Source organism: Methanocalculus taiwanensis, assembly GCF_024372745.1.
In the GTDB taxonomy this organism is placed as follows: domain Archaea; phylum Halobacteriota; class Methanomicrobia; order Methanomicrobiales; family Methanocorpusculaceae; genus Methanocalculus; species Methanocalculus taiwanensis.
The window spans coordinates 1-56,067 of the sequence record NZ_VOTZ01000013.1; the positions used below are offsets into that span (position 1 = coordinate 1).

Here is a 56,067-nt window from a genome sequence, read left to right on the forward strand (position 1 = left end):
ATTCTGATTATCGGAAAGATAATCTTCGATAAATGCATAGGTATCCATGGCCCTGTGTCTCCTTTCTGCAAACAATGGTAGGCTGCAGGGCCAATTTAATTTTTACAGAAGATTTGTTACGTTACCAATGTCTATTCTCTTTGAATATTACTGGTTGCGTTTTATTATATTTAAGTATGTTCTTCAAATGTTGCAATTAATGAGATTTTATTTTGGAATAAACCTCTTTTATGTATCCTATAGTGAATATTTTTAAATATTAAAAGTCAATAGTGTTACTCAATGGAACATCTTCGGGATGAGTATATTAAAATTCGAGAACTTCTCAGGAAACATCCGCATGGTATGAGTGTCACCGAAGTGTCGCAGGCGCTGGGGAAAAATAAGCACTCGACCGGACGGTATCTTGATGGCATGTATGCAGCAGGGCTTGTCGAGATGAGGATGTTTGGGAAGGCAAAAATATATTCCCCTTCATACCGTGTACCTCTCGCCTCACTTATATCAAAAATGGAGGAGCGGATCATGATACTGGATTCGGATCTCCGTCTTCTCGTGATTAATGATGCGTGCCTTGAGCTTCTGGGAAAAAAAAGCGGTGATCTGGCAGGTCAGGATCTCAGGTATGTTGAGGTTGCCGATTCTGGTGTGCACGACCTTCTGTCAGTCCTTGTTGGGAAAATTGGAGATTCGGAGCAGGTGCTTGAATATCCCCTTTATCTGGATGGAGGAGAGGTAATCCATCTCCATATTCATATTGTTCCGTCATTAGATGAGGCGCATCATGCGGTGTATGTCATTGTTATGGTGGATATCACAGAAGAAGTACGGATGATCCAAGAACTCAGGGAGCGGGAACACCAGTATCGCGAGCTTGTGGAGATGGCCGATGCAATCATACTCAAACTTGATAAAAATGGCAATGTTCTATTCTTTAATGAGTTTGCCGAGACATTCTTCGGATATTCCAAAGAAGAGGTACTCGGCCGAAGTGTCATAGGGACGATTGTTCCCCCAGAGGAGTACTCAGGCCGTGATCTGAAAGAACTGATTGCGCAGGTCTGCACGGATACCGATTCGTACAGGCGGAATGAAAATGCAAATATCACCAAAGACGGTCGCCTCGTCTGGGTCCGGTGGTCGAACCGGGCGATCCGGAATGAGGAGGATCAGGTGATTGGCGTTCTGTCGGTTGGAAATGATATTTCAGATCGAAAAGAGATGGAGCTTGCCCTCCTCTCGCAGAAGGATCAGCTCGAACGGAAGTTTCAGGAGATCGAGTGTATACAGCGTTTCTCCGGGACAATCAACTCTGTTATGACGCTGCCCGCTATTCTCCAGGAGCTTGTCAGGGTGATTGCAAAATGCTGGTCAAAACGGGGGCCTACCGGGGTTCGGATCACCTATGCCGGAAATGTCTATGAGAGTGGTATCCCGGATGGGCTTCCTTTCATATTCTCACAATCGATCTGCGCAGGCGAAAGGGAGGTTGGTTCCTTTGAGGTTGGTTTTGGCGGCAGGAATGAAGAAGCTGAGTACTATGAGAACAAGGAACGGCTCCTCTCCATGTTTGCCGAGAAGATTGGGTTTGCGATTGAATGGATGGAGGCAGAGACAAAGGTCCGGATGGAGCGGGATCTTTCTGATAAAATCCTTGCCACGGTGGATGCCGCCATATTCGTCCTCGATCCGGAGGGGCGGATACTTCGCTTTAACCGGAGATCTGAAGAACTGACCGGGTGCCTTGAAAAGGAGGTTCTAGGGAGTTATATCTGGGATATGTTTGATCCCGCCGGGTTGAGTGAAAGCGTCCGCTCATATGTCAGCACCCTGGTCGAGACGAAGCGGGGTTCACATATCCGGGGTGCCTGGACCGGGAGAGACCAGATCCGGCGAACAATCGACTGGTCGAACTCGGTTGTCTGTGATGATGCCGGGGTGGTTACCCATATCATAAGCACCGGGCTTGATGTTACGCGTCAGGTGGAGGGTGAAGCGGAGCTCAGGCGATGCAAGTCTGTGCTTGATCGCCTTCTTGCAGGAGAAGAGCCCAAATGATAGTGTTCCCTGCTTCAGCCAGATTTGGTTGTATGTTCAGGTGAACGGTTATCTCCTTCCCCTCCGATCACTTCTGTATGAGATTAAGTTTCTTCATAATCGCCATTCTCCTCGCAGTCGTTCTTGTCACCGCAGGCTGCTCCATGGTAACAGGCGGATTGCCTGGTACTTCATGGACACTTATCGCCTATGAGGGTGATGATGGTGAAATGGCGCGGGCAGATGCGTATGCCACCCTTCACTTCTCAGAAGATGGCAAAGTCAGTGGAACTGCCGGATGCAACAGTTATTCTGCTGAGTATCGTGGCAGCGGGGATCAGGTTGTCTTCAGCTCGCCTGACACCACACTGATGTATTGTACAGGTGAAGGTGTCATGGAGCAGGAGGGAAGATTTCTCTTTCTCCTTGAGGAGGTACGCTCGTATCAGATCGATGGCGATATCCTGATGATGTACGGGGCTGGTGGCCGGGAGATCCTGGTTGCCGGAACGCTACGGTGATTCTTCAGATAAGAAACTTTTTTCCTCTCTCCGATGAACTATCATCTGGTATGCGACAGAATATATATTCCACATTTCTTTGCCTTCTTCTTCTCATTGCTGCTTCTGGATGTATTTCGGCTTCTGAGCCCAGACAACCTGATGTAACCCAAAAAGAGATGGTGGCGTTTGTCCAGATCGCATTTGAGTATGCTGACATGTATGGGAAAGAGGCAGCCCTCCTCGCCTTCAATGATCCGAACGGGCCATTTGTAAAAGGTGAACTCTACATCTTTGCCTATGAAGAGGATGGCACAACGCTCGCTCTCCCCTTTGAGCCCGATCAGATTGGAAGCAGCCGCTCTGATCTCCAGGATGCAGAGGGCCGCTATATTATCAGGGAAATTATAGAAACCGGTCTTGAAGGCGGTGGGTTTGTCAGGTATCTCTACGCAAATCCAACACATGGCTTTGCTGTTGAACCCAAGATCAGCTATGTGATGAAAGGCGGTGATGGATGGGTGCTTGGATCAGGTCTTTATTCCACGGACGAGACAATGATGCCGGATTCGGAAGTGACAGTGGCCCTTGCCGATTTCGTTGACTATTCCGCCCTCTATACAGAAGCAGCCGGGAGGAAGGAGGCGCTTGTCACCCTGGTCGCAATGCAGGCTCTCCTCTCACGGTACCATGAAGAGACAGAAGCACAGCTTACGTCCCTCGATAATGAAATGCTGCTTGCAGGAGCCCATATAAGCGCTGTCGGGCTTGCTGATCCCTCCACCCACAAGGTGCTCGCATATGTTACTGGCACCTCTGAAGTGATATTTGATGTTGTCTCATTTGATGCAGAAGGCCGGATCACTGATGTGTATCCCGAAACATATGCATCGGCTATCGGGGCGGATATCTCAGCTCAACCGCATATCCGTGTTATACTGGATGAGAAGAAGCCGGTGATCTCACAATTGTTGCATACTCTTGAGGGGCAGGACGGAGTTTCACTCGCCTACCCGGTTGTTTCTGCCGATGGCAGAATCACCGGCGGTATCTCAGCACTGGTTCTCCCGCCGGTTCTTATCGGGGGAGCAGCAGATGCGGCAGGGATCAGATCCCCTTACTCGGCACGGGCGATCCAGGCAGATGGCACAGTCCTCTATGCAGAAGATCCGGAGGAGATCGGATTGATGATCTTTTCCGATCCTGGATATGAAATCTTCCCTGATGTGGGGCGTTTCAGAAGCCGGATCGAATCTGATCCGGAAGGTGACATGATCATCGGCCTCTCGGGTGTGAAGAAGCATGTCGTCTGGGATACGGTCTCACTCCACGGAACTGACTGGAGGCTTGTGGTTGTGAAGGAGTTTTAGGTTGAGAAAAATACGTGAGAGTGGTACCTTACTGGATCAGAGCAGTTTCGTCTCGGTGGTAGGTCTTGGGACCTTCACAACAAGCACCCTGAAGATTCCGCTGCTCTCATTCATCCACCGGTGTGAAATCATTGCCGGACTGTCAACCAGCATATCCTTCCCCACCTCCTTCTGTTCATCTCCGATCTCGATGATCCCGGTTCCTTCAAGCACATAGAAGAAAACATCCACTGGTGTGACATGCTTCTTCAGGACCTCACCGGGTTTGAGCGTGATAACAACGGCCACTCCGTGTTCGGTATCATATATCTTACGTGCATCGACATGATGCGGGTTTTTACCGACAGGGACATCGGCTACGGATACGATCTTCATGAGGAAGAGATTGCATCTCTTTTTTATAAGATTATCTCAGGTTTCATCCTTTGTAGTTCGTCCAGTAGTTGTTCAGGGACTCTTTTTTCCTCTGCTCCTTCCGGTGTTCCCGCATCTCAGGGTATGTCGGCTCTTCGCTCTGTTTTGCCGGGCAGTAAGGACAGAGTGCAAAGGGTATTCCGTCTGCCATATCCCTGACCGGGCAGAGGTATGTGCCTTCCCACTCATCAATGATCTGCCCTCCGGGAAATGGGGTGCCAACCGGATGAGCAGGTTCTTCCATCACAAAGATTGTAAAGCCAGCGAGGAGGTATTTGAGATAGAGGAAGGTCGGATCTTTTGTCTTTGCTTTTTCTCGTGCAGCAGCTTCGACCATCCTGAAGTATGATTGTGCAGATTTTGGAAGGGGCGCCTCTTCATCATCACCACCTCCATTCCGTACGAGGAGGAGGAGCCGGTGGTGGGCAGAGAAGATCTGTTCTTTTACCTTTGGGAGGAGCAGGCTCCGATAGTGATCCGGCAGATCGCGTGTCTTCTCCTCGAACCGTGCATACATCGTCTGGAGGTCACGGAGAGAATACCTCTCCACCTCTGTTGCAAGGAGCCGGATCAGTTCTTCCCTGGTCCTGGCTTCCTGCATCCGGCGGCAGGAGAGCGTGATCTGATCGACCGTGCGATTCTCTGTGATGCTATCCCCGGATGCGGACTCTGCAAATGTATCAATCAGCAGGGAATGTATCTCTTCATCTGGTGAACGGGCACGATCCGTCTCTTCCCCGGAGATCCAGCTGAAGAGCCAATGAAAAAATGTCCGGATGCTCAATTACACTGCTCCTGCATTTTTATATCCTGTATGTTCTGTTCATCAGCAATTCAATCAACCATGGAATTGGAGAGGAAGGATCTCAGCATCTAATGTATCTGTATCAAGAATCGCAACTGTTGCCTTCCCGTACCGTTCACCACAGGCTTCACCCGGATTGATCATAAGTATCTCTCCAACCCTCTTAACTGATGGGCGGTGGGTGTGGCCGGAGATGATGATATCAAATCTCTCCATTTCAGCGAGTGCCAGTACTGATCCGGGATCATCGCCATGCACCATCCCGATTCTGAGGCTCTCGACTGAGAGATCCGCGGCGAGACTCTCAAGCCTTATCGTGCCGCATTTTCTGCTTTCGTCCCGTAGCCGCTTCTGCTGATGGTCACAGTTTCCAAAGACACCTATCATATCGCAGGGGAGATCGCAAAAGAGCCAAAGTGAGCGCGTTGTGGTGATATCCCCTGCATGGAGGACGATTTCCGTATCCAGTGAGATGAATTGATTGATCGCCTCATGGATGGCGGGATGGTTATCGTGGGTATCAGCTATTATTCCGATCTTCATAATGCTCTTCTATCTGGTTTCTTGAGATAATCCTGCTTTTTTTGATATTCGTAATAGAGTTCTGGATAGCAGCATTACAATACTCGAGCATCGGCCTGCCATGGCCAAAATAGATCGCCCTCACATCTTTTGTGGCGATATATTGCATTGCTTTTACAAATCTTTCTTCAAAGGAGCAGCCCGGAACACGGATGATCACTGGTGTGTCTCCTACAAAGAGAACGCCTTCCTCCTCGCAGTAGAGGCAGATCGAGTCCTGTGTGTGGCCCGGGGTATGGATGACTTCAAACATACGATCTCCGATACGTAAGGTTTCGCCCCCCCTGAGCATGATATCAACACATTTCAGGGAATCAGAGAAGGCATAGGTCGTTGGGGAATAGAGCTCTTTGATATGTGGGAGTAGTGATGCATGATCGTAATGGGAGTGAGTGAGTATAGCCTGATCGACCTTCCGCTTCCCAACACCGGTACGCATGGTGTTAATCTTTTCAACGATCAACGGATCCCTTCCCACATCGATGAGAGTGTTTTTGTCTTCAAGTGTATTCCAGGTTCCTGTCACAAGATACACATTCGAGGTGTAAATTGCGCTGTCTTCGGTCAGGTTAATGATCTTCATTATTCCACTCTTCAACTACCTGGATAATGGAAAGAGATTGTCTGGTCTGCTTGTATGCCTGCCCAGTTTATACATCTGTGTATCGAAGAACATTGAATTTAAAACGGGGCAGGCAGTTTCCTGAAGACCTGGGCATATGGGATCACCTGTTCAAAGAGATCTTCACACTGAGGGGGCATCTTCTGGGTCTGTTCGGTCAAAAAGAAACCTCCGTCAACCAATGCCTCGTGGAACATCCTGATAACCTTGATCCGCTGTTCTTCTGTGAAGTGGAGAAGGACATTCTTACAGCTGATCAGTGAGAAGTTATCTTTTGGAGGTTTGCAGGTGAGGAGATCATGCCGTTTGAACGTAACCCGGTTCCTGATCTCATCAGATAGTATAAAATTCCCTGGCTTATCGGGGTCTGGTGAAAAATTTTTGGTAAAGAACTCGTCAGGGATTCTCTTCAACTCTCCCCATGGATAGCTCCCCTTCGCAATGATCGGTCCAAACAGGTTTGAGTGATCGATGTCGCTTGCGAGTATCCTGACATTTCGAAAGATCATCGCCCCCATGTTCTCTTTTAAAAGAAGGGCTATTGTATAGGGCTCCTGTCCCATTGCGCACCCGGCACTCCAGATATCAATGTGCGTCTTTCCCAGGATAGACGGCAGCATGTGATCGATGATCATCTGGAGTGTCTGAAGATCCCGAAAGAAGTATGTGAATGCCATTGATTTGTTTGTATTATATGATTGAATAGAATATAAAGCACAGGTCCTGATAATAGCTCTGAAGATCCGGGTTTTACATGATCCCACTCTTCCATGCCCCTGTCGGGACAGATATCTCAAACCTCGCTCCTCTGCCATAGATCCCGGTTTCCCGAATTATAATGCCGGTGATTCCGAGGATCTCGCGTGCAAGAAAAAGTCCAAAACCTGTGTTTTTTCCAAACCCACGCTCGAATATCAGCTCCTTCTGATTGTCCGGAACGCCGGGTCCGCTATCCTCCCAGATGATTATGAGCTCTCCCTCCCGCTCCTCACAGGAGAGAGCGATCCGGCTTGCTCCCTCAGCATACCGGATGGTGTTGTCATGGAGGTTGTAAAAGACTTTTTCCAGCATCGGGTCGGCATAGATCGAGATCACTTTGCATTTGTCGTGAACCTGTACCTGTTCCTTTTCAAGAATTGCGAATACGGTTTGGAGTTGCTGCCATACCGGTTGTTTCACGCCAACGTCTTCATACATCCTCGTAAACTCAATCTGACCCTGAATTGCGCCGATAATGTTTCTCACTTCATTCAGGTACCCTGACTGTTTTGAATCCACACACATCTCCTCGGCAAAATTGAGGAAACCTTCTAGTGCCATTATCTTGTTCAGGATGTCATGGCGGGTGATACTTGAGAGAAGCTGGAGTTTTTTGTTTGCTATATGGAGCGACTCCTGGGCAGCTGTACGCTCCACGTTCTTCTGATATAACTCCTCAACTGATCTGATTCGCTCAATGTACCGGCCGATCTGCATGGCGATGCTCTCGATAAGCTTCTCTTCTTCAGGAAGAATCTTATCGTTCCTAATGAGGCAGATAGTAATTGAACCGACTGGCTCCTGGTGAATGAGGATATTTGCATGTATGCTCCATGGTGTCAGCTGATAGCCGGGAGTGGCATATTCTTTTTCATTGATCCTGATACTGGCGGCTGTTATCTCAGGATGCCTGAACCCGCCCGGTATTATTTCAGCGATTATCTGCATCACCTCTTCATATGGCCTGTCGGACTCTCCGATGACATCTGATATCCTGTACAGGCAGGAAATCTCCTTGATCCTCTCGTGTAATGCATCATCAACTTCTTTTTGGTTGGTGATATCCAGCAGGATTCCATTGAACACGAGTTCAGATCCACGCTGAATCGGGCGGGACATCCCCTGAAACCAGATCTCTTCTCCAGACGGCCTGATGAACCGTCCCTCATAATGCCAGGGCTGACCGCTCTTTGCTACTTCCTCAATTGATTGGAGGAACGCATCATGGTCACGGGGGTCAACATGCTCTGTAAAACGGTCAAAGAATCCCTCAGTGGAGCTGCTGATACCAAATACCTCCTCTACCCGGCTGCTGATGTAATATGCTCCTTTTTCTCCATCCGGCCGGATATAGAACTGGTATATAACCCCCGGAACCATCTCCGCAACCTCGGTGAGCTGTTCCTGCTGACTATATAATTCCTCTTCGATACGCCGCCTTTTGAGAACCTGCCAGAGCCCCTGTATCAGGAGCGTGAGTTGACGTACATCTGTCTCTGTGTAATCCAGTGGCTTATTTGCAACCCCGGCAACAATCACAATCTGATCGTCATCGAGGATCGGGACATTCATATGCCGGATGATCTGCGGGTGCCCCTCAGGATAGCCTTTCTTCTGTGGGTTTGGGGCTGCATAGTTGTTTGTGATCACCGGACCGCGTTGCCGCACTGCCTCCCCCCAGAGTCCTGTCTTCTCCACCCGGTACACGATCGGCTTATCCCGCAATGCACACTCCTCCATGGCAGTCTTTGACCATGCATACATCGAGAGTTCTGTCTCATCATCATTGAGGAAGGCAAGGTATCCGAGTGGGCTGCCGGTAATTACGCCTGCCCCCTCCAGTGCATAGGTAAGCAGCTCCTTTTCAGGCAGGTATGCCATCTCATAGAAACCAAGCAGGTACCTGAGCCGGGACTCGCTCTCGCGGATGAGCTGTTCGTGCCTTTTCAGCTCCTCTATATTCTCTTTGAGTTTCTCTTCGGATGCGGTCAGTTGTTCATAAGCGGAACGGAGCTCTTCATTTTTCTGGATGAGGCTCTGTTCGGCTGCTTTTCGCTCGGTGATATCTGTTGCTATCTCCATGCGGACGATGCGGCCGTCGATCCACGTGATTGCCATATCACGACATTCGTACCAGTGTCCGTCGACGGTATTTTGAAACTCCCAAATATAGACCCCAGTGGGATTTCCCTCTCCATCAAGGAGCTTCTCATTGGTGCAGAATACACAAGGACCGTCCTGGTTCTTTTGTAGCGACTTCCAGCAGATGGTACCTTCTGCATCGCCCCAGGCTTTTCGTGCGTATTCGTTTTGAAAGAGAAGCTCATATGAGTCCATGTCCGCAATGTAAATAAAAGCGTCAATGCTGTTAATGACCTTTTTGAAGCGTTCATGAGACCGCCTGAGTGCATCGTCAGCTTTGTTCCGGTCGGTAATATCCTGGCCCTGTGCGATGGTTGCAATGATCGTCTCCCCGTCACTACCACGAATGTTTGCAGAATTCCAGAGGACTGTTCTCTCCTCTCCTGATCGGTGCAGAATTGGTATCTCGATGACATTCCACATCTCGCCTGCCATGGCTCGCCTGATCAGATCCATCGATTCATCCCGGCTCTCTTCAGGGAAGAGAATTTCGATGTTAGATCCGATCGCCTGCTCAGTCGGTATGCCGGTAAGCCTCCCAAATGCATCATTGAATCGTGTTATCCGGAGATCCCTGTCCCAGACGATGATCGGGGCATTGGCGTGTGTGATAAGGTTTGCGAGGTATTCATTGGTCTCCTCCAGTACACGCTGTATACTGATAATCTCCTCAAGCTGGGTTCTGAGCTCTTCCTCTGCACCTGCCATCTCCTCGCTCTTCTGGAGGAGTGCGAGTTCCGCCTGCTTCCCCTCAGTGATATCCTGAATGCTCACCGCAAACTTTCCTTTTTCAGGACTGTATGCAAGTACATCAAACCATCTTCTGAGTTCAGATGAGTAGTTTTGAAAATGTTGGGCATTGCCGTGAAGCGCAACCTCACCAAATGTAAAAATCCAATTGTCCTCTGTTCCAGGCAGAATCTCCCGGACGGTTTTACCAATTATATTCTCTCTTGATAAACCAGTTATCTCTTCATATGCAGTATTAATATTGATAAATCGATAGTCACAGGGTATCCCATTCTCATCGAGTATAATGTCGTGGAGTGCAAAACCGGCATTGATATGTTCAAAGAGAAGGTTATATTGCCGCTCACTTTCTGCAAGCGAAATCTCTGATCGTCTCCTGTTAACAGCATAACGTATTTTATTTGCAAGTTCTGCAAACTGTGCCTTCGGATCTCCGCCTTTCTGGAGATAGAAGTCGGCACCTTCGTTTAATGCCTCGATAACGACCTCTTCACGCCCTTTTCCGGTGAAGATAATGAAGGGTGTGGTATCGCCTGCAGATCGCAGGTGCTTCAGAAATGCGATCCCATCACACTGTTGCATCTGGTAATCGGAGATGATCGCATCATATGGCTGTTCTTTGAGACGTTTAATCCCCTCGTGTGGCCCGCCCGCTGTTGTGACGGTGAATTTCCCGGTTTTTTCAAGAAATATCTTTCCAATCTCAAGAAGTCCTGGCTCGTCATCCACATAGAGGATTGAGAGACATTGATCGCGGGTATCGACCATTATGCTATGATGCTCCCGGAAATGGATAAAATTATGTATGGTGTATCATCTTCGATGATAGGGGTCTACTCTGTTACTGCCTGTTTCTCAGGAAGCCATACGGTAAAGGTGCTCCCCTCACCCGGTGTACTTTCCACGGTAATCCTGCCGCCATGAAGCTGGACGTAGCGCTGGGCGATAGGAAGGCCAAGTCCCAGCCGGTTATACTGCCTGCTCAGACGATCATGATCAGCGATATGGAACGGCTCAAAGATCTTCTCCTGTGCCTGGAGAGGAATCCCGATCCCGTTATCCCTGAAACTGATGAAATGTGTTCCATCACAGGCTTCATAAAAGATAGAAATCTCTCGGGGAGGTTCATTGAAGCGGATCGCATTTGAGAGGATCACCATAAACACCTGGTAGAGGAGAGAGGGATCACCCTGCACGATAAGCTCGCGTGGAATGTCATTTTTTATCTCCGCATCTAACCCGGATCCGCATGCATCAATGATATCTTTGAGAAAACTATGAAGGAGAATCGCATCATAAACCGGACTAATCTTGCCGGAATCAACAAGTGAGAGTTCGAGTACCCGATCGATGATTTTTCGTTCCTGATCGATATTCTTCTGGCAATGGGTGAGAAGATCCACAACCTCTCCTGAGAGGCCAAAACCATGTGGATCTGAGGTGAGGAGGCTGAGATAGCCGAGTGCCGGCTGGAGTGGTGTGCGGAGTTCATGCGAGGCGATCATAACAAAATCCGATTTCCGCTCGACCTCGTCTTTGAGAGCCTGCTGTGTTGAAACCAGTTCTTCAAACTGGGATCGTATCTCCTCTTCTGTCCTGGCAAGACGCTCATTCATATCAAGCAGGATGTTGTTTGAGTCCACCAGCTCCTCATTCATCCTCTCCAGTTTCTCTTCGATCCCCTGTGATTTCTCTGCAAGTAGTGTGACGATGAATGCAATCGCCGCGAAGAGAAGGACCCTGATCAAGCCTTCGGTCAGGTATCCTGTTCCCGCATACAAGAGGAGCATTCCAAGATAGCTTCCTGAAATGATAACGGAGAAGAGGAGCCCTTTCCTGGTATAATAGATACAGGCGATGACTATCGGGATATAGAAGAGATTCTGAAAGATGAAATAAACGCCTGATGCGAGTGCCAGAAAACCGATGATAAAGGAAAGTGCAGTTGTGACTGCAACGAGGAGGAGGGGAAGATACTCATGGGCATCTCTCTTTATTCTGACTGGAATTTCCGGGTTTGAGGCTCTCTCTCCTGTCATTGATTCTGGCCTTCTGTTGCAGGTGCCTGCCTGACATCGATTCTGTAAAGGAGGAAAGGGAGGGAGGTGAGTGGCGTCACTCACGTATTTGAGGATATAATTCTTTAATTCCTGAGCATATCGCCAAGCAGCTGCTTGATCTCAATCCAGATGATAAGATCAGTCTGATCCCTGTCCTTCACCCTTGTCTTCTTCTTGATGATGCCAAGGATGCTTGAATCTTCATCGACATCTGCCGCACCTGTTCTGTCAACCTGGTTCATCTCAAAAGTTGATACCGAGAGGACATCGTCGACCATGATCCCGACCTTCTTCTTTGTGATATTTTCATCAAGAACGATGATCCTGGATTCCTCATCAGGCCGATCGTTCTTTCTCATGATATTCAGTCGATCCTTTAAGTCGATGATGGTGGTGATTTCGCCTCTCAGATCGATGATCCCTTTTATATAAGAAGGTGAATTTGGAAGGGCGGAGATTCGCGTATACTCCACCACCTCACGGACATCGAAGAGGTCTATTGCAAATTTCTCATCGCCAAGGATGAACTCGACGACCTGGATCGACCCTGACATCACCTGGCTATCATCACTGTGCACTTCACTTGCCATTGTTCCGCCTCACCTACTTCGCCAGTTTGAACTGCTGGTTTGCCTGGAGGGTCTTGTTTGCGACCGTGCTCACGTTCTCAACCATCCGGGCAACCTCGTCGATACCGGCAGATGCCTCCTCGGTTGCGGCTGCCGCATCTCCTGCTTCACGTGCATTCTCATCGATTAAGCCGGTCACCTCATGGACGCTTGCTGTGATCTGCTCAACGGTTGCCGCCTGCTCTTCTGAGGCACTGGCAACTTCCTCAATTGCCCGTGAGATCTGCTCGACAGACTGGACGATCTCATTAAAAGCGACAATTGTCTTCTCCATCTGTTCAGATCCCGACTTAACGGTGGTTCCGGCATGGTTCATCGCCTCAACTGCCTTCTTCGCCTGAACCTGCAGATCACCGATCATGCTCGCAATACTCTCGGCAGATGATCCCGACTCCTGGGCAAGCGATTTAACTTCTGCTGCAACTACCGCAAATCCGCGACCTGCATCCCCTGCACGTGCAGCTTCAATCGCAGCATTGAGTGCAAGAAGATTCGTCTGGTTTGAAATATCCGCAATAAGTCCGACGATCTTACCGATCTGCTCCATCTGTTCGTTGATGCCCTTGATGATCACATCGACATCAGCAGCAGACTGGCTGATCTCGCCGATCCCTTTCTCGGCTGCTGCTGCAAGCTTAGCGCCTTCCTTCGACTGGTCGTTTGCGTTTCGTGCAAGGGATGCAACCGACTCGGCGTTCGAGGTGACTTCCTCAACTGCGGCCGATAGGTCTTCCATAGCTCTCAGCACCTGCACAGCACCGTTGTTTGCCTTCTCGGAGTTCTCACTTACATGTCCGGTATTCTTTGCGATCTGCTGGGCTCCGGAGGAGACCTCCTCGATACTGGCGTTTGCCTCTTCGGAGATGGCCGCGAGTTCTCCCATCATCCGGTTCACATCACCAATCGACTGTGAGACCTTGGTGGAGACATTATTCAGTGCCTTCTTCAGCTTCTCCATATCACCTTTTGCTGCGACATCGTCTGAGAACCTGGTGCTGAAGTCGGTGTTTGCAAAGGAGTCTGCAACCCTGATCACCTCGTTTACCGGCTGGACAACCGCATCAAGGGTATTGTTCAGTCCGTCGATGACCTTCCTGAAGTCGCCCTGATGTTTCGATGCATCGGCACGGGTGGCAAGCCTGCCCTCGACTGCTGCGCCTGCGAGCAGGTTTGCATCATCGATAAGCAGGTTAATTGCATTGATACACCTGTTTACGCTCTCCTTCAGTTCATTATATTCGCCTTTGAACTCCTGGTTGATCTTCTCGGGAATGTCACCTTTGCTGATACGGGTCATCGCTCCGCCCATACCTTTCACAGGTTTGACAACGGCTTCGAGGGTGTTGTTTAATCCCTCAATGACTTTCCTGAAGTCACCTTCATGCCTTTGTGTATCTGCACGTTCATCAAGGTTTCCGTTAATAGCAGCATCTGCCAGCCTGTTTGAATCAGCGACAAGGAGATTCACCGCAGCGATGCACTTATTGAGGTTGTTCTTGATCTCGGCGAAATCTCCCTTGTAGTCGTCGGTGATCATATCTGGGATCTGCCCGTCGCTGATGCGGTCGATGTATTCTGCTGCAACATTCAGCGGCCCGATCACTGCATCAAGAATATCGTTGACGCCATGGATCATCTGGGCGTAATCGCCCTGGAATTTCGAGGCGTCACCCCTGACATCCAGCCTGCCGTCACTTGCGGAGGCACTGATCATATTCATCTCAGAACCAAACTGCTGTATTATCGAGACGACATCTCCAAATGCGCCGGCTACCTGGCCGATCTCATCTCCGCTCCCGTCAGTTGTGACTGTTCCGGAGAGATCACCCTCTTTGACGCGTTGTCCGAGGCCGACAAGCTCGCCCATGCGGCGTGCAATGTTCCTCCCAAAGAGGATTGCGATTGCTCCTCCGATGATGACGGCACCGATCACGATGATCAGGATCGCGTTTCTGATATCGTTAATTGGCCCGGTGAAGTCATTCCAGTCTGCACCTGCGGCAATATACCAGTCAAGAGGCTCATAGTAGGTGAACGCGACGATCTTGTCCTGCCCTTCCCAGTCATACCTGATGAGACCTTCTTTCTGCCTCAGCATCTCCTGGACGAAATCGTACTGGCTAAGGCTTTGTCCTTCAAGAGTCGGGTGAATGATTGCAGTTCCTTTTGAATCCATGACGTAGATATAGCCTGCATCCCCGACAACCATACTCTTGTAATCTGCGGCAACAACGCCAAGTGTCGCATCTTCCCTGACTCCGGTGAAGAGAATACCAATCACTGCACCGCCCGGTCCGCGGATCGGCTCATATACGGTGATATAGCTGACACCTACGACATTTGCGGTTCCATAGAACGTTTCTCCACGGACAACGACTGCATCATAGACTTCCTGCGAGACAGGTGTCCCAAGAGCACGCCTGCCATCTGCTCCAATGACGGTTGTTGCAACCCGGATCGCCTGGTTCCCCCGTACCTGGAAGATGGTTGCGGCACCGCCGACCTGGTTCACCACATTGTCAACCATTGCATTGTTGTCGTTCACAACAGTGACCTGCCCCGCTGAATTGACAAGAACCAGCTGGTCATTCTGGATCTGTGGTGTTCCATAGCTTTGGAATTCAGATCTGAGGACATTCAGTCCCACTTGCAGTATGTCCATAGTGAGCGTATAGACGGCATCAGCCTGTTTTTTGCTGTCGCTTACAAGAAGCGTGAACTGATCATTGATCTGCTCTTCCAGTGCCGCACTTGCATTATTATATGCAATAAGTCCAAGCAGCACCGTCGGCACGATGACGAGCGCCAGACAGATGATCAGGATCTTCGTCCCGATTTTCATGTTGCCAAATTTTGAGGTTTTATCCTCTTTCATCATTCATCTCCTCCCAATGCATTAGCCGAATGAATCGGCTTCCGATTAATCTGAGCTGAATTGCCTTTTCAGGCAATCAGGCTCATCCACATCCATGTTAATCCTATGTATTTTCGTTTGGAATACATGGGATTAAATGTATGTCTAAAGGCGATGGTACTAAAAAACCCTTTGCTTTAGATACCGGTTAATGGCACAGGGTATCGGTTTTATTGCAGGATTATGCCATCCTCAAATGAAGGACTTGCACGGATGCAGGATCGAGGAAGAGATCGAATGGCTGTGTTTCTGTTCAAGTGATGCTAAATTATTTCCCAAAAGAATTCCTATATAAGGGATGCCTATGCCAACAATTCTCATCATTGACGATTCATCCTTTCAGCGCACCATCATTAAAAAGACACTCACAAACGAACAGTTCACCTGTATCGAAGCCGATAATGGCCGTCTCGGGCTAGAGATGGCGGAGAAGGAGAATCCTGACGCTATTCTCGTCGATCTCCTGATGCCTGATATGGATGGGATAGAGTTTTTGAAAGTGATACAGGAGAAGAAAATCTCCATCCCTGTTCTAGTTTTCACCTCTGATATTCAGGATACCACCCGTGATCTCTGCCTGAAACTTGGAGCACGCAGCTTCCTGAACAAACCGCTCAGACAGGAAGAACTTGTTCCGGCAATCCGGAAGGTGCTGGAACTCCCTGGTGATGCCTGATGGAGATTGACCCCCTGGATCTTGATGCCATCTGCGAACTGGTGAATATCGGTGTTGGAAAAGCCGCAGGCATCCTCTCTGAGATGACCGGATCGGTAATCGAGCTTACCATACCGAACGTCAGCATCTATTCCCAGGATGAGTTTTCGCAGATTCTCTCCCAGATTGGAAAAGATCGGTATTCTGCAATATCTCTTGATTTTCAGGGTGTATTTTCCGGAATGACATACTCAATCTTTCCCGCAGAGAGTGCCCATGTACTCATTGATGCGGTAACCGGTGATGAAATCTCAGACAATGAATATGAGCGCCCGTTCAGCTCTATTGACGCGGAAACACTCAAAGAGATCGGCAATATCTTAATCAACGGTGTTATGGGATCGATAACAAATGTGCTGCAAAGCCAGCTAACCTACTCGCTTCCTTCCTACTGTGAGGCTGATATCCCGGCATTAATACAGAATGTCAGGCAGGAGCATCGGGAAGCAGTCCTGCTTGCAGAGACCCACATGTTCATCAGGAATCTGAATATTGAGGGAAAAATCCTGATTATCATGGGGGCAGAATCATTTGAAACCCTTGTCAGAAGAGTAAGGGAGATTTCAAGGGGATAGCCAGCCGTGAGCCAGCAAAAAAATCTATCTGTTATTACAGAATTCTCGGATGCTCTGCCCGTTGGGATCTGTGTCATCGATAGAAAGCGAAAAATCCTCATCTGGAACAGAACCCTGGCAGAATGGAGCGGCCATCTGAGTGAGGTTATGGTGGGCGAAAATCTCATGGAACTGTACCCTGATTTAAACACCCCCTCATACCGGTCACGGATCGATCAGGTGATGGATGGGGGGCCCCCGGCAGTCTTCTCTTCCCAGCTCCACAGATCGTTTATACCCTGCACAAAAGCCGACGGGACCAGCCGGGTCCAGCAGACCTCGGTTATCAGGTATGCCGGAGGCAATCCCGATCATCCCTGTGCAATGATCATCATCGAGGATGTCACCGATCTTGATCATGAGATACGATCGGTTCGCCAGATGAAAGATCAGGCCCTTCTGGAGGTACAGGAACGGAAAAAGGCTGAAGAAGCACTGGAAAATCTAAACGCCAAGTTAAACCTTCTTTCAAGCGTTACCCGTCATGATATCCTCAACAAGATTATGGTCATCGACGGTTTCCTTGGGTTTGCCGAGGACCTCACTTCCGATGCGACACAGGCAGAATATCTTAGGCATGTCAGGGCAGCAGCAATGGTAATCCAGAACATCCTGCTGTTCAACCGCCAGTATGAACAGCTTGGGATAGAGGATGCCGGATGGTTTTCTATTGATACCCTGATCGAAACCCTTGATACAGAGGAGCGTCTTCCAATATATTCTGCATGCAAAGGCGTATCGATCTATTGCGATCCGATGCTGGAAAAGGTCTTTTACAACCTCTACGATAACGCTCTCAGGCATGCTATGGGGGCAACACGGATAGATCTCGCCTGCCAGCCTTCATCATCAGGCCTTCTTATTGCGTGGGAGGATGACGGCTCAGGTATTCCGGAAGATGATAAAGAGGAGATATTCAAACGTGGTTTTGGGAAAAACACTGGTATGGGGCTCTTTCTGGTGCGTGAAATTCTTGCGATCACGGGAATTGCCATCACCGAAACAGGCGAAGAAGGAAAGGGTGCACGGTTTGAGATTTCTGTGCCTGAGGGAGCATACCGGATTGCGAATCCGGCCTGAAGAAAACCATTTCTTCTATTTTCTCTCTTCCGAAAGGAACAATCCTCTTTAATCTTCTCAGGCAGTATCGTTAAGCATCTGATCCATAATCGTCAGTATCTGTGACAGCGTATCAATGGCGGGCATCATCATAAGGTTGCCATTGATCGAATACTGATCGCAGGTGAGCGTTGTGTGGAAGATGATCACCTCATTCACCTCGACGGCCAGTTCTGCCAGGATCTCCTCGATCGCCGAATGCCCCATATCAATGACGAGGCTGGGTGGGGAGGGGATCATCACGACACTGAGCAGCTCAGCGCTTGCATTCAGGAATGCCGATGCCATGATGTTTCCTATCTCCTGGAGAGTGCTCTCATCCATCTCGGTTAATTCCCGCTCCTCTTCAGTTGTCCCGAGGAGCACATTGGTCATACGGATGGCTGAATCCAGCGGAAGCAGGAACATGATATACCCGGCATGATCGATCTCCCCCTGCATCTCAAAGAGGATGGTAACAAAGAGATCGTCGGTGACACACCCATGAATATCTGCAAGATCGATGATCTCAACAGCCGGTACAGTCAGTTCGATCTGGTGCATCAGAAGGGCAGAGAGTGCATTTGCGGCGTGTGATGATCCGATATTTCCAAGCTCATTCAATGCATCTGCCTGTATCGGTGTCAGGATAGTCATGCGTAATCATGATATTTCTGCTCCCAGGTACTTAAGAGCATCGGGTTTGAGTCCGGGTATTCTCTTGCATACCAGATCAAGCCTCTCCTGGGGAAGCGGTATCAACGCATATAAGAGCAATCCTGCCTGAGCAATAGATGCCAATTATATTGGGTATAGGAGAATCGTTCCCAGGAATGGTTCAGGAGCAGAAAAGGTTTGAGACGCCGAGGGGGAGATTTGAACTCCCGAGGTGCAAAACACCAGTGGCTTTCGAGGCCACCGCCTTCCCGGACTAGACTACCTCGGCATAGATCGGGATATAGAATTTCATTTGTGCGGTATTAAGGCTTCTGAAGGGTCCTCCTATGCGTAGACTACCTCGTAATCACTTGCAGATATTGCTTCGCCTCGATCTTCGCAGATAATCAAAACCTGATGACGGGGTGGTATTAAAATAAGAGCCTATCCCTCATGCATTCAGCAGATACAAGGATTCCGAGCAGAAGCAATCAAGATAAGAGTCACTATTATATGCTCCGCTTTCGTAGTGTATCACTAAGTGGTCTTATGCCGGTAGAAGTGGATGGAAGACTCGTTAATACTACAACAATCCAGCTGGATCAACCTTTGGAGAATGGGGGAGAGAAAGTGATTGTCAGGTTAAAAAAACGATCCAAAAAAACAATTAAACTAACTGCCCCTGAAAGATTTATTCTCGATCTGGCCGAAAAAGACCTTGAAGAGTTGTACTGATGCATACCGATGATATTGCCGAGGGGTCAGTTTTTCTCGATACCAATATTCTTCTCTATGCGTTCAGCACTACCCGTTTCTCAGACTCTTCTGAACGACTTCTTGAAAGGATTCAAGCCGAAGAGATCATCGGATATATCAATTCTACCGTCATTGATGAATTTTTTCACAAGGCAATGCTCACCCAGATGTATACAGAAAAGCAGCTTTCTCCACGCGATGCGATTATCTACATCAAACAAAATCCAGGAATTTTAAAGGATATGCATGCTCCATATTCTATCACACATGATATCATACAGGAGTACAACCTTATTATCCTCGATACTTCCGATATTCTGAGCGATACACTTGCAATTTCACAGAATTATGGATTGCTCTTCTCAGATGCCCTCCATGCTGCTTCAGTACAGAAACACCAGATTGACTATTTCGCCACAAACGATCGTGATTTTGACAGAGTGGATTTCTTAACTCTGGCACATCCCTGAAAACAACCTCTCCCACTCCTCACCACCCCCGGACTCCTATAGTCACTGCTATCTGCTCCCAATACAGATATCCCTCTATGCAACATCCACCGCTTCGCCTGATCATCTTTGATTTTGATGGGGTGATCGCCGAATCCATCTCCATGAAGGCAGAAGCATTCAGGGAGACATTCTCGTTTGTACCAGAACATCAGGATGCGATCGTGCAGTACCATCTTGATAACGGGGGGATGAGCCGTTTCGTGAAGTTTTGCCACATCTATAAAGAGATGCTCCATGAGGAGCTCACTCCTGAACAGGAAGAGTGGCTTGGGGACCGGTATGCGGGAATCATCCGGGAAAAAATGTTCACAATACCGCTTGTTCCGGGAGCCTTTGAGCTTCTAAACGAATTAAAGGGCAATATTCCCCTCTTTGTCGTCTCAGCAACCCCTGAGGGGGAGATGCATGAGATTGCAGATCGCCGGGGGCTTTCAGATTATTTTATCCGTATCTATGGCTCCCCACGTTCAAAAGCAGATTGTATTCGGGAGATTCTCACCGCAACCGGTGTTTCACCGGAGGAAACTCTCTTCATCGGCGACGCTCCACAGGACTGGCAGGCGGCAACAGATACGGGTGTCCGGTTTATTGCAAGGGTAGCGCCGGGTGATACGGATAGATTCTTTGGGAAGCCCGGTGTTGAGAGGATCGTCTCTGATCTCCATGAAATCCGGGAATTATTCTCATCAAATCTCTAAAAAAGGGATTTAAGTATCCTGTAGGGAAAAGAAGGGGATTGGTTTTACTGCCCGGGTGCGTGGGACTGGGTGACCATCATATCGTCAACCCGGATCAGGAGGGATGCGATCTCGGATGCACTCTGGATTGCCTGGCGCTTCACACGCATCGGCTCAAAAACACCCTCTTCACTCATGTCGACGATCTTACCGGTATAGACATTGAGGCCAGTATTCTTTTTGCCGTCAGTGTGTGCCTTCTTCAGTTCAACCAGCTTGTCGATTGGGTTGAATCCCGAGTTCTCTGCGAGTGTAATCGGGATGATCTCAAATGCATTTGCAAACGCTTCGACAGCGATCTGTTCACGGCCACCGATGGTAGCTGCATAGTCGCGGATCCGGACGATCATCTCTGTCTCAACCGCTGCGCCGCCGATGGTGTATTTCCCATCTTCCATTGCATCCTGGATAACCCGCTTTGCGTCATTGATCGCACGCTCAAGCTCATCGATGAGATACTGGGTAGAACCTCGGATCAGGATTGTGACTGCCTTTGCGTTCTCGCATCCTGAGATCTTCGTCAGCTCCTCTCCGTAGATCTGCTCCACCTGTTCGGCTGTGCCGAGGGTTGCAGGGGTCAGATCCTCGGGTTTGTTGACGATCTCTCCGCAGAGTGCCTTTGCTGCGTACTTCATCTCCTTCTCTGGCACATCTTCAAGTGTATAGATCCCTGCCTTTGCCAGGTAGTACTGCACGGAATCGGCAATGCCTTTCTGGCAGAGGAGAACATTTGCACCTGAAGCGATGATCTGATCTGCAAGCTTCTTCAACGAGGCTCTCTCGGCATCGCCAAATGCTGCAACCTGTTCGGATGAGGAGATCTTGATCTTTGCCTTGGTCTGGGTCTTTGTAATCTCAAGGGGTGTGCCGATCATGGCAACTTGTGCGCCCTTCACAAGCTTAGGCATCTGTTCGTCTACACGGCCCTTGCCGATGATAACTCCCCGGACAAGCTCGATGTCATCCATTGCATCGCCCTTCTGGGTCTTGACAAGAATATCGTCTTCATCGATGACGATTCTGCCGGATGAAGAGTCGGCGACAGTTGCAACCGCATCAACGACGATATCAGCAGCCTTCTCCATGACTGCCTCGATCGTCTTCCCGATCATAGCGGTCTTTGCGATCTTCTTCAGGCTCTCCTTATCATCTGGGGTGACATTGACTGCAAGTTCCGAGAGGATCTCAAGTGCTTTTCTCATACCCAGCGAATAGCCCTTTGAGATGTTTGTCGGATGGATCCCCATCTTGAGCATCCGTTCGGCCTGCTCCATGAATGAACCGACCATGATGGCAGCGGTGGTGGTTCCGTCTCCGCACTCATCGTCCTGTGCGGTTGCAACCTCGACTACCATCTTGGCGCCGGGGTGCTGAACCGAGAGTTCGCTTAAAATGGTCGCACCATCGTTTGTGATGGTGATATCGCCTCCGGCAACGAGCATCTTATCCATACCGCGGGGTCCAAGCGTCGTCCTTACCGCTTCGGAGATCGCTTTTGCCGCGAGGATATTTGATCGCTGTGCCTCATGACCGCGGGTCTGTTCAACGTTATCCCGCAGGATAATAATTGGTTGCCCGGTTAACTGATTTTGATTTGCCACTCTGTAATCCTCCTGTATTGATAAAAATTGAATTGAACTTCTATATAAATGTAGCCTATGTCGTGACCCTGCTTAATCTATTCTGGAGATTCTGAAGAGTGAGTGTACCGGGACTCCCTCAACCTCGGTGATACCGCGCTTATCAAAGAGGACCCAGACCGCCACCGGCACCCCCCCGTGCCTCCTGAGATATGCAACAACTTCCTGGATGGTCCTGCCTGAGGTGATCACATCATCGACGATAATGCAGCGCTTATTTTTCACATTGGCAAAGTTCCCTGAGATGGATCCGATGGGCGTATCGGAGGTGGCATGCTTTGCAGGATGGTAGATTGCAAGGCTGCACCCCTCGCGTGCACCGATCAGGGTGGCGAGCGGGATGCCCGAGATTGCAATCCCGACGATCACATCGGCATCGAGGGGCTCGGTCCGATCTGAGGGTGGGATGTATGCATCGATCATCATCGCTGCAACTGCCTCGATAAGCTGTGCATCACAACTTACCCTTGTCCAGTCTATGTGCACATCTCGTGGGGCCTCATCTCCCTTCGGCTGGGTCAGAAGCCAGGTAACCGTCTCTATCGAGAGGGAGAGCTCGTCTGCAATCTGGCCTGGACTATGCCCCTCTTCGAGGAGCAGGCGTGCCCGCTCTTTCAGATCCTCAAGGGATGACATATCTGTAAAGGTGATATTCATCTATTTATGCCTTCGTTTCAACGGAGCGCCGCATACCGGGCAGTCTGCTCCCTCCTCAACATCCCGGCCGCAGCCGGTGCATACCATCTTCCAGATACGCCGTTTCGCCCGCCGCTGGAGTATGGGTCTCACCCTGATCCCAAGGGCAGCGGCAACATTCTGAACAGCAAAATCATCTGTTGCCACCTCACCCCTGATCGTAGAGGCAAGTGCCAGTATACTGACATCTGTTTCAGAGAGGACGCCGATATCCCCGGTTGATTCCGCTGCTTTCCGAACATTCCCGAAGGATTCTGGCGGCGGCTCTATTACTGTCAGCCCACCTGCCTTCAGTGCATCGAGTCGGCATTTGGATCTGAGATCGCAGAGTTCCGCAATTACCAGCGGGGTGGTGAAGAGATCGCCATCCAAAGGATATTCTCCAAAGAAGAAGGACGCATCACAGACGATCTTCATGCCGACACCTCCACACAGTCACCCTGACTTGCTATGGAGATCGGGTACCCGAAATGCCCAAGCAGTGAGATCATGGTCATCGCGTGAGATGTGAGCTTTGTTGTGCCAATTGATCCTCCATAAAGTGCAAGGTAGGGGAGGAGCTGATCGCAGGCATGTGGGTCGAGATCAAAGGATCGCCCCTGAAGGAAAGATTCTGCTGCCATTCGCCCCACAGCCTCTGCAGGAAGCCCCTGTTTCCCGAGGGCGGATCCCCCATGCCCTCCTGAAAAGACCGTACAGGATGATCCGATCGAAGATCCCTTTTGCCGAACGATATGGATTGGCAGATCCCCCGCAACAGACGCTGCTGCATCCGCCTGCCGGGTAGCCACGTGATCGGGTAGTCCAGAGGAGGCAGATACAATCCCGGAACCGGCTGGAATAAAAGTGCCGAGCGGGGCGATCCGGGATGGTTCAACTACAACCCTGACTCTGCCTCCTCCTTCCGGATAGTATCCTCTTACCAGTATCTCAAGGGAGATTCTGCCCCCATGTGTTCTCAGATACTCCAGGAAGACACACTCACAGTAATCGATCGTCGGGGCATCACGCACCTCGGTTCCGCCGGTAATAGTGATACTGCCTCCTATTCGGATTGCAAGGGGAAGCCAGGCTGATAAGACTAGCGGAATACTCCCCGCAGTTCCAATATCGATACAGATATCCTTCCTCTCCGGTTCGCCGGGAAGAAAGGTAATCTCACCTGTTCCAATGGAAACACCCGTGGTTGAGGCATTCGAAATCGCGGCTGCCGCCTTTACCGCAGCGACATGCTGGGCGGCAAGACCGGGAATAGATCTGTTCTTCCGGATATTCCTAATCGTAACCGGCTCTCCCGAAACAGAAGAGAGGGCTACTGCTGTCCGGACGATCTGGCCTCCGCCCTCGAGCGTACCGCCATCGATTGTTATCATCTCCTGAGTGCCTCGGCAATCGCCGGTGCAGCAGATATGACAGAACAGCCCCTCTCGATCGTATCGCTTGATGCGATTTGGGAGAATCCTGCTGCAATCAGGCGTGCGTACCCTCCTCCCGAGAAGACGCCATGGACGCAGGCGGCAGAGATAGAACGGGCTCCTTCTGCTGCGAGCATCTCTGCAGCGGTGGTAAGCGTTCCTCCTGTTGAGATGATATCGTCGACGATGACGACATTCCTCCCGGCAACTCCGACATCCTTCTGCCTGATTGATACTTCCACACCCGAATGCCGGGTCTTATCGAGATGGTTGCAGTCCCACCCGCAATCAGCGGCAACGCCTTGTGCAAATGGCCATGCTCCATCATCGGGTGCGAGAATGAGGGGGTTTTCAATGGCGGTTTTCGCAAGGTACTCTCCGACTGCCGGTGCGATCGAGATATTAACTGCAGGCACGCCGAAGTACTTTAGCACATCCGGTTCATGGATATTCACGGTGATAATCCGTGCAACGCCCCTGCTGAGTGCCTGAGCAATCGCACGGATGCTTATCGGCTCCCCGGTATTGAACCGCTTATCCTGCCGTGCATATGCCATGTACGGTATGACGAGGCTCACTTCGGATCCTTCACAGGCATCGATTAAGAGGAGAAGTTCAACAATAGACTCTGCATCGGGGAGGGATGATACGATCACTGTTCTGTCATCAAGCCCGTCTGCCCGGATATATATCTCATTATCAGGAAACCGGGATTTTTTTACCTCTCCCAGGGGTGCGCCCAGGTTTTCTGCTACTTTTGAAGCGATAATCTGGCTTTTATCTGTGTATATGACCTTCATTGTTAGATTCTCCCGGTACTGAAACTACTTAAACTATCGGTCTCCGATATATAAGCATTCAACATATGTGTGAGGTATATCTCAGAATGGGGACAGAGACAGAGACTGTGGGCCTTGCCGAAGAAGAATTCAATGAAGAACTCCTCTTCGGCGATATCGATATTGCCACAACCGCTGACGTTGAGGTGCCGCCCGGGCTCATCGACCAGGTGATCGGACAGGAACATGCTGTCGAGGTGATCAGGAAAGCTGCAATCCAGCGACGGCATGTGATGATGATCGGAACCCCCGGAACCGGCAAATCGATGCTTGCCAAGGCAATGACCGAACTCCTTCCAAAAGAAGAGATGCAGGACATCCTCGTCTATCCAAACTCCGATGACAATAATAACCCTCTCGTGCGGACCGTTCCCGCCGGAAGGGGCAAGGAGATCGTTGCTGCTCATAAGATGGAGTCACGGAAACGGGCACAGATGCGGAATATGCTGATGCTGATGCTCGTCTTCGGTATCATCGGGTATGCCCTCATCTCCGGGATGCTCCTGATGGGTATCATCGCTGTTGCCTTCATCTTCCTCGCATTCAGGACGATGATGCCTCGGGATGATGTGATGGTTCCAAAACTTCTCGTATCGACGTCGCCAGATTCAAAAGCCCCCTTCATCGACGGAACCGGGTCTCATGCAGGTGCACTCCTTGGCGATGTCCGGCATGATCCCTTCCAGTCAGGTGGGCTTGAGACACCTTCGCACGATCGTGTGGAGGCAGGTGCAATCCACCGCTCGCACAAAGGCGTACTCTTCATCGATGAGATCAACACTCTCACACCCCATTCCCAGCAAAACCTCCTCACCGCACTCCAGGAGGGTGAGTTCCCGATCACCGGCCAGAGTGAACGTTCAAGCGGTGCAATGGTCAGGACCGAGCCGGTTCCCTGCCGCTTCGTGATGATTGCAGCAGGTAATCTTGATGCAATGCAGGGGATGCACCCGGCTCTCCGCTCCCGTATACGGGGATATGGATACGAGGTATTCATGCAGGATACGATCGATGACAGCCCTGCAAATCGCGAGAAGTTCATCCGTTTCATCGCACAGGAAGTCAAAAATGACGGTAAAATCCCTCCATTTGACAGAAGTGCCATTACCGAGGTGATCCGCGAGGCCCGGAGGCGTTCGAACAGGAAAGGTCACCTCACCCTGAAACTCCGTGATCTCGGCGGCCTTGTCCGGGTTGCAGGAGACATTGCCCGCGGCGAGGGATCAGAAGTGACAAGCCTCCCCCATGTTCTCGCTGCAAAAGAGACTGCCCGCTCTGTTGAAGATCAGATCTCAGACGAATATATCCGACGCAGCCGGGATTACGATCTAACAATTATCTCAGGAACTGCTGTTGGAAAAGTAAACGGCCTTGCGGTGATGGGGAGCGATTCGGGTTCGGTACTCCCGATCGTTGCCGAAGTCACCCCTGCACAGGGTGCTTCCGGGACTGTGATCGCAACCGGTCTTTTAAAGGAGATTGCGCAGGAGTCGATCAAGAATGTCTCGGCAATCCTGAAGAAGTTCACTGGCAAGGATATCAGAAACATCGATATTCATGTCCAGTTCATTGGCACCTACCAGGGTGTTGAAGGGGATTCCGCATCAGTCTCGGTTGCAACCGCGGTCATCTCAGCAATTGAAGGCATTCCTGTCCGGCAGGATGTGGCAATGACCGGCTCCCTTTCGGTCAGGGGCGATGTCCTCCCGGTTGGTGGTGTCACCTACAAGATCGAGGCGGCTGCAAAAGCCGGGATCAAAAAGGTCTTTATCCCGAGATCAAATGCAGGCGATGTACTGGTCGAGGACCGGTACAGGGAGATGATTGAGATCATCCCGGTCTCGCATATCGAGGAGATCCTTGAGCAGGCACTGGTTCCGGCAAACCGTGCAGGATTCCTTGCCAAGCTGAAGAAACTTGCAGAGCATGCAATGATCCCGCCAAATCAGCCGATAACCACTGAACCAGGGGTTGTCTGAGCGTGGATTCCCGACTCAGGTACTGGGATATCCGCCATGTCAGCGGAGAGCATACCGGCATCGATATCGATAATGGCGAGATCGAATCTGCCGGTGTCACTTTCTTCTCAAAAGCCATCATCCGGGCACTTGGACCTCGCGGCTGGGGCATTGTTGCTGTCTCGCCATTCGATCCCGATGATAAAGGAGCACTCCGGGACTACCTTCTGCGGGCTGAGAAAGCAGCGGTGGTGACTGCAGAGGATGTGGTACTTGCTGATGCGCCGGATCGGAAGCCGTTGCCGGTGCCCCCGGTAAAAGAGGATCCGACTAAGGTCCCGCTCGAAGAGAAGGGGGCGCTGCTTATGCAGATCACTGATGCGGCAAAGCTGCCGGGTGTCTCAAACACACGCGGCACCTACACGGAGCGGTTTGAAGCGGTCACTTTTCTTGACTCGACCGGATACGAGGCATCCTATACCACCTGCCGTTCAGGATTTTCTGTTATGGCTGTTGCAAAACAGAACGGCACAATGCAGATGGGATATATCCGTGACCACAGTATTGATGGTCTCAACCTGAGAGGGAGAACCGAAGACGGCATTAAGGCAGGTACGCGTGCCGTTGCTCTCCTGAATGCCCGTGCTGTAAAAGGAGGCAGGATGCGGGCAGTTCTTGACCCGGAACTCGGCGGTGTCTTTGCCCATGAGGCCGTCGGGCATGCAAGCGAGGGAGATCTGGTCAAGGATGGTGCTTCGGTCCTCAAAGATCAGATAGGCTCTACTATCGGAAGCCATATTGTTACGATTATAGATGATCCCACCATGCATGCATTCGGGTTTGAACCCCTTGATGCCGAGGGTGTTGCCGGGAGAAGGACTGCGATCATCGAAGCGGGCGTCATGAAAAGGTTTCTTCATTCGCGTGAAACACTTGCTGCAGTCGGCAATGGTGATTCCGGGCATGCACGGGCTATGCCGGGTGATCTCCCGATTGTGCGGATGAGCAACACTTATATCGCGGCCGGTGATGCCCGGTACGATGAGATCATCGAAGAATGCAGGGATGGCATCCTCCTTGGAGGCTCACGCGGCGGCCAGGTGGATCCCGGCCGTGGCGTCTTCCAGTTTAATGCTGAATTCGGCTACCTGATCGAGGGGGGCGAGCTGACAGAGATGGTCAGGGATGTCTCGCTCACCGGCGAGATCCTCTCGACATTACATGCCATCACCCTCTGCGGAGACGATCTCAGGATGCATCCGGGATACTGCGGAAAAGGCGGGCAGAGTGTCCCTGTATCTGACGGCTCCCCACATCTCCTCCTTTCTGAGGCGATCATCGGAGGTAGTGGCGATGCATAAAGAGGTCATATCCGATATTATCGAGACCGGACTGAAATATGCAGATGAGGTTGAAGTTGCCCTTCTTACAAGCGAGAGCGTCTCAATAGAGATGAAACGCTCCGTTCCAGCATATGCAGGTGAATCATTTGGAACAGCCCTGATCATCCGCGTGATCGATTCCGGCAGGATCGGATCGTCTGGTACAAGCACCATCGCAGACTGGCGTGTGTGCCTTGACTCGGCAGTCTCAAGTGCACATCTTGCAGAACCGGTACCCTGGGGCGGCCTGCCCGATCCCGTCTCCCTGAAGGGCGGTTCCCTGTCATATGACAGTGCTGTCAAAACAGATCCTGATATTGCACACACATTCTGCAACAGGCTTCTTGAAGGGGCATCAGTTTATCCTGAAGCCGAGGTTGTCGGCGGGGGTGCAGGTCTTTCTCTTGGATCAGTCATCCTGGCAAATTCCTGCGGTATCTGCTATGAAGAAGATCACTCATCGGTATCGGCATCGCTTGAAACGATCGCAGGGCAGTCCACAGGATTTGAGTATGATCGCTCATACTCCCTTGATATAGATCCATTTGAGATCGGCAGGAGGGCAGCAGAACTTGCCCAAACTTCCCAACATGGCGTTCCAATTGAAACAGGCATCTATGATCTGCTCCTCTCGCCAATGGCCTTTGCCGGACTCTGTGCCTCCCTTCTATCGTCTGCATTGAACGGGAGATCTGTACACATGGGAAGATCGTTTCTGGCAGAGAAGCTTGGCGAGGTGATTGGAGCAGAACACCTCTCGGTGATCGATGATCCCTTCTACCCTGGCGGGCTGGGAAGCGGCCGGTTCGATGCGGAAGGTGTCCCGACCAGAGAAAATATCCTCATTGAAGATGGTGTTTTAAAATCCTTCATTTACGATCTTAAGACTGCGTACCGGTTTGGGAAAGAAAGTACCGGAAATGCGCAGCGTGGCGGTCTCGGTGGTGGTGTGACAATCGGGATGCACAATATGGTATTTTGTGGTGAAACGATGCAGGAGCCGGGTGAAGGCCGTTGCATATCGATCAATGATGTGATCGGGGCGCATACAGCTAATCCTCTCACTGGAGATTTCTCGGTTGAGGTCCAGAACGCCTTTATTATGGAAGACGGGGTCGTCCAGGAGCCGGTCAGAAAAGCAATGATTGCAGGAAATATCTTTGATATGTTCGGTCAGATGACCGGAATGGGACGCACTCCAAGGCGGGTTGGATCGGTGATTGTTCCAGCGGTCCGGATCGATGGGATGCGCCTTGTCGGGTGATACCGGCCCATGCTTGAATTACTCATACCCCTTCTTTTTGTGGCGGCGCTCATTGTCACGCTCTACTTTTGCATAAAGAAAGGCATGACGCTGCTTGCAAATGCAGCAGCAGGATTAATCCTCCTTCTGATCACAAACACATTCCATCTCCTCTCCTTCCTCGGCGTTCCTGATATTCCGATCACCTGGGCGACGGTGCTTATATGTGCATTTGGAGGTATCCCCGGTGCCGTTATGCTTATCCTGCTTGCGATTGCAGGGATCACAGTCTGACTTATGAAATCCGCTCTTCGTGCATGGTGTGACAGCCATGAGATACCGCTCCTTGGCATAGCTGATGTAGATGCCTGGAATGAACCGCTCTTTGAAACGTGGATCCCAGAAGCGTATCGTCCCGGCTCGATTGCTCCCGGAACACGGTCGGTCATTGTCATAGGCCTTCCAGTACCGCTCCCCTCGCTTGAATCATCCCCCTCGATCCAGTATAGGGAGATGTACAGGACAGTGAACACGCTCCTCGATCAATACACCTACCGGATTGCAGTACGGCTGAACCAGTCCGGGTATCCGTCGGTTCCCATCCCGCGGGACGGGTATGGCGGTGTCGAGGCACTGGTAAAAAACCCGATCGCCTTCTTCTCGCACCGTCATGCTGCATACCTTGCAGGACTTGGGACATTCGGCCTCAATAATATGCTCCTCACCCCCGAATACGGACCAAGGGTGCGGTTTGGCTCGATCTTCACAACTGCTGATATTGAGCCTGATCCCATCCGGACTGATGATCTCTGCACACGGTGCATGGAATGTGTGGAGCGGTGCCCCGTCAAAGCAGTCAGGAAAGAAGGCTACCCTGAGGGTCTGACCAATAAAACCGCGTGTGCCAAATACAGTGCCATTCTGGATAAAAAAGCGATCTCACCGTGCGGTGTCTGTATCAAGGTCTGTCCGATCGGATCTGATCGCGCTTTCTATGGGCGGGATGATATTGGAATATACAGGGAGGATGCGGCTGATAGCCCGCTCAAAAAGGCATGGGATCACATCAGATCCCATGGTGCTCTCTAGAAGACGCTCGCCTCTGAATAGACGACCACATCATCAGGCTGGATCTCATATGGCTTGATCTCCCGGGAGTGCTGGGATCTCCGCATCTTGACCACCTCAACGGCAAGGTGGGTGCCAGAGAGATCGCTCGCACGTACATAGCGAAGCAGGATGACGCAGTCGACGAGGTACTCGACCAGCCCGTATTTGCTTGCATAAGGGATCTGGGTGTCGGTCTCACTTGTCATCACAAGCGTGCAATTCTCATCCCTCATTCGTTCGACGAATTTGAACATCTCAAGCCTCCTGCTTGCCTCATCGGGAAGCAGCCCTTCAAATAGAGAGATCGGATCGATAACGACCCTTGATGCGTTTGTTTCCTGTATAAGGGTGGGGATATCATTCTTGATGCTGTTGACGGCAAGAGTGAAATCTGTTGGATCGAGCTTGATTAAAAAGAAGGTTTTGTCAAGGTACTTATCAAGTTCATAGCCCCTCCGCCTGATACTCTCCATCAGCATCTCTGCCCGTTCATCCAGGCTGATCAGAATGCAGACCTCCCCCTGCTTCAACCCTTCAAAGATGAAATTGATCGCAAATGTCGTCTTTCCGGTACCATATGTCCCAATGATACCGGTGACAGAGTTTTGCACAAGTCCGCCGCCGAGCATCTCGTCAAGTCCTTCGATACCGAGCTTGATCCGCTGCTCGGTCCTTGTACTGGATCTCTTCACTTCAGCTGCTCTCTCATGTTCTGGCGGTTTGGGCATCTCTGTCATCTCATTCCGTAGCGGCTCCCACTCCTCCTCAGCAGGACTTTCCCATTCAGACTCTAAAGGTTCTGCCTGCTGGATTATGCTTCCCATTCGTGCTGGTGGCTTACCTGCCTGAATTGGAGGTATCTTCCTCATTGGCGGCTTTTTATTATCGTCGTCAATAAGTGCCGAGAAGTCATCCTCCATCTAAATCACCATCCGAATATTCTCAACATCAAACCCGGCTGATGCACTGATCCGAACCGCGAACTTCACCAGATCGCGCTCCTCAAGGTACGGCATCACTCCGCGGAACTTCATGAAATACATGATCCTCTGCCTCCGTTGTCCGGATCCCTCCTCCCATTTGAAGTGGACAACTGCATCTGCACAGTCACAGATCTCAAGTTCACGCGATGAATCGAGGATCCCTTTTGTGAGGTGAAGGTATATTGTCGAGTTCCAGGTCTTTGCAATCCGCTGAAGACCCCTGAGGAATGCAACCAGGCTGTTCCATTTATCAGGGCTAAAATGAAGTCCCGCGATATCGGTGAGAGAGTCGATGATAATGAGGCTCTCATGCTTTCCTTCCTCAAGCACGCCAATGAGATCGGCCAGGATACTGTCATGCTCGGGTTTCTTCCGCTGCATCCGGGCGACGATGCCCCCCTCTCCATCATACCAGTTAGCAGGGACGACACTTCTGTCGAAGTATCCGCTTGAGAGATCCAGAAAAGTGACACGGTCTGCAATCCCGGCAGTCAGATCACTCTTGAAGGATCGGTTTATCTCCTGGGTTACATCTTCTTTTGTCCTGGTAATGCTGATGTACCGGATATCTTCCGGAATCATTCTTCCTGCACCTGCATCCTTTCCCATCCTGGTTAATGTAATGAGTGAGGTGTATGCAAACTCGGCACTGCCTGCACCGATATCGGAGAGCAGCAGGATGAGGGATCCCGGTACGACCCCTCCGTTTAATACCGGGTCAAGTGAGTTGATCCCTGTAGGCATCCTGCCTCTGGTCTGATCAGCCATACATCATCTCTCCATTATAAGAATAAGATTATGTCGTATCCTCTCGTGCATAAGGTATATCTCTTCTCCGTGTGAGGTAACCAATAACGCTCATTCGATCAATTCTGCTCGTTGGGGTTTTCTATGGAGGACAAAGAAGAAAAGCAGCAGGAAGGCCGGGATCTTTTTGCTCCGGACAGTGATCACTTCGGATCACAAAAGAAAGAAAAGAAGAAATCTTCGGGCTTTCTTTCATTTTTTAAGAGAAAAAAAGATTCGGAGAGATCCGTCGCTGTAACCAACCCCTGGGATAATGCCCCTGTCTCAGATTCGTGGCATAAGACGCTTCCTGGTACCGCTGAAGAAGAACCGCTGGATTCGGCTGTTCCAAATACAGATGCGCGTATGTCTCCCGGTTTCTGGAACTCCCCGATGACGGGGCCGGCAGATGAGGCTGAATATATAGCGGCGGGTACTGGCGAAGACGGGGATAAGTCTTCGTATAAAGAGCCATTGGATATGTCGGATCAGGAGATGCTGCCTTCAGATGGAATTCCTCCCTCCTTTGGAGGAGGTGAAGACGATACTGCCGATCCTGAATCTGTGTCTGTTGTCCGTGAAGAGAGCCTGGAAACTCCATTGCAGGATGAAGCAGAAATATCGCCCACCGAGGAGCGATTACTGGCTGATGAAAGCGAATCGCCTGTTGCTGATTTTGGAATTGATCTCACGAAGCCTGATGATGACACGCTTGATCGTCCTGTCCCCTCAATATCGGATTTAGATGATAAACGCGTGCCGGATACATCTGCCTATCCTGTGGAGGCCGTTTCATCCCATGAACAATCGGTATTGCCGTTTGAAACGAAAGATCCCGTTTCTGCTGCCCCACCTAAGGATCAGGTTCCCGAACGCCGGTCATTACTATCCGTTTTCCGAAAAAAGGAAGCAGATCTGGTAGTGCCTGAATATAATTTCGAAACCGCAGATCCGCTTGTCTCCCCCAGTCTTGCCGAGAATGAAGAGGAGGTTGATAGTTACTGGATTGAAAAAGGATTCTCGCTTGTCCTGATCACCTATAATCGGGTGACCCGGCTGAAAGAGTACCACCTGTTTGAACCCGTACTGACCCGTTTTGAATATGAACTCCTTGAACGGCTCTATGAAGATCTCCGCGACATTCTCATCCTCACGGATTCGGAGATCCGGGAGAAACCGGAGCTGCTTCTCTTCAGAAAGGCAGAAGCGCTCATCAGCCAGTACGGGCTCAACCTTGCCCCGGAGACGATGTATAAGCTGAGGTACTATCTGAAACGGAATTTCCTCGGGTGGTCGCGAATCGATCCATTGATGAAAGACCTCGAGATAGAGGATATCTCGTGTGATGGCCATGGAATCCCTCTTTTCCTCTACCATCGACAGCATCGGAATATCAGGACAAATATCCAGTTTCCTGAACAGCAGTTAAACTCGCTGGCAATATCACTTGCACAGCGATCAGGCAAACATATCTCGATCGGAAACCCGATCCTTGATGCCACCCTCCCGGATGGCTCCCGTCTCCAGCTTACTCTTGGAACAGAGGTGACGAGCAGGGGTTCATCCTTTACGATCAGGAAGTTCCGCCCCGAGCCATTCACCCCTATCGAACTGATGGAGAAGGGGACATTCAATGTTGACCAGCTTGTCTACTTCTGGCTTGCAATCGAGAACAACAAGAGCCTGATTTTTATCGGGGGCACGGCATCCGGGAAGACTTCATCTTTGAATGCGATGTCCCTTTTCATACCGCCGCTTGCAAAAGTCGTCTCTATTGAGGATACCCGTGAGATCATGCTGTACCGGGAGAACTGGATAGCAAGCGTCACCCGTGAATCCCTCACAGCAGAAGGGAGCCGGAGCATCAGTATGTTTGACCTCCTCAAGGCAGGTATGCGGCAGAGGCCCGAGTATATTATTGTCGGAGAAGTGAGGGGCCCGGAGGCGCAGACCCTCTTCCAGGCGATGAATACAGGTCATACCACTTACTCGACGATGCATGCAGGAGGTGTGGATGCAACCATCCACCGTCTTGAGAGTGAACCCTTAAACGTGCCCCGTAATATGCTTCAGGCGCTAAATATCATATCGTTCCAGAGTATGATATTCCGTGGTTCCGAGCGGGTCAGGCGTTGCCAGGAGGTCGTTGAGATTACCGGTATCGAGCCGAATTCCGGGAACATTCTCGTGAATAATGTCTTTGAATATGATCCGATCTCAGATGAGATGAGGTACTCAGGCAGATCACATGTATACTCTGCTATCGCCGCAAACCGCGGATGGAGCAGGGAAGAACTCCAGGCTGAGGTCGGAAAACGCCGCCAGGTGATCCTCGCACTCCATGAACAGGATATCAGGGATTTCAAATCCGTATCCGAGATCTTCTCGATATTTGCAATCACCCCTGATGTTATATTTGAGCATATCGATGATCTCAGCCAGGTACTCTCATGATCCCGATGTATGAACGGTTTCGGCGTCTCTCAAGGCGGGATCCGATGCGTTTCCAGCACCTCCGGAACGACATCATATCAGCACGCCTTGGTATCACCGTCGAGCGGCTCTACTATTACGCTTTCGTCTTCGGTATTGGGATTGGAACTGCAATAGGTTTTTTATTCTTCTTTATCGCCGGTATCTTCAAGCCGATAGTCATCCCCCAGGCTGCATATGAATTCACCAGGCAGAACAGGATCTCGATACCGTTTCTGGCTGAACTTCCGCTTGAAGACCTCCTCTTCAGGGCGTTTATTGCAGCCATTGTCTTCATCATCTTCGCCTATATCACCTATCGTATCGTCCTGGCTTTCCCCGGCTTGATGAAGTCTTCCCGTGCAACCAGGATCAACCTGACCCTCCATAACGCGGTTGCGTATATGTATGCGATGCGGAGGGGTGGGGCTGAACTGATCGAGATCTTCCGCTCGCTCTCAGAGAACTCGCATGTCTATGGTGAGGTGGCGCTGGAGTTTCGGCAGGTTGTCAGGGACTGTGATCTCTTTGCCCATGATATCGTCTCTGCCCTCCGCGAACTCCAGATGACAACTCCATCTGCCAAGATGAAGGACTTCATTCAGGATCTCCTCTCCATCATTGAGAGCGGCGGCGATCTCTCCGGCTTTTTAAAGGCGAAAGTGAGCCTGTACCAGGATGAGGCAAAATTTGAGCAGAAACAGTTCTTAAATACTCTCTCTCTGGTTGCAGAGGGGTATGTCACCCTCTTTGTGGCTGGCCCCCTGTTTTTGATCATTGTGATGGTGGTGATGGGAATGATGGGGCCGGGTGCCCTTATGCAGCTGAATATTGTCATCTACGCGTTAATTCCAATCGGAACAGCGATATTTGTCGTCTTCATCGATATGATCTCATCCCAGCCCGAGAGCGTGGAACGGTACACCTTTATCCAGGAGCTGCACGAGTTTCCGGATGTTCTGATCAAGGAGGCTGAAGAAACTGCAGAGAAGGGGCTAATCGCTGCATTGAAAAGATATGATCGGTGGACAAATATCCGTGAGTTCATCTCCGATCCGCTCCATTACTTCCTGATCCTCCCACACCGAACCTTCTATTTCTCGGTTCCGGTTGGTATCATCTATCTTGTTTATTGGTATTTCCAGATCCCCGATTATGGCGATTATGAGTTTTACCTTACTGTCCTTGACGACTACATTATCGCCACATTCCTGATCTTCTTTGTCCCTTATGCGATAGCACAGCTGATATGGAGCCGTAGAATTGGTGATATCGAGGCATCGCTCCCGGATTTCCTCCAGAGGCTTGCCGGGATCAATGAAGTAGGTCTAACCATTGCAAAGGCCCTCTCCATCCTGGTCAGAACCAATCTTGGTCTTCTGAGTTATGAGATCAAAAAGATCAAGCGCGATCTCGAATGGGGATCAAATGTCGAGGATGCTCTTGTCCGTTTTGAAGAGCGACTCTCGACACCATCAATTTCGCGTACAGTGACGCTGATCACCAGAGCAAGTGCAATGAGCGGTGAGATCGGCCAGGTGCTCACCATCGCAGCAAGTGATGCTGATATGAGCGAGACACTCAAAAGGGAGCGGCAGGGGGAGATGTTCCTCTACACCGCCGTCGTCTACCTTGCATTCTTCGTCTTCATCTTTGTGGTTCTTGTGATTGGAACACAGTTCCTCCCTGTCATCGAGATGACTGATGCATCCGCTGCATCCATGAGCGGCGCCGGGGCTTTCTCAAGCGTTGGAGGCATATCTGCTCTAACCTACGGCCGCCTCTTCTACCACGCGGTCATCATCCAGGCGATCTGTTCAGGACTCATCGCTGGTCTGATGGGTGAGTCGTCGTTAGCTGCCGGTGTGAAACATGCCTGCATTATGGTATTTGTGGCATTTGTGATCTTCGCCTTGATCTGACAAGCCAGATGCGATAAACTTTAAGTGAGACTGCGTTCAATGAACATCAGGTGATTGAGAGATGTGCAGCGTAGGTGGTCCGGCAGATATAGAGATTGAAGAGGGAGTGCAGGGTAAGAGTTATATCTGTAATACATGCGGAGAGAAGTTTAAAACCGTCGGAAAACGTCCGATGTGTCCTTCGTGCCAGTCCGAAGATGTCACACCGGCATGATCCTCACTCCCGATGACCGTCTTGTCCTCATCAGGGGACAATCTTCTTTTCTTATTTGTGCCCGTGCCGGCAGGAAGTTCCCTCTCATGATTGAGACTGTTGATTCCGAATATGTGCAGGGGATATATCCTGATGATATCATCGCTGTCTCAGCACCGGAAGGTGGTGAGCTGATTCCGGCATGTTATCTTCTTGATCTGGTACGGAAATATAATCAACCGCTTCTGGTATTGCCACGGGGGCATCCGGGATCCGGCAGGCTTCGGTATGTTGTATCTGCGGGCAGCAAAATCCTTCTTTCATGTGAAATTATGCGGGGAACGCATCCAAAGCAGCATCTCATCTGTTCATCCGCAGAACTGGCAGGACTTGAAATATCCGGTGAAAACGGGTCTATTCTTATTAAGAACCTTCCAGATGCAGTAAAATGGGAATATCTTCCATACATTCCTCCCGAAACAGAACAACAATTATAAGAGATACGGTAAACCAATTATTCTGTTGCCGTGAGAGGAGGGTTGGATGAAAACTGAGGTTCTGAAGAGCATCAAAAAGACCGAAGAAGAATATCGTCAGCAGGTTGAGAAGGCAAAACTTGAGCGCGAGCAGATTATCGCAAATGCCAGGTTTGAAGCCGAGAACCAGGTTGCCAAGGCAACAGCTGTTGCCGATGAGTACACTAAGAAGCGTCTGGCGGATGCACGAAGTGACGCAGCGAAGAAACGCGCCCAAATTATCGAGGAAGGAAAGCATCAGGCATCTATCCTCAAAGAGAAGGGCCGAAAACGGATGAATGAAGCCGTTTCGCTGCTGGTTGAGCGGTTCAAGGAGAGAGTTCATGTTACAGCCTAAGACGATGACGCGTCTGCTCATCGTTGGATCGAAAGAGCAGATGCCGTCAGCTGTAACCGAACTTTACCGTCACCACGTATTCCATATCACCGATTATACCGATCAGGGGAAAGAGGGATATGAGGGCTTTCGGATCGGGCAACCGATGGAAGGTGCAACAGAACTCTCGACAGATCTGATCAAGATCAGGTCAATGGAGAGCATCTTTGGACTTTCTCCCGATGATTATTTTGACACCAGAAAGCGTTCTGCGCAATCGATCAAAGAGATTATTGAGCGTGACCTCCCGGCTATCGAAGATGAGGTCAGCAATCTCACGGCACAGCGATCAGCAGCAGAAGCACAAATAAGGGTGAATGAACAGCAAATAGCTGAGTTATCGCCCTTCTCCGGCATACCCCTAGAACTGGGACTCTACCAGGGGTATGAAACGGTATCGGTGATTGCGGGAAAAGCACCCCGTGATATCGAGATCCCGGTCCCACACGAGAAGTTCTTTGCATCAGGCAAGGGTGAGAGCACCATGGTCATCTTCTTTAAAAATGAAGACCGTGCTGCACTTGAAAAAGCTCTGGCTGAAGCAGAGTTCCAGCCGATCCCGATTCCACAGGGACAAGGGTCAGTCCGAAAGGCAATCGATACCTATCAGTCTGAGATCTCTCAGCTGACTGCAAAAATTGAGGATATCGATGTAAAAATCGCAAGTGTGAAAGAAAAGCATGGTGATTTTCTTGCTGCCTGCGATGAGGTGCTTACAGCCGATGTCGAACAGGCTGAGGCACCACTTCGGTTTGCAACAACCGAGCTCATCTTTATCGCAGATGGGTGGGTTCCTGTATCTGAGGTCGAGAATCTTAAATCAGGGCTTGCTCAGGCAACAGGTGACAAAATCCTCGTCATGGAATTCGAGGAGAAAGATGGGCATCACGAACATCAGCCGCCTGTTGAGTATGATAACCCTAATTTTGCAAAGCCAATGCAGTCGATCGTGGATATCTATTCACGACCCCGGTATGATGAGCTTGACCCAACACTGATGATAGCCTTCATCTTCCCGTTATTCTTCGGAATTATCCTCGGAGACATCGGGTATGGTGCTGTTCTGCTTATTCTGGCTCTTGCCCTTCAGAGAGTGCTCAAAGGTGAGGCTGTTCAGCAGCTGCTCGCAGTACTCAGAAACGCAAGCATCTCAGCCATCATCTTTGGTATTTTCTATGCCGAGATATTCGGAGCTCATCCGGGTGCCCTGGATATCGAGCTATGGCACCCGATCATAAGCAGGCATCTTCTGATTGGATCACATGCACATCACCAGGGAGATATTGCAGTTCTGCTGGTATTTGCGGTATGGCTTGGTATTATCCAGATGACCGTTGGAAGGATTATGGGAATTGTTAACCATGCACGGCATCGGAATATGCTTCATGTTATGGGCCAGGTAAGCTGGATTGCCTTTATGTGGGGTGCACTTCTTCTCATCTGGTCGATTGCGGCGATACCATTGATGCCGGATCTGACAATGCTTCCTCCAATAGTTATGGGATTAAATATTGCCGGACTTATAGGTGCGGTTCTCATCGTGGCAGGTGCAATTGGAATCGGAATCGAGTCGCCTCTCGAATTGATAGAACTTCCGTCAGTCATCAGCCATTCGCTTTCATATACGCGTCTGGCAGCTGTGGGCCTCTCATCAGTTGCAATTGCAATGGTCGTTAACTTCATTGCTATCGAGATGCTGATCGAGCCACAGTTAAAGGAACTGACGGCAATTGGAATAGTTCTCATAATCGTTGGAATCTTAGTTCTCCTCATCGGACACCTGCTGAATACGGCACTTGGTCTTCTTGGAGGGGGTCTGCAATCATTAAGGTTGCAGTATGTTGAGTTCTTCACCAAATTTTACAAGGGTGGTGGAGAGAAATATAATCCATTTGGAAAGAAACGTCATTTAACGGAGGATTAAAATGGTAGATTTTGGAGTTGCAGAATTAACAATTGAAATGGTAGCTGAATCGCAAATGGGATTAAAGGCACTCGGTGCAGGGCTTGCTGTCGGGCTTACCGGTATTGGTGCCGGTGTTGCCGAGATGGGTATTGGTTCTGCTGCTGTTGGTGCAACCGCAGAAAATAAGGATATCTTTGGTTTAGCACTCCTGCTTACAGTCATTCCGGAAACGATTGTTATCTTCGGACTTGTTGTCTCGCTGTTGATTCTATTCTAAATGGAGTCTACAATGGGACTAGAAGTTGTCGTCGAAGAGATCAGGGAGATAGGGCAGAAGGAAGCCACTGCTATACGTAATGAGGCCAATGAAGAGGCCCGACGGATCCTAGCGGCAGCAGAGGAGCGTGCATCATCGATCAAACAGGAGGCAGAGGCAGAGGTTGAACGTCAGGTTCAGCAGATGGAGGCCCAGGAGGTCTCGGCCGCAAAACTCCTTGTCAAACGTGAAACCCTCAATGCGCAGAAAGAGCTTCTTGAAGAGGTTTTCAATGCGACAGAAAAAGCCATATCGGAACTTCCTGCCGCCTTCCATGAGAAGGTCATCCGGGAGCTCCTGAAGAAGGTGGCAAAGGAGATCAAAGATGGTGTCGTCTTCTGTAACAGCAGAGATCAGCAGGCAGTGGAATCAGCCCTCTCAGAACTGAAGACTCTGAGCGGATACTCATATGGTGGCTCCACCCCGATTAGAGGTGGGATCATTGTTCAGAGTGCAGACGGACAATTAACCGTGGATCTCAGTTATCAGACCTTCCTGGATGAAGTCTGGGAATCCGGGCTAAAAGACGGCTCGGATATTCTCTTTGGATAGGAGGTATGTGCTGATGTCTGTGGTGATTGGAGGTCCGGCACCCTATGTCTATGTCTGCACGCGAATGCGTGTGCGCAAATCCAAGCTGCTTCCGAGAGAGGAATATCTCCGGATGCTGAATATGAGCCTTCCCCAGATCACCCGTCTCATTGAGGAGATGGAGTACAAAAAAGAGATTGATGAGCTTGCATCGTCATTTGATGGTATCGATCTCGTTGAAGAGGCGCTCTCATGGAACCTGGCAAAGGAGTTCCAGGCTATCCTTGCGATCACCCCCGGCATTCTCAAACAGTTCACAAAATCGTACCTTCGGAGGTGGGATATCCAGAATGTCCTCACCATCATCCGGGGTAAAAAACAGGGGATGTCTGCTGGAAAGATCAAGGAGGTCGTTGTTCCAGCGGGTTCACTTGATGTTCTGTTTCTGGACCGGATGATTGCAGAAGAGTCGGCAGAGCGTTCAGTTGAGATGCTCAAGAACCTCCCCCTCTACTCGGTCATTGAACGAGAGTACTCGGCTGCCGTTGAATCGGGATCGTTTGGAAGGCTTGAGAATGAGCTCTATCGCCAGTTCTATGCCGATCTAATCGATGAAGCCACAAGTGGTCTGAAAGGAGGAAACCAGTTCCTTAAGTCGATCCAGCTTGATATCGATATCAGGAACATTAAGACGATCTTCCGGCTCAGGGGCCAGGCAATCTCTGCTGAAGAGACATCTGATGTCTGGATACCCGGTGCTTCGTTCTCAGTTGATGAACTCAAACGCATCTCTCAGATCGAAACAATAGATGAGCTTGTCGATACACTGAGGAAGAAAGTAAAGAGCCCGGCACTCGTCGATGCACTGGAAGGACTTCGTGAAGAGAAACCCATTCATGAAGTGGAGAACTCCCTGACCAGAGCACAGCTGGACTATATGGATCGGCTCTCGAAGAGGAATCCTTTCTCGATCTACCCGATCCTCGTCTACCTTGAGAAGAAGAAATATGAAGTGACCAATCTCAGGGCGCTTGCACGTGGTAAACAGGCAAATCTTCCGGCTGAGCGGATCGAAAACTATCTGGTGATATGATGGAGATCGCAGTTATCGGAAGAGAAGAGTTTATTCTGGGTTTCAGGCTCGCAGGGCTTCAGAAGACCTACGCAGCAGAGACTCCGGAGAAATTAACGGAGGTGATTGGCCGGACATTGGAAGATCCCAATGTCGGCATTCTCGTCCTCCAGAGCACTGATATGGAACAGGTTCCAAGAAGGCTTCAGATAGCCCTTGAGAACTCGGTGAAACCGACCGTTATCTCCATTGGCGGTGAGACGGGCGGCCTCTCCCTGAGAGAGCGGATTAAGCGATCAGTGGGTGTTGATCTGTGGAAGTAAAGAAGAAATCAGGAATTCTCAAAAGGATCGCGGGACCAGTGGTCACCGCGGTAAACCTTGACGCACACATGTATGATGTGGTCAAGGTTGGTGATGAGGAGCTGATGGGTGAGGTGATCAAGATCGATGGTGATAATGTCATCATCCAGGTATATGAAGACACCTCCGGCATCAAACCGGGTGAGCCGGTCACAAACACGGGACTCTCACTCGCAGTTGAGCTTGGCCCCGGTCTCCTCACCAGTATCTACGATGGTATACAGCGGCCTCTTGAGGTGCTCGTCGAGAAGATGGGGAACTTCATCGAACGTGGTGTCACTGCACCAGGCCTTGACCGCTCAAAGAAGTGGGATTTTAAGCCTGTTGTAAAAGCTGGTGACCATGTTGAACCCGGCCAGATCATCGGTGAGGTACAGGAAACGAACAAGATGCACCGGGTCATGATCCCGCCGAATGTAAAAGGCGGTATTGTGAAGGAGATAAAATCCGGGTCATTTGCCGTCGACGAGACGGTGATCGTCCTTGATGATGGTTCCTCGTACCCGATGATGCAGAAGTGGCCGGTTCGTGTGCCACGCCCTGTAAAAGAGAAGAAGAACCCGAAGATTCCATTAAACACTGGACAGCGTATTCTTGACGGTCTCTTCCCGATTGCAAAAGGTGGAACGGCAGCTATTCCAGGGCCATTCGGATCAGGAAAGACGGTTACCCAGCAGCAGCTTGCAAAATGGTCTGATGCAGAGATTGTCGTCTACATCGGCTGTGGCGAGCGCGGCAACGAAATGACTGAGGTGCTGACCGAGTTCCCGCATCTTGACGATCCAAAGACCGGAAAGCCCCTGATGGAGCGGACGGTTTTAATCGCAAATACCTCGAACATGCCTGTTGCTGCCCGTGAAGCATCTGTCTATACCGGGATCACCATCGCGGAGTACTTCCGTGATATGGGCTATGACGTATCCCTGATGGCAGACTCGACCTCCCGCTGGGCAGAAGCGATGCGTGAGATCTCAAGCCGTCTTGAAGAGATGCCTGGTGAAGAAGGATACCCCGCGTACCTTGCAGCACGGCTCTCCGAGTTCTATGAGCGTGCAGGTCTTGTCGATGCGCTATCCGGTTCACAAGGTTCGGTCTCTGTCATCGGTGCGGTTTCCCCGCCAGGTGGTGACTTTTCAGAGCCGGTTACCCAGAACACCCTCCGTATTGTGAAGGTCTTCTGGGCGCTTGATGCCAAGCTTTCACAGCGGCGTCACTTCCCGGCTATCAACTGGCTGAATTCATACTCGCTGTACCTTGACCAGCTCCAGGACTACTATAATGAACATGTCTCCCCCGAATGGAACAAGCTCCGTTCATGGGCGATGGAAGTTCTTCAGAAGGAGTCCGAGCTTCAGGAGATCGTTCAGCTCGTCGGATCTGATGCACTGCCTGAATCCGAACAGATTACAATCGAAGTCGCACGTATGCTTCGTGAAATCTTCCTTCAGCAGAACGCCTATGATGATGTCGATACGTACTGTGACATGACCAAGCAGTTCGATATTATGAAGGCGATCAAGGTCTATGCTGATTCGGCATATGCTGCCCAGGCAGCAGGTGTTGCTCCCGCACAGATCATTAGTGTGAAGGCAAAGTCCGATCTCCCGCAGATCAAGTTCGTCCGCGACTACAAGCCAATGCTTGACCAGATTTTGAAAGGTATGGAATCTGAGTTCACAACACTGAGGGCAGGAGCATGAAGGAATATAAGACAGTTACAAAGATCGCAGGCCCGCTCGTCTTCGTCGAGAAGACCGAGCCGGTCGGGTACCAGGAACTGGTCAATATCGTGCTCTCCGATGGAACAGTGAAGCGTGGTCAGGTCCTTGATACAAGCGATGATCTCGTTGTGGTGCAGGTCTTTGAAACGACGGCTGGTATCGGCAGGGATTCAGGGATCAGGTTCCTTGGCGAAGCAATCAAGATGCCTGTTGGAAAGGAGATGCTCGGTCGTATTCTCTCAGGAGGCGGAAAGCCGATCGATGGCGGTCCGGAGATCGTACCTGAGAAGCGGCTGGACATCACCGGTGCTGCGATCAATCCGTATGCACGTGGCAATCCAAAGGATTTCATCCAGACCGGTATCTCCACAATCGACGGGACAAACACCCTTGTCCGTGGTCAGAAACTCCCGATCTTCTCAGGATCCGGTCTTCCGCACAATGATATCGCGCTGCAGATTGCACGTCAGGCAAAGGTTCCGGGATCGACTGAGTCGTTTGCGGTAGTCTTTGCTGCGATGGGTATCACCAAAGAGGAAGCCAACCACTTTATGGAGGACTTCGAGCGGACCGGTGCACTTGAGCGTGCGGTCGTCTTCTTAAACCTTGCAGACGATCCTGCGGTCGAGCGTATCATCACGCCCCGTCTTGCACTGACAACCGCCGAGTACCTTGCCTATGAGCTTGGGTACCATGTGCTTGTTATCTTAACAGACATGACTAACTACTGCGAGGCGCTCCGTCAGATCGGTGCAGCCCGTGAAGAGGTTCCTGGCCGTCGTGGATATCCTGGTTACATGTATACCGATCTTGCATGCATCTACGAGCGTGCAGGTATCATCAAGGGAGTCAAGGGTTCGGTTACCCAGATTCCGATCCTGACAATGCCGGGTGACGATATCACTCACCCGATTCCTGACCTGACCGGCTACATCACCGAAGGGCAGATTGTGGTCTCCCGTGAACTTCACAGGAAAGGTATCTATCCACCAATCAACGTCCTTCCGTCGCTATCGCGTCTGATGAACCTTGGTATCGGGGAGGGGCTTACCCGCGATGATCACAAGAAAGTTTCGGATCAGCTGTATGCAGGCTATGCAGAAGGAAACGATCTCCGTGGGCTTGTTGCTATCGTCGGAAAGGATGCGCTTTCTGAACGTGATCGGCTCTTCCTTGAAGTAGCGGATTACTTCGAGAACCAGTTTGTCCGCCAGGGAATCAATGAAGACCGGTCGATTGCAGAGACCCTCGATGTCGGCTGGTCACTTCTGGCAACACTGCCCGAAGAGCAGCTCGTCAGGATTGACCGTGATCTGATCAGGAAGTACCATCCCAAGTACCGGAAGGAGTAACCTGCCATGGCGCTCCGCGACGTTAAGCCGACCAGATCAGAACTGATCGCCCTGAAACGGCGGATCAAGCTGTCTGAGCGCGGCTACAAGCTCCTGAAGATGAAGCGGGACGGGCTCATCCTTGAGTTCTTCAAGATCCTTGAACAGGCCAAGGATACCCGTGACGAACTCGCCCGGAAGTATGAGCGGGCGCAGGAGATGATCGCTATCGCAGATACAGTCGAAGGCGCCATCGGTGTCAAGGCGGCTGCCTTCTCTGTCGGGGATGTCCCCCAGATTGAGCTGAAGAGCAAGAACATCATGGGTGTTGTCGTACCTGAGATCAAATCCTCTAGTGTACGAAAGAGCCCCACCGAGCGTGGCTATGGTTTAATCGGCACCTCCTCAGTCATCGATGAGGCGGCAGATGCCTTCGAGGATCTCCTCGAGTCGATCATCCATAGTGCAGAGATCGAGACGACGATGAAGCGGCTGCTGGATGAGATCGAGAGCACCAAACGGCGTGTAAACGCGCTTGAGTTTAAAGTGATCCCTGAACTCACCGAGGCACGCGATTTCATCAAGATGCGTCTTGATGAGATGGAGCGTGAAGAACTCTTCCGCTTAAAAAAGATCAAGGCCCGGACAGAGGCCTGATCAACCCTTTTTTAGAATAAAGAATGTATAGCCGTAGTATGAGCTATATTTCCTGAATATCTCAACCTCCTTCTCCATGCTCTCCAGAAACAGATTGATTTCCGCGTCATTGTACCTCTCTCTCCACTCCCTGATTCTTGTGGTAACCGGCCTGTAATAGTCTTCCCATGCTTTCATCGGAAGCCGCCTGGAGATGATTACGGTATATCCTGCTTTCTCTGCATCCCTGATTCGATCTTCTTCTGAAGCAATCCCCGGGGCCTCTTCCTCCCAGAACTTCCTAAGATTATCCGGAGGATTGGCTTTATGCCAGCATATCTCTGATATGGCGAGATATCCATCCCTTTTGAGAAGGGGCTTCCAGGCGGAGATGGCGGGTGAGAATCCCATGATGTAGATGGCACCCTCAGACCAGATGAGGTCAAATGTCTCCTTTGTGAAGGGAAGGCTCTCCATTGCAGCGCAGGTTGGGGATGCCCCTGGTATATCCCGGATTGATTGCAGGTATGGAATATAAACGTCGGTTGGGATGATCCGGCTATTTTGGCAGGTCTCTGCCAGTATTCGTGTCTGCCGGCCTTTTCCTGATCCTATGTCGAGGATTGCCGGATCATATGAAAGGGGAAGGGATTGGATGATCTCTTTTGTTATCTGGTTGTCTCCCGGACCAAGCATTCTGAGGTCTTCAAAGAATCTGAATAAAAGTTCCATGACTGATACTCTTGGATATGGTTAGAAATGAATATTGTCCAGTTCTACCTATGATATATCAGGAGTAGTGGCGGTTTTCCTATGGCATTTGGTACCTTGAAGGATGTTGAGACGAAGGGAAAGACGGTTTTTGTCAGGGTGGACTTCAACTCCCCTATGGATCCTTCATCGGAGACGATTCTTGATGATAAGCGGTTCCGTGAGCATATCCCGACGATTCTGGCTCTTGAAGACGCAAAAGTGGTTGTTCTCACACATCAGAGCCGTCCGGGCAAGAAGGATTTTACGACACTCAAATCCCATGCTGATAAACTCGAGAGGCTGATCAAGAGGCCGGTTACCTATATTGATGATATTATTGGGAGATCTGCCCGTGAGGCCGTCTCTTCACTCAGGAATGGTGAGGTGATTATGCTCGAAAATCTCCGCTTTAATGCAGAGGAGAACCTCACGATGCAGCCTGAAGATGCAAAGAAGACGCATCTCGTCCGCATGCTTTCGGAGATGGGCGATCTCTTTGTCAATGATGCCTTCGGCACCGCGCACCGGTCTCAACCGTCGATGGTAGGACTCCCGATGGCGATGAAGTCAGTTGCCGGACTCCTGATGGAACGTGAGGTCTCAATGCTCTCAAAGGTCTTCTCGGGTGCTCCCCACCCGATCATCTTTATTCTGGGCGGTACAAAAGTGGATGACTCGATTGCGGTTGCAGAGCATGTACTTTCAAACGGTATTGCAGATCAGATCCTGGCAATAGGGGTTGTCGGCAATATCTTCCTTGCTGCATCTGAAATTGAGATCGGAAATCCATCACGCCAGCTGATAGAGAGCCTTGGGTACCTTGGCGAGATCGAGAAGGCTAAGCAGATCCTATCATCATATGGTGACCAGGTGGTGATGCCTGTGTCTGTTGCGGTGCGGGAGGATGGACAGCGGGTTGAGTATCCGGTAGATGGAATACCAGAGGATGCCCCGATCCTTGATCTCGGAAGCGTTTCGATCCAGTCCATGGTCCAATTGATAAAATCACAGGGGACTATAGTCTTCAATGGACCGGCAGGTGTCTTTGAGGATCCGGATTTTGCTATCGGCACCTATGAGCTTATACGCGCCGCATCAACGGTTGACTTCTCGGTTGTCGGCGGAGGGCATACTGCTGCGGTGATCGAGAAGATGGGGCTTGAATCATCGTACTCGCATCTCTCCACCGGGGGAGGAGCCTGCATTGAGTTTCTTACCGGTAAGAAACTGCCTGCAGTCCGGGCACTGGAGGCATCATGGGAGCTCTTTGGTTAAGAGCTCCCCTTTCCCTCTCATTTTTCATGCTGTTCGACCACTTCGTCGACAATTGAACTGATCTGTGTGAGGAGAAGTGGATCAAGCCCCTTCTCAGCGCTTAAATAGACTGCCCTGATATCAAGGAGCCGGATCTTGTTTGTGATAAAATGAATGAATTTTGAGATATTTGGTGAGGACAGATAGATCAAAAGGGTGCTGATCGAATCAAAGATAAGTGCTGTATCTCCGTTTCTCCTCTTCAGGGCTTCGGAGATGGCAATACTCAGCTCAGTGAGGTTTCCAGGATTTGAGGTGAACGTGGTGTTCGGTTGATCGCCTGGCACTTTGCCAAGCGAGTATTTTGTAATTGCATCGATGAAATGGATACGATCCATTGGGATGTTGTTCTTTGTGTAGAGTTTTGTCAGGAGTGATGAGGGGATGTTTGTGGTGACGATGATACAGGCATATTCTTTCCTTGTCAGGCTGGTGACAATCTCCAGATTGGTCTGTTTCAACCGTGCCGGATCAGAGATATAGAGGTATATTCCTGACTCCTCAGCTTCTATTACATCCATCCGCTACTCCTCATCCATCAGGAATTTCCGATAAGATTGCGGGATCTCATCAAGGTTCAGCACTATCGACTGCTGAAGTTCCCTGATATTTTCTATAACCTTCTCGGCATGGCGCACCTGGATCATGATGCTTGTATTGAGTTCCTCATCATCGATATCACCAGACATGTGAAGATCGGTGATCTCTTCAAGCGAATGGGCAATGATTTCGATTGGGTTTTTCAAACGGAGTGCAGCTTCAGTGATGTAGGCAAGGAGTGCCCGTTCAGCCTTTCTGATCTCGGTCAGGTCACGCATAATGACGGCGATACCTGTTGTAATTCCGCGTTCATCAAGGATTGGGGAGAGTGAAAGTGAGAGTTCGATCTCTCCCCCCTCTTTTTTGATGCGGCGTGTTTCGATCTGATCGACCCGTTCCCCTCTCTGGATTTTTTTAAGCGTCTCCAGATGCTGTTGCCTGAGCTCTTCTGGAATAATACGCTGGATACTCTCTCCGATCATCTCCTCAGCAGTATATCCGAGTGTCTCCTCAGCACCCTTATTCCATGAGATTACATGTCCATCAGGTGTCTCGCCGATGATTGGGTCAGGTGTTGTCTCTATGATTGCTCCAAGAATGGCCCTCAATTCGTGAATCTTTTTTATCGAATCGATGTTTCTAAGAATGTGTACAGCGCCTATGAACTCCTCATTATCGCCTATGATAGGATCGACTGAAACCTGGTACCAGTGCTCGCCAAGATTAATGGTATAACTCTCACGCTTCTTTGTCTTCTTTGCCAGAATGAAGGGGCATCCCCGGATATTTGCTGGTGTATGGTGGACGAGCTGATAACACCGCTTTCCGATGATCTCTTCAAGCGGTATGTTGAGAAGTGTTGCTGATGCCATATTGGCATGGAGGATGGTGTTGTCCGGTGCCATGTAGAAGATCGGATCTTCTATTGCATCGAATGTGCGTTTCAGAATCTCATATTCTGATAATGCGGGCTTGTTCGTATCGGTCACTCTGATCCCTCCGCTATGAGTATGCATCGGATTTACATCTGATAAACCCTTTGGATTGTCCGTCAGTTGGAAATAGTGGTGACTGCAGTCACCCGCACAGGCACTGCCTTTGTTATATGGAGAGGGACGCCTCCTGCTGGTGCAATCACAAGACTGAAGCTCTCCTCAGGATGGAGTGGTTCTGGCAGGGTGATGAGAAGATCGAATGTCTCGCCTGCATGGAGGATATCGTCATCATTAGCCGATCCAAACGGGAGATAGCCATACCGGGAGATGATTGCCCAGTCTCCGGGATTGAGGGGGGATGCCTTCTTCAGGGTGAGTGCTGTCTCTTTATTTTTCTCGATAACGCTTATCCGGGTCAGATCCATGTCGATTGCCATATCTCCGATGATCGGTGAGATCGATAGCTGTATGGCTCCTATTGCTTTTTCGTCAGTCTTCGATGGCCTGATATAAAAACCCGATACGGTGCGTGGAACAGAGGAGTAGCCGACCAGATCTCCGGTCAAACGAACCGAGTCCCCCGATTCTCGGACAGCCATCGCGACGAGTCCGTGAGGAGTGCTGGTGTGATGGGGGGTGAGGAGATGGAAAACAAGTATCGCCCCTGCAACCCCTGCAAGGATGAGCAGGATTACTGAGAGTACGGTGATCGCATCATCCCGTTGCCTCTTCTTCATAAGCTCATGTCTATTCCGATATTCTTAAGCCTTATGGCAACTGTCTGGATATCTATGGAATATACTGTAGTTGAGGGAGAAGACCGGGGCGATCTGGTGCTGTATGCCCTTTCAACCTGCCGCTGGTGTGCGATGACCAAAGAACTGCTACAGAGCCTGAAAGTGAAGTTCCGGTACGTGTATGCGGATCTCCTCTCGCCTGAAGAGATTGAGGAGGTGATTCGTGAGGTGGAGCGGTTCAACCCGGCCGGATCATTCCCGACGCTTGTGATCAATGGGAAAGATGCTATTGTCGGGTATAAGGAAGAAGAGATCAGGAGGGTATTTTCCCGATGACCTACGATCCGACAGCCCAGGAGATTGATGCGCTTGAACAGGAGCTCATAAAAGATGCTGAGAGCCATGGGTATCACCTGAGCCCCGATCGTGATGCGGTGCGGGCACTTGTCAGGGGGCTGATTGTGAATACCAGAAGGTACGGCTACCCCGCCTGCCCCTGCCGCCTCTCCTTTGGGAAGAAGGAGGAGGATCTCGATATCATCTGCCCCTGTGATTTCCGTGATCCCGATCTCGATGATTTTGGTGCCTGCTACTGCTCGCTCTATGTTACAGAAGCAGTGAAAAGCGGCCGCGAAGAGCTGAAGCCGATACCGGAACGCCGCCCCCCGCGGAGTGAGCGGAAGAAGGCGGGATCGGCGGGGCTTGCGGGTGGCTTCTCCCTCCCGATATGGCGCTGCCGGGTCTGCGGATATCTCTGTGCACGGGAGAAACCTCCCGAGACCTGCCCTATCTGCAAAGTATCACAAGAGCGTTTTGAACGGTTTGCCTGAAATGATGTCCGAATATGAAAAAGCAACGTTTGCCGCCGGCTGCTTCTGGGGGGTGGAGGCAGCCTTTGCTAATGTTGCCGGTGTCATCTCGACCCGTGTCGGGTATACGGGCGGCACAGTTTCGAATCCAACCTACGAGGAGGTCTGTACCGGCAGAACCGGGCATGCAGAGGCGGTCGAAGTGACCTATGATCCCTCTCTTGTCTCATTCGATCACCTTTTAATCCGGTTCTGGTCTTTGCATGATCCGACGACAAAGGATCGACAGGGACCGGATGTCGGGAGCCAGTACCGTTCTGCCATCTTCACCCATTCCAGAGAGCAGGAGGAGAAGGCACATGCCTCTTTGGAGCGGATGGACCGATCAGGAAGGTTTGCCAGGCCGATTGTGACGGAAATTCTGCCTGCCTCTGATTTCTGGCCTGCCGAGGAGTACCACCAGCAGTACTTCAGGAAGCACGGTCATTCCTGTGGGATTGGGTTCTAGCAGGCTGTTACTCCTTTCAATTCCTCTCCTCCTTTCCTCTCCTCCTTATCTCTTCTCTGCACCAATCTCAGCTGCTGCCCCGGCAAGGATTGCCATTGCCGGGATGACCAGGTACCGGGAGCCGATCTCGATGAACCATTCCCAGCCACCCATTCCGAAGAGGGCTACCATCACCATGAGATCGAGTGCCCAGTTGATCAGAAGCCAGCTGATGCCGACTATGATCCCGGCAGTAAGCCAGTTTGTGCCGGCAGGGAGGGATCTTAGGTAAAGGAATATAAGGAGGGCGCCGCTTGCGGCACCTGAGATGATCATCAGGCTTTTGAAGGCGAATACCCCGATGGTGAGCGTGCCGTCCGGCCCATACAGGAAGAGTGATAAGACGAAGGGAATGAGCCAGGTGAGGATGCCGTAGATGAGGAGGCGGAGGTGCGGGTGCATGAAATGTTTATTGTTTGGATGGGTAGTGAGGGTTGTGTTCGTTGGTGCGAGCCGATGTGATTAATATCTGGTAGGATCATTGTCAGGAAGTGGGCAGTTCCCCCTGTGGGGTGAGTATTGCTTACTCGTGAGAAAAAGGTGGTCGATTTCGATGGGACTGTTTAATTGGCTCTGCTCGGTATTCGGATCTGAACAAGGGGATGTGGGTGATCCCTCCCCCCGCCGCTATCGCACCTGTGATTACTGCGGGAGGGGTTCTCTTGGCCCCTATACTGATCGTGAGTGGGATGCCCGGGGGCGGATCTGCGAGGAATGCGAGTATGCAGAGATGGCGGATGGGACGCTCTGGTGAAGGGGAGTAGGGATGGTTAATGGTGCTCTCCCGGCACCCACCGCTCCCCATCTTCGGTAAATTCTTTCTTCCAGATCTGGACTGTTTCTTTGATCCTCTCAAGGATATACTCACAGCCGTCAAAGGCTTCTTTCCTGTGCCCGGCGGCGACCAGGATGAGGAGCAGGTTATCCCCAACATTGAGCATCCCGATCCTGTGAATAATATCGACAGACATGAGTGGATACTTCTCAAACGCTTCGTCTTTGATCAGATTGAGCTCTTCGAGTGCAGCCTCCTCGAATGCTTCCAGCTCAATCTTCGTAATACCATCATCCCTGACAATGCCCACAAATGAGACCAGTCCCCCAACCTCCGGGGCCTTTCTCGACTGGATCATTGCATTGACATCAAAATCTTCCTGGGTAATTGAAATAACCATTATTTATCCTCCGGCAACCGGCGGGTAGATCGCGATCTCGTCTCCCTCAGATAGTACGATCGTCTGTACGTCTTCCTTGTTCACCCGTTTTTTGTTCTGCATCAGGATAACATATCGGCGCAGGGTGCTGTCATCTTCATATAGTGCAGTTTTTATCTTCGGGTTTCTGTCTGCAATCTGTTCTAGCAGTCCTGCGAGTGTTATTCCCTCAGGAACCTCCTCTGCCGTCTCTGATCCGAGTATCTCCCTGAAACGTGCAAATGCCTTGATTGTGATAATCATCCGGATCTCTCCATATACTTATTCTCCTCTGATGCCTTATATGCATGTACTTCTGAGACGGGGAGGGATGTGAAGGGATGGATGATCGGTTTGAACGAGTCGGTAGGATACTGCGGGATCGAAGCCCCGTGATCGTTGCCTATTCCGGCGGGGTTGACAGCTCACTCCTTGCTGCAATCGTATCCCGGTGCCCGGATGCGAGGGCCCGATATATCCTCCTCGATTCACCCCTCATGCCACGGCGGGCTGTGGATGAGGCTCTGAGGATCGCAGAAGAGCTTGGAATCGACTGCGAGGTGGTGCCGTTTGCGATCCTTGATGATAGCGAGTTCTCTCTGAACCCTTTCGATCGCTGTGCATTCTGCAAGCGTGCGCAATCCCGTATCCTGAAGGAGATCGGGGACGGTGCCCTGATAATTGATGGCGCAAACACCTCTGATCTCGGGGAATTTCGGCCCGGACTTGCTGTAAGTGATGAGGAGGGGATCATCCACCCCTTTATCGAGGCTGGAATTGGCAAACAGGATGTCCGGGAGATGGCTCGTGAATGCGGGTACTCTTTCCGGGACAAGCCTTCAGATGCCTGTCTTGCAACCCGGATCCCCTATGGTGAGCCGATCACGTGTGAGACACTGCACATCATCGAGAAGGGAGAAGAGATCCTGAGGGGTTTAGGATTCTCCCGGTTCCGCTTCAGAATCCATGGTGATATTGCCAGAATCGAAGTGCCTCCGGAGGAGTTTGGGCTGGCACTTGCGAGCCGGGATGAGGTGGTGTCAGCAGTTAAATCGCTTGGTCTTACCTATGCAACCCTTGATCTTGTGGGATTTCGGAGCGGGAGCATGGACGAACAGGTTTGATAATCCTCTCTTCATCGCTCATCTCCTGACATGAGCTTCTGATAGATCTCTTCCCCGACACATTCTTTTGCATACCTGCACCAGCGGACACAGGAGACGATATCATTGAAGATGACAAATCCGCATCTCTCGCATGCTGCTTTCATCTCATCCGAGAAGATCTCAATCTCCTCTCCGCACTGCGGGCAGATGCGTATTTCGAGCGTAGGGTTCCTGAGGTTTGCTGCTCCCGGACACTTAAACTGCATCGGCTGGTCTCCTGGTGGAATTTCTGGGAGAAGGCATTCTCCCGTCGCCCTTCATGCCACTTCTCCTCCATTGATATCCCTGGCATTCATTATTGAAAAAGTGAGGGGATATGCCTCAAACAATTATGCCTTGAGCATCCGTGCCATATCATCTTCTACCGTCGTATTTGATTTCAGATCAAAGTTCTTTACCAGTACATCCAGTACTGCGGGTGAGATGAATGCCGGGAGTGTTGGTCCAAGCGTGATATCCTTTATCCCGAGTGAGAGGAGTGCGAGGAGGACGAGTACCGCCTTCTGTTCGTACCAGGAGATGTTATAGGCGATCGGAAGATCATTGATCCCAACTCCGAATGCCTCTGCAAGCGCCTGGGCGATCACGACAAGCGAGTAGCAGTCATTGCACTGCCCTGCGTCAAGTACCCGTGGGATGCCCCCGATGGTCCCGAGTCCGAGGCTGTTGTAGCGGTACTTGGCACAACCTGCGGTAAGGATAACAGTATCTTTTGGGAGCGCCTCTGCAAATTGTGTATAGTACTCCCGGCTTTTGCGCCTGCCATCACAGCCAGCCATCACGATGAATTTTTTGATATCGCCATTCTTCACTGCATCGATCACAGTCCCGGCAATGGCAAGGACTGCATCATGTGCGCATCCGGTGATCAGATCCGGGCTGTTCTCCCTGAGAAGCTCTGGTGGCTTAGAGCTTTTTGCCATCTCAATGAGTGAGGAGAAGTCCTTCGTTCCATCGTCTCTTGTCCTGATATGCGCAACACCGGGATAGCCGGTGAGGCCGGTCGTAAAGATCCTCTCTTTGTATGAATCCTTCGGAGGAACGATGCAGTTTGTGGTGACAAGGACGGGTCCGTTGAAGCTCTCAAACTCCTCTTTCTGGTGTGGCCATGAACCCCCGTAGTTTGCATAGAGGTGTGTATACTTTTTGAATGCGGGATAGGCATGGGCGGGGAGCATCTCGCCGTGGGTGTAGATATCCACACCGGCATCCTGTGACTGTTCAAGGAGCATCTCTAGATCTTTGAGATCGTGGCCGGTGATCAGGATGCCGGGACGTGATCCGACGGTTGTCTTTACGCTTTTAATCTCCGGCTTTCCATAAGCACCTGTGTTTGCTGCGTCAAGGAGTGCAAGCACTTTGACGCCATACTCTCCGCACTCAAGGACGAGTCCCACCATCTCATCAACAGAGAGATCCTGAAGCGTTGATGCAAGCCCTTTCTGGAGGAACGCCTCGATTGCGGGATCGGTCCGCCCAAGGATTTCTGCGTGTGTATAGTATGCGGCTATTCCTTTCATCCCATATATGAGGGTTGACTGGAGCGATCGCACATCTTCGTTCTCTGTTGCAAGGAGTCCGACTGCCTTCCCCTTCATGATGAGATCATTTTCCGATGCCGGCTTCCAGGTGCAGGCATCAGGCTCATCAGTTCCTGTGGGAGGGAGGGCATCCCGCATCGTAATTGCCTGATTGATCAGATCGATGAACCTTGCCTTATCGAAGTTGACATTGGTCAGCGTGGCAAAGAGGGCATCAGCGAGGAATAACCCCACTTTGGGATCGGCTTTCCCGCTTTTCATTGCCTCGAGGTTTCTGACTGATATCCCTTTGCAGAGGTATATAAGGAGATCGTGGTAGACTGCTATCTCATCCTCTTTTCCACAGACTCCCTTTACGGTACATCCGGTTCCTTTAACGGTCTCTTCACACTGGTTGCAGAACATATTCATTCTCCTTAAAAATATCTTTTTG

The 56,067-nt window shown here is 50.6% G+C and carries 59 protein-coding genes and 1 tRNA gene; 33 read left to right on the forward strand and 27 right to left on the reverse strand.

All coding sequences use genetic code 11. The features are described from left to right. Nucleotides 1-282 precede the first annotated feature (282 nt). The 3 genes from FTO68_RS06960 to FTO68_RS06970 all read left to right on the forward strand — a co-directional run bounded on the left by FTO68_RS06960 (nt 283) and on the right by FTO68_RS06970 (nt 3,907). On the forward strand, nt 283-2,058 hold the full coding sequence (locus tag FTO68_RS06960) for a PAS domain S-box protein (protein WP_255332663.1): 1,776 nt from the start codon (nt 283-285) through the stop codon (nt 2,056-2,058). A 77-nt stretch (nt 2,059-2,135) separates the two neighbouring features. Next, on the forward strand, nt 2,136-2,558 hold the full coding sequence (locus FTO68_RS06965; RefSeq protein WP_255332664.1) for an META domain-containing protein: 423 nt from the start codon (nt 2,136-2,138) through the stop codon (nt 2,556-2,558). A gap of 50 nt (nt 2,559-2,608) precedes the next feature. Then, a complete protein-coding gene (locus tag FTO68_RS06970; protein WP_255332665.1) occupies nt 2,609-3,907 on the forward strand; it encodes a cache domain-containing protein in 1,299 nt (432 codons plus the stop codon). A 36-nt stretch (nt 3,908-3,943) separates the two neighbouring features. Here the strand turns inward: FTO68_RS06970 and FTO68_RS06975 are convergent, their stop codons facing one another. From FTO68_RS06975 to FTO68_RS07015, 9 genes are all read right to left on the reverse strand, one after another. Beyond that, nucleotides 3,944-4,282, reverse strand: a complete 339-nt coding sequence (locus FTO68_RS06975) for a cupin domain-containing protein (RefSeq protein WP_255332666.1) — start codon at nt 4,280-4,282, stop codon at nt 3,944-3,946. A 43-nt stretch (nt 4,283-4,325) separates the two neighbouring features. Beyond that, on the reverse strand, nt 4,326-5,105 hold the full coding sequence (locus FTO68_RS06980; RefSeq protein ID WP_255332667.1) for a DUF2115 domain-containing protein: 780 nt from the start codon (nt 5,103-5,105) through the stop codon (nt 4,326-4,328). A 54-nt stretch (nt 5,106-5,159) separates the two neighbouring features. Beyond that, a complete protein-coding gene (locus tag FTO68_RS06985) occupies nt 5,160-5,669 on the reverse strand; it encodes a metallophosphoesterase (RefSeq protein ID WP_255332668.1) in 510 nt (169 codons plus the stop codon). Continuing rightward, nucleotides 5,647-6,291 carry an MBL fold metallo-hydrolase gene (locus FTO68_RS06990; RefSeq protein ID WP_255332669.1) on the reverse strand — a complete coding sequence of 215 codons (645 nt, stop codon included), beginning with the start codon at nt 6,289-6,291 and terminating at the stop codon, nt 5,647-5,649. The genes FTO68_RS06985 and FTO68_RS06990 overlap by 23 nt, the downstream gene beginning before the upstream one ends. Nucleotides 6,292-6,389: 98 nt before the next feature. Further along, nucleotides 6,390-7,007, reverse strand: a complete 618-nt coding sequence (locus FTO68_RS06995) for a CheR family methyltransferase (protein WP_255332670.1) — start codon at nt 7,005-7,007, stop codon at nt 6,390-6,392. Between the two features lie 73 nt (nt 7,008-7,080). Then, nucleotides 7,081-10,749 carry a PAS domain S-box protein gene (locus FTO68_RS07000; RefSeq protein ID WP_255332671.1) on the reverse strand — a complete coding sequence of 1,223 codons (3,669 nt, stop codon included), beginning with the start codon at nt 10,747-10,749 and terminating at the stop codon, nt 7,081-7,083. Between the two features lie 65 nt (nt 10,750-10,814). Beyond that, nucleotides 10,815-12,020, reverse strand: coding sequence for an ATP-binding protein (locus FTO68_RS07005; protein WP_255332672.1), 1,206 nt, complete (start codon nt 12,018-12,020; stop codon nt 10,815-10,817). A gap of 104 nt (nt 12,021-12,124) precedes the next feature. After that, entirely contained in the window at nt 12,125-12,631 is a 507-nt protein-coding gene (locus FTO68_RS07010) for a chemotaxis protein CheW (protein WP_255332673.1), read from the reverse strand. 13 nt (nt 12,632-12,644) lie between these two features. After that, the gene (locus FTO68_RS07015) at nt 12,645-15,548 is read right to left on the reverse strand and encodes a Cache 3/Cache 2 fusion domain-containing protein (protein WP_255332674.1); all 2,904 of its coding nucleotides are present in this window, start codon (nt 15,546-15,548) and stop codon (nt 12,645-12,647) included. A gap of 340 nt (nt 15,549-15,888) precedes the next feature. Between FTO68_RS07015 and FTO68_RS07020 the strand changes: the two genes are divergently transcribed. From FTO68_RS07020 to FTO68_RS07030, 3 genes are read left to right on the forward strand one after another with little or no spacing between them, the layout of a single operon-like run. After that, the gene (locus FTO68_RS07020; RefSeq protein WP_255332675.1) at nt 15,889-16,260 is read left to right on the forward strand and encodes a response regulator; all 372 of its coding nucleotides are present in this window, start codon (nt 15,889-15,891) and stop codon (nt 16,258-16,260) included. After that, nucleotides 16,260-16,874 carry a chemotaxis protein CheC gene (locus tag FTO68_RS07025; RefSeq protein WP_255332676.1) on the forward strand — a complete coding sequence of 205 codons (615 nt, stop codon included), beginning with the start codon at nt 16,260-16,262 and terminating at the stop codon, nt 16,872-16,874. Before FTO68_RS07020 ends, FTO68_RS07025 begins: the two co-directional genes overlap by 1 nt. 6 nt (nt 16,875-16,880) lie before the next feature. Then, the gene (locus tag FTO68_RS07030; protein WP_255332677.1) at nt 16,881-17,993 is read left to right on the forward strand and encodes a PAS domain-containing sensor histidine kinase; all 1,113 of its coding nucleotides are present in this window, start codon (nt 16,881-16,883) and stop codon (nt 17,991-17,993) included. A 57-nt stretch (nt 17,994-18,050) separates the two neighbouring features. Here FTO68_RS07030 and FTO68_RS07035 read toward each other — a convergent pair whose 3' ends face one another. Next, complete coding sequence (locus tag FTO68_RS07035) at nt 18,051-18,668, reverse strand: chemotaxis protein CheC (protein ID WP_255332678.1); 618 nt, start codon at nt 18,666-18,668, stop codon at nt 18,051-18,053. Between the two features lie 204 nt (nt 18,669-18,872). Then, nucleotides 18,873-18,957, reverse strand: a tRNA-Ser gene (locus FTO68_RS07040). Between the two features lie 260 nt (nt 18,958-19,217). Here FTO68_RS07040 and FTO68_RS07045 point away from each other — a divergent pair. The 3 genes from FTO68_RS07045 to FTO68_RS07055 all read left to right on the forward strand — a co-directional run bounded on the left by FTO68_RS07045 (nt 19,218) and on the right by FTO68_RS07055 (nt 20,634). Further along, complete coding sequence (locus FTO68_RS07045) at nt 19,218-19,403, forward strand: hypothetical protein (protein ID WP_255332679.1); 186 nt, start codon at nt 19,218-19,220, stop codon at nt 19,401-19,403. Beyond that, nucleotides 19,403-19,894, forward strand: coding sequence for a type II toxin-antitoxin system VapC family toxin (locus tag FTO68_RS07050; RefSeq protein WP_255332680.1), 492 nt, complete (start codon nt 19,403-19,405; stop codon nt 19,892-19,894). The genes FTO68_RS07045 and FTO68_RS07050 overlap by 1 nt, the downstream gene beginning before the upstream one ends. 77 nt (nt 19,895-19,971) lie before the next feature. Beyond that, a complete protein-coding gene (locus tag FTO68_RS07055; RefSeq protein ID WP_255332681.1) occupies nt 19,972-20,634 on the forward strand; it encodes an HAD family hydrolase in 663 nt (220 codons plus the stop codon). A gap of 44 nt (nt 20,635-20,678) precedes the next feature. On the opposite strand, the gene thsA is transcribed toward FTO68_RS07055, so the two are convergent. From thsA to FTO68_RS07080, 5 genes are all read right to left on the reverse strand, one after another. After that, nucleotides 20,679-22,274: a thermosome subunit alpha gene (thsA, locus tag FTO68_RS07060; RefSeq protein ID WP_255332682.1), complete on the reverse strand. Its 1,596-nt coding sequence runs from the start codon at nt 22,272-22,274 to the stop codon at nt 20,679-20,681. 72 nt (nt 22,275-22,346) lie between these two features. Further along, a complete protein-coding gene (locus FTO68_RS07065) occupies nt 22,347-22,949 on the reverse strand; it encodes an orotate phosphoribosyltransferase-like protein (RefSeq protein ID WP_255332683.1) in 603 nt (200 codons plus the stop codon). 21 nt (nt 22,950-22,970) lie between these two features. Next, nucleotides 22,971-23,426 (reverse strand): NOB1 family endonuclease, encoded by a 456-nt coding sequence (locus FTO68_RS07070; RefSeq protein WP_255332684.1) that lies wholly within the window; start codon nt 23,424-23,426, stop codon nt 22,971-22,973. Beyond that, nucleotides 23,423-24,382, reverse strand: a complete 960-nt coding sequence (gene rtcA / locus FTO68_RS07075) for an RNA 3'-terminal phosphate cyclase (RefSeq protein ID WP_255332685.1) — start codon at nt 24,380-24,382, stop codon at nt 23,423-23,425. The genes FTO68_RS07070 and rtcA overlap by 4 nt, the downstream gene beginning before the upstream one ends. Continuing rightward, complete coding sequence (locus FTO68_RS07080) at nt 24,379-25,224, reverse strand: ribose-phosphate diphosphokinase (protein WP_255332686.1); 846 nt, start codon at nt 25,222-25,224, stop codon at nt 24,379-24,381. Before FTO68_RS07080 ends, rtcA begins: the two co-directional genes overlap by 4 nt. Nucleotides 25,225-25,310: 86 nt before the next feature. On the opposite strand from FTO68_RS07080, the gene lonB reads away from it, so the two are divergent. The 5 genes from lonB to FTO68_RS07105 are packed head-to-tail and all read left to right on the forward strand — an operon-like array spanning nt 25,311 to nt 30,935. Further along, nucleotides 25,311-27,242, forward strand: coding sequence for an ATP-dependent protease LonB (lonB, locus tag FTO68_RS07085; RefSeq protein ID WP_255332687.1), 1,932 nt, complete (start codon nt 25,311-25,313; stop codon nt 27,240-27,242). Continuing rightward, nucleotides 27,239-28,582, forward strand: a complete 1,344-nt coding sequence (locus FTO68_RS07090) for a TldD/PmbA family protein (protein ID WP_304364223.1) — start codon at nt 27,239-27,241, stop codon at nt 28,580-28,582. The genes lonB and FTO68_RS07090 overlap by 4 nt, the downstream gene beginning before the upstream one ends. After that, nucleotides 28,575-29,867, forward strand: a complete 1,293-nt coding sequence (locus tag FTO68_RS07095; protein WP_255332689.1) for a TldD/PmbA family protein — start codon at nt 28,575-28,577, stop codon at nt 29,865-29,867. Before FTO68_RS07090 ends, FTO68_RS07095 begins: the two co-directional genes overlap by 8 nt. Nucleotides 29,868-29,876: 9 nt before the next feature. Continuing rightward, entirely contained in the window at nt 29,877-30,140 is a 264-nt protein-coding gene (locus FTO68_RS07100; protein ID WP_255332690.1) for a pro-sigmaK processing inhibitor BofA family protein, read from the forward strand. A gap of 3 nt (nt 30,141-30,143) precedes the next feature. After that, nucleotides 30,144-30,935 (forward strand): 4Fe-4S binding protein, encoded by a 792-nt coding sequence (locus FTO68_RS07105; protein WP_255332691.1) that lies wholly within the window; start codon nt 30,144-30,146, stop codon nt 30,933-30,935. Here FTO68_RS07105 and FTO68_RS07110 read toward each other — a convergent pair. Both FTO68_RS07110 and FTO68_RS07115 read right to left on the reverse strand, forming a co-directional pair. After that, on the reverse strand, nt 30,932-31,876 hold the full coding sequence (locus tag FTO68_RS07110) for a KaiC domain-containing protein (protein WP_368659886.1): 945 nt from the start codon (nt 31,874-31,876) through the stop codon (nt 30,932-30,934). The two genes, FTO68_RS07105 and FTO68_RS07110, sit on opposite strands and share 4 nt — an antisense overlap. Continuing rightward, nucleotides 31,877-32,707 carry an RAD55 family ATPase gene (locus FTO68_RS07115; protein WP_255332692.1) on the reverse strand — a complete coding sequence of 277 codons (831 nt, stop codon included), beginning with the start codon at nt 32,705-32,707 and terminating at the stop codon, nt 31,877-31,879. It abuts the gene before it with no gap. Between the two features lie 123 nt (nt 32,708-32,830). Between FTO68_RS07115 and FTO68_RS07120 the strand changes: the two genes are divergently transcribed. The 13 genes from FTO68_RS07120 (at nt 32,831) to FTO68_RS07180 (ending at nt 46,120) form a co-directional block, all read left to right on the forward strand. Beyond that, nucleotides 32,831-35,179, forward strand: a complete 2,349-nt coding sequence (locus FTO68_RS07120; protein WP_368659887.1) for a type II/IV secretion system ATPase subunit — start codon at nt 32,831-32,833, stop codon at nt 35,177-35,179. Between the two features lie 5 nt (nt 35,180-35,184). Beyond that, on the forward strand, nt 35,185-37,119 hold the full coding sequence (locus FTO68_RS07125) for a type II secretion system F family protein (protein ID WP_255332693.1): 1,935 nt from the start codon (nt 35,185-35,187) through the stop codon (nt 37,117-37,119). A gap of 61 nt (nt 37,120-37,180) precedes the next feature. Beyond that, nucleotides 37,181-37,333 carry a hydrogenase maturation nickel metallochaperone HypA gene (locus FTO68_RS07130; RefSeq protein ID WP_255332694.1) on the forward strand — a complete coding sequence of 51 codons (153 nt, stop codon included), beginning with the start codon at nt 37,181-37,183 and terminating at the stop codon, nt 37,331-37,333. Further along, complete coding sequence (locus FTO68_RS07135; RefSeq protein ID WP_255332695.1) at nt 37,330-37,809, forward strand: alpha/beta hydrolase; 480 nt, start codon at nt 37,330-37,332, stop codon at nt 37,807-37,809. The genes FTO68_RS07130 and FTO68_RS07135 overlap by 4 nt, the downstream gene beginning before the upstream one ends. A 46-nt stretch (nt 37,810-37,855) precedes the next feature. Next, complete coding sequence (locus FTO68_RS07140) at nt 37,856-38,185, forward strand: ATPase (RefSeq protein ID WP_255332696.1); 330 nt, start codon at nt 37,856-37,858, stop codon at nt 38,183-38,185. After that, nucleotides 38,172-40,148 (forward strand): V-type ATP synthase subunit I, encoded by a 1,977-nt coding sequence (locus tag FTO68_RS07145; protein ID WP_255332697.1) that lies wholly within the window; start codon nt 38,172-38,174, stop codon nt 40,146-40,148. The genes FTO68_RS07140 and FTO68_RS07145 overlap by 14 nt, the downstream gene beginning before the upstream one ends. A gap of 1 nt (nt 40,149) precedes the next feature. Continuing rightward, entirely contained in the window at nt 40,150-40,407 is a 258-nt protein-coding gene (locus FTO68_RS07150; protein WP_255332698.1) for an ATP synthase subunit C-like protein, read from the forward strand. Nucleotides 40,408-40,419: 12 nt separating this feature from the next. Next, nucleotides 40,420-40,998 (forward strand): V-type ATP synthase subunit E family protein, encoded by a 579-nt coding sequence (locus FTO68_RS07155; RefSeq protein WP_255332699.1) that lies wholly within the window; start codon nt 40,420-40,422, stop codon nt 40,996-40,998. A gap of 13 nt (nt 40,999-41,011) precedes the next feature. Continuing rightward, nucleotides 41,012-42,070: a V-type ATP synthase subunit C gene (locus FTO68_RS07160; RefSeq protein ID WP_255332700.1), complete on the forward strand. Its 1,059-nt coding sequence runs from the start codon at nt 41,012-41,014 to the stop codon at nt 42,068-42,070. Then, complete coding sequence (locus tag FTO68_RS07165; protein ID WP_255332733.1) at nt 42,070-42,372, forward strand: V-type ATP synthase subunit F; 303 nt, start codon at nt 42,070-42,072, stop codon at nt 42,370-42,372. The genes FTO68_RS07160 and FTO68_RS07165 overlap by 1 nt, the downstream gene beginning before the upstream one ends. Next, nucleotides 42,363-44,111: an ATP synthase subunit A gene (locus FTO68_RS07170; RefSeq protein WP_255332701.1), complete on the forward strand. Its 1,749-nt coding sequence runs from the start codon at nt 42,363-42,365 to the stop codon at nt 44,109-44,111. Before FTO68_RS07165 ends, FTO68_RS07170 begins: the two co-directional genes overlap by 10 nt. Then, the gene (locus FTO68_RS07175; RefSeq protein WP_255332702.1) at nt 44,108-45,484 is read left to right on the forward strand and encodes an ATP synthase subunit B; all 1,377 of its coding nucleotides are present in this window, start codon (nt 44,108-44,110) and stop codon (nt 45,482-45,484) included. Before FTO68_RS07170 ends, FTO68_RS07175 begins: the two co-directional genes overlap by 4 nt. 6 nt (nt 45,485-45,490) lie before the next feature. Further along, nucleotides 45,491-46,120, forward strand: a complete 630-nt coding sequence (locus tag FTO68_RS07180) for a V-type ATP synthase subunit D (protein WP_255332703.1) — start codon at nt 45,491-45,493, stop codon at nt 46,118-46,120. Here the strand turns inward: FTO68_RS07180 and FTO68_RS07185 are convergent, their stop codons facing one another. Continuing rightward, entirely contained in the window at nt 46,121-46,831 is a 711-nt protein-coding gene (locus FTO68_RS07185) for a class I SAM-dependent methyltransferase (protein ID WP_255332704.1), read from the reverse strand. A gap of 81 nt (nt 46,832-46,912) precedes the next feature. Here FTO68_RS07185 and FTO68_RS07190 point away from each other — a divergent pair, with 81 nt between their 5' ends. Further along, nucleotides 46,913-48,127 carry a phosphoglycerate kinase gene (locus tag FTO68_RS07190; protein ID WP_255332705.1) on the forward strand — a complete coding sequence of 405 codons (1,215 nt, stop codon included), beginning with the start codon at nt 46,913-46,915 and terminating at the stop codon, nt 48,125-48,127. A gap of 17 nt (nt 48,128-48,144) precedes the next feature. On the opposite strand, the gene FTO68_RS07195 is transcribed toward FTO68_RS07190, so the two are convergent. The 3 genes from FTO68_RS07195 to FTO68_RS07205 form a co-directional block, all read right to left on the reverse strand. Then, complete coding sequence (locus FTO68_RS07195; protein ID WP_255332706.1) at nt 48,145-48,687, reverse strand: DUF7504 family protein; 543 nt, start codon at nt 48,685-48,687, stop codon at nt 48,145-48,147. A gap of 3 nt (nt 48,688-48,690) precedes the next feature. Next, nucleotides 48,691-49,695, reverse strand: coding sequence for a PAS domain-containing protein (locus tag FTO68_RS07200; protein ID WP_255332707.1), 1,005 nt, complete (start codon nt 49,693-49,695; stop codon nt 48,691-48,693). Between the two features lie 62 nt (nt 49,696-49,757). After that, nucleotides 49,758-50,378 (reverse strand): flagellin, encoded by a 621-nt coding sequence (locus FTO68_RS07205; RefSeq protein ID WP_255332708.1) that lies wholly within the window; start codon nt 50,376-50,378, stop codon nt 49,758-49,760. 54 nt (nt 50,379-50,432) lie between these two features. On the opposite strand from FTO68_RS07205, the gene FTO68_RS07210 reads away from it, so the two are divergent. The 3 genes from FTO68_RS07210 to msrA are packed head-to-tail and all read left to right on the forward strand — an operon-like array spanning nt 50,433 to nt 51,695. Next, entirely contained in the window at nt 50,433-50,714 is a 282-nt protein-coding gene (locus FTO68_RS07210) for a glutaredoxin family protein (RefSeq protein WP_255332709.1), read from the forward strand. Further along, nucleotides 50,711-51,208 carry a ferredoxin-thioredoxin reductase catalytic domain-containing protein gene (locus tag FTO68_RS07215; RefSeq protein WP_255332710.1) on the forward strand — a complete coding sequence of 166 codons (498 nt, stop codon included), beginning with the start codon at nt 50,711-50,713 and terminating at the stop codon, nt 51,206-51,208. Before FTO68_RS07210 ends, FTO68_RS07215 begins: the two co-directional genes overlap by 4 nt. A gap of 1 nt (nt 51,209) precedes the next feature. Then, the gene (msrA, locus tag FTO68_RS07220) at nt 51,210-51,695 is read left to right on the forward strand and encodes a peptide-methionine (S)-S-oxide reductase MsrA (protein ID WP_255332711.1); all 486 of its coding nucleotides are present in this window, start codon (nt 51,210-51,212) and stop codon (nt 51,693-51,695) included. A 45-nt stretch (nt 51,696-51,740) separates the two neighbouring features. Here msrA and FTO68_RS07225 read toward each other — a convergent pair whose 3' ends face one another. Continuing rightward, nucleotides 51,741-52,136, reverse strand: a complete 396-nt coding sequence (locus tag FTO68_RS07225; protein ID WP_255332712.1) for a hypothetical protein — start codon at nt 52,134-52,136, stop codon at nt 51,741-51,743. A 151-nt stretch (nt 52,137-52,287) separates the two neighbouring features. Between FTO68_RS07225 and FTO68_RS07230 the strand changes: the two genes are divergently transcribed. Then, nucleotides 52,288-52,488, forward strand: coding sequence for a hypothetical protein (locus tag FTO68_RS07230; RefSeq protein WP_255332713.1), 201 nt, complete (start codon nt 52,288-52,290; stop codon nt 52,486-52,488). 16 nt (nt 52,489-52,504) lie between these two features. Here the strand turns inward: FTO68_RS07230 and FTO68_RS07235 are convergent, their stop codons facing one another. Next, on the reverse strand, nt 52,505-52,909 hold the full coding sequence (locus tag FTO68_RS07235; RefSeq protein WP_255332714.1) for a molybdenum cofactor biosynthesis protein MoaE: 405 nt from the start codon (nt 52,907-52,909) through the stop codon (nt 52,505-52,507). A 3-nt stretch (nt 52,910-52,912) separates the two neighbouring features. Continuing rightward, nucleotides 52,913-53,191 carry a ubiquitin-like small modifier protein 1 gene (locus FTO68_RS07240; protein ID WP_255332715.1) on the reverse strand — a complete coding sequence of 93 codons (279 nt, stop codon included), beginning with the start codon at nt 53,189-53,191 and terminating at the stop codon, nt 52,913-52,915. Between the two features lie 77 nt (nt 53,192-53,268). Between FTO68_RS07240 and larE the strand changes: the two genes are divergently transcribed. Then, complete coding sequence (gene larE, locus FTO68_RS07245; RefSeq protein ID WP_255332716.1) at nt 53,269-54,051, forward strand: ATP-dependent sacrificial sulfur transferase LarE; 783 nt, start codon at nt 53,269-53,271, stop codon at nt 54,049-54,051. An 11-nt stretch (nt 54,052-54,062) separates the two neighbouring features. On the opposite strand, the gene FTO68_RS07250 is transcribed toward larE, so the two are convergent. Together FTO68_RS07250 and hcp are read right to left on the reverse strand one after the other, a co-directional pair. Next, nucleotides 54,063-54,299 carry a hypothetical protein gene (locus FTO68_RS07250; RefSeq protein ID WP_255332717.1) on the reverse strand — a complete coding sequence of 79 codons (237 nt, stop codon included), beginning with the start codon at nt 54,297-54,299 and terminating at the stop codon, nt 54,063-54,065. Between the two features lie 123 nt (nt 54,300-54,422). Further along, nucleotides 54,423-56,039 carry a hydroxylamine reductase gene (hcp, locus tag FTO68_RS07255; RefSeq protein WP_255332718.1) on the reverse strand — a complete coding sequence of 539 codons (1,617 nt, stop codon included), beginning with the start codon at nt 56,037-56,039 and terminating at the stop codon, nt 54,423-54,425. Between the last annotated feature and the right edge of the window lie 28 nt (nt 56,040-56,067).

Bases quoted from the DNA above. Each gene is read 5' to 3' on its own strand.
- FTO68_RS06960 (WP_255332663.1), top strand. From the start codon at position 283: ATGGAACATCTTCGGGATGAGTATATTAAAATTCGAGAACTTCTCAGG.
- FTO68_RS06965 (WP_255332664.1), top strand. From the start codon at position 2,136: ATGAGATTAAGTTTCTTCATAATCGCCATTCTCCTCGCAGTCGTTCTT.
- FTO68_RS06970 (WP_255332665.1), top strand. From the start codon at position 2,609: ATGCGACAGAATATATATTCCACATTTCTTTGCCTTCTTCTTCTCATT.
- FTO68_RS06975 (WP_255332666.1), bottom strand. From the start codon at position 4,282: ATGAAGATCGTATCCGTAGCCGATGTCCCTGTCGGTAAAAACCCGCAT.
- FTO68_RS06985 (WP_255332668.1), bottom strand. From the start codon at position 5,669: ATGAAGATCGGAATAATAGCTGATACCCACGATAACCATCCCGCCATC.
- FTO68_RS06990 (WP_255332669.1), bottom strand. From the start codon at position 6,291: ATGAAGATCATTAACCTGACCGAAGACAGCGCAATTTACACCTCGAAT.
- FTO68_RS06995 (WP_255332670.1), bottom strand. From the start codon at position 7,007: ATGGCATTCACATACTTCTTTCGGGATCTTCAGACACTCCAGATGATC.
- FTO68_RS07000 (WP_255332671.1), bottom strand. From the start codon at position 10,749: ATGGTCGATACCCGCGATCAATGTCTCTCAATCCTCTATGTGGATGAC.
- FTO68_RS07005 (WP_255332672.1), bottom strand. From the start codon at position 12,020: ATGACAGGAGAGAGAGCCTCAAACCCGGAAATTCCAGTCAGAATAAAG.
- FTO68_RS07010 (WP_255332673.1), bottom strand. From the start codon at position 12,631: ATGGCAAGTGAAGTGCACAGTGATGATAGCCAGGTGATGTCAGGGTCG.
- FTO68_RS07015 (WP_255332674.1), bottom strand. From the start codon at position 15,548: ATGATGAAAGAGGATAAAACCTCAAAATTTGGCAACATGAAAATCGGG.
- FTO68_RS07020 (WP_255332675.1), top strand. From the start codon at position 15,889: ATGCCAACAATTCTCATCATTGACGATTCATCCTTTCAGCGCACCATC.
- FTO68_RS07025 (WP_255332676.1), top strand. From the start codon at position 16,260: ATGGAGATTGACCCCCTGGATCTTGATGCCATCTGCGAACTGGTGAAT.
- FTO68_RS07035 (WP_255332678.1), bottom strand. From the start codon at position 18,668: ATGACTATCCTGACACCGATACAGGCAGATGCATTGAATGAGCTTGGA.
- FTO68_RS07045 (WP_255332679.1), top strand. From the start codon at position 19,218: ATGCCGGTAGAAGTGGATGGAAGACTCGTTAATACTACAACAATCCAG.
- FTO68_RS07050 (WP_255332680.1), top strand. From the start codon at position 19,403: ATGCATACCGATGATATTGCCGAGGGGTCAGTTTTTCTCGATACCAAT.
- FTO68_RS07055 (WP_255332681.1), top strand. From the start codon at position 19,972: ATGCAACATCCACCGCTTCGCCTGATCATCTTTGATTTTGATGGGGTG.
- FTO68_RS07065 (WP_255332683.1), bottom strand. From the start codon at position 22,949: ATGTCATCCCTTGAGGATCTGAAAGAGCGGGCACGCCTGCTCCTCGAA.
- FTO68_RS07070 (WP_255332684.1), bottom strand. From the start codon at position 23,426: ATGAAGATCGTCTGTGATGCGTCCTTCTTCTTTGGAGAATATCCTTTG.
- rtcA (WP_255332685.1), bottom strand. From the start codon at position 24,382: ATGATAACAATCGATGGCGGTACGCTCGAGGGCGGAGGCCAGATCGTC.
- FTO68_RS07080 (WP_255332686.1), bottom strand. From the start codon at position 25,224: ATGAAGGTCATATACACAGATAAAAGCCAGATTATCGCTTCAAAAGTA.
- lonB (WP_255332687.1), top strand. From the start codon at position 25,311: ATGGGGACAGAGACAGAGACTGTGGGCCTTGCCGAAGAAGAATTCAAT.
- FTO68_RS07095 (WP_255332689.1), top strand. From the start codon at position 28,575: ATGCATAAAGAGGTCATATCCGATATTATCGAGACCGGACTGAAATAT.
- FTO68_RS07100 (WP_255332690.1), top strand. From the start codon at position 29,877: ATGCTTGAATTACTCATACCCCTTCTTTTTGTGGCGGCGCTCATTGTC.
- FTO68_RS07105 (WP_255332691.1), top strand. From the start codon at position 30,144: ATGAAATCCGCTCTTCGTGCATGGTGTGACAGCCATGAGATACCGCTC.
- FTO68_RS07110 (WP_368659886.1), bottom strand. From the start codon at position 31,876: ATGGAGGATGACTTCTCGGCACTTATTGACGACGATAATAAAAAGCCG.
- FTO68_RS07115 (WP_255332692.1), bottom strand. From the start codon at position 32,707: ATGGCTGATCAGACCAGAGGCAGGATGCCTACAGGGATCAACTCACTT.
- FTO68_RS07120 (WP_368659887.1), top strand. From the start codon at position 32,831: ATGGAGGACAAAGAAGAAAAGCAGCAGGAAGGCCGGGATCTTTTTGCT.
- FTO68_RS07125 (WP_255332693.1), top strand. From the start codon at position 35,185: ATGTATGAACGGTTTCGGCGTCTCTCAAGGCGGGATCCGATGCGTTTC.
- FTO68_RS07130 (WP_255332694.1), top strand. From the start codon at position 37,181: ATGTGCAGCGTAGGTGGTCCGGCAGATATAGAGATTGAAGAGGGAGTG.
- FTO68_RS07135 (WP_255332695.1), top strand. From the start codon at position 37,330: ATGATCCTCACTCCCGATGACCGTCTTGTCCTCATCAGGGGACAATCT.
- FTO68_RS07140 (WP_255332696.1), top strand. From the start codon at position 37,856: ATGAAAACTGAGGTTCTGAAGAGCATCAAAAAGACCGAAGAAGAATAT.
- FTO68_RS07145 (WP_255332697.1), top strand. From the start codon at position 38,172: ATGTTACAGCCTAAGACGATGACGCGTCTGCTCATCGTTGGATCGAAA.
- FTO68_RS07150 (WP_255332698.1), top strand. From the start codon at position 40,150: ATGGTAGATTTTGGAGTTGCAGAATTAACAATTGAAATGGTAGCTGAA.
- FTO68_RS07155 (WP_255332699.1), top strand. From the start codon at position 40,420: ATGGGACTAGAAGTTGTCGTCGAAGAGATCAGGGAGATAGGGCAGAAG.
- FTO68_RS07160 (WP_255332700.1), top strand. From the start codon at position 41,012: ATGTCTGTGGTGATTGGAGGTCCGGCACCCTATGTCTATGTCTGCACG.
- FTO68_RS07165 (WP_255332733.1), top strand. From the start codon at position 42,070: ATGGAGATCGCAGTTATCGGAAGAGAAGAGTTTATTCTGGGTTTCAGG.
- FTO68_RS07175 (WP_255332702.1), top strand. From the start codon at position 44,108: ATGAAGGAATATAAGACAGTTACAAAGATCGCAGGCCCGCTCGTCTTC.
- FTO68_RS07180 (WP_255332703.1), top strand. From the start codon at position 45,491: ATGGCGCTCCGCGACGTTAAGCCGACCAGATCAGAACTGATCGCCCTG.
- FTO68_RS07185 (WP_255332704.1), bottom strand. From the start codon at position 46,831: ATGGAACTTTTATTCAGATTCTTTGAAGACCTCAGAATGCTTGGTCCG.
- FTO68_RS07190 (WP_255332705.1), top strand. From the start codon at position 46,913: ATGGCATTTGGTACCTTGAAGGATGTTGAGACGAAGGGAAAGACGGTT.
- FTO68_RS07195 (WP_255332706.1), bottom strand. From the start codon at position 48,687: ATGGATGTAATAGAAGCTGAGGAGTCAGGAATATACCTCTATATCTCT.
- FTO68_RS07205 (WP_255332708.1), bottom strand. From the start codon at position 50,378: ATGAAGAAGAGGCAACGGGATGATGCGATCACCGTACTCTCAGTAATC.
- FTO68_RS07210 (WP_255332709.1), top strand. From the start codon at position 50,433: ATGGAATATACTGTAGTTGAGGGAGAAGACCGGGGCGATCTGGTGCTG.
- FTO68_RS07215 (WP_255332710.1), top strand. From the start codon at position 50,711: ATGACCTACGATCCGACAGCCCAGGAGATTGATGCGCTTGAACAGGAG.
- msrA (WP_255332711.1), top strand. From the start codon at position 51,210: ATGATGTCCGAATATGAAAAAGCAACGTTTGCCGCCGGCTGCTTCTGG.
- FTO68_RS07225 (WP_255332712.1), bottom strand. From the start codon at position 52,136: ATGCACCCGCACCTCCGCCTCCTCATCTACGGCATCCTCACCTGGCTC.
- FTO68_RS07230 (WP_255332713.1), top strand. From the start codon at position 52,288: ATGGGACTGTTTAATTGGCTCTGCTCGGTATTCGGATCTGAACAAGGG.
- FTO68_RS07235 (WP_255332714.1), bottom strand. From the start codon at position 52,909: ATGGTTATTTCAATTACCCAGGAAGATTTTGATGTCAATGCAATGATC.
- FTO68_RS07240 (WP_255332715.1), bottom strand. From the start codon at position 53,191: ATGATTATCACAATCAAGGCATTTGCACGTTTCAGGGAGATACTCGGA.
- larE (WP_255332716.1), top strand. From the start codon at position 53,269: ATGGATGATCGGTTTGAACGAGTCGGTAGGATACTGCGGGATCGAAGC.
- FTO68_RS07250 (WP_255332717.1), bottom strand. From the start codon at position 54,299: ATGCAGTTTAAGTGTCCGGGAGCAGCAAACCTCAGGAACCCTACGCTC.
- hcp (WP_255332718.1), bottom strand. From the start codon at position 56,039: ATGTTCTGCAACCAGTGTGAAGAGACCGTTAAAGGAACCGGATGTACC.